Source organism: Streptomyces sp. NPDC039609 (genome assembly GCF_055596705.1).
The window spans coordinates 353,941-411,611 of record NZ_JBVIUJ010000003.1; the positions used below are offsets into that span (position 1 = coordinate 353,941).

General features: G+C 71.5%; 45 protein-coding genes (1 of these 45 running past the window's edge). 16 read left to right on the forward strand and 29 right to left on the reverse strand.

Annotated elements, in window-relative coordinates; genetic code table 11:
* Positions 1–252: 252 nt before the first annotated feature.
* From ACZ561_RS10720 to ACZ561_RS10730, 3 genes are all read right to left on the reverse strand, one after another.
* Positions 253–1,518 carry an MFS transporter gene (locus ACZ561_RS10720; RefSeq protein WP_470992180.1) on the reverse strand — a complete coding sequence of 422 codons (1,266 nt, stop codon included), beginning with the start codon at positions 1,516–1,518 and terminating at the stop codon, positions 253–255.
* Entirely contained in the window at positions 1,515–2,900 is a 1,386-nt protein-coding gene (locus ACZ561_RS10725) for a GH1 family beta-glucosidase (protein ID WP_470992182.1), read from the reverse strand. The genes ACZ561_RS10720 and ACZ561_RS10725 overlap by 4 nt, the downstream gene beginning before the upstream one ends.
* 166 nt (positions 2,901–3,066) lie before the next feature.
* On the reverse strand, positions 3,067–4,161 hold the full coding sequence (locus ACZ561_RS10730; RefSeq protein WP_470992185.1) for a GlxA family transcriptional regulator: 1,095 nt from the start codon (positions 4,159–4,161) through the stop codon (positions 3,067–3,069).
* Between the two features lie 115 nt (positions 4,162–4,276).
* Here ACZ561_RS10730 and ACZ561_RS10735 point away from each other — a divergent pair, with 115 nt between their 5' ends.
* Positions 4,277–5,086 carry a dienelactone hydrolase family protein gene (locus ACZ561_RS10735; RefSeq protein WP_470992188.1) on the forward strand — a complete coding sequence of 270 codons (810 nt, stop codon included), beginning with the start codon at positions 4,277–4,279 and terminating at the stop codon, positions 5,084–5,086.
* A 244-nt stretch (positions 5,087–5,330) separates the two neighbouring features.
* Here the strand turns inward: ACZ561_RS10735 and ACZ561_RS10740 are convergent, their stop codons facing one another.
* On the reverse strand, positions 5,331–6,395 hold the full coding sequence (locus tag ACZ561_RS10740; protein ID WP_470992191.1) for a LacI family DNA-binding transcriptional regulator: 1,065 nt from the start codon (positions 6,393–6,395) through the stop codon (positions 5,331–5,333).
* 210 nt (positions 6,396–6,605) lie between these two features.
* Here ACZ561_RS10740 and ACZ561_RS10745 point away from each other — a divergent pair, with 210 nt between their 5' ends.
* Both ACZ561_RS10745 and ACZ561_RS10750 read left to right on the forward strand, forming a co-directional pair.
* On the forward strand, positions 6,606–9,065 hold the full coding sequence (locus ACZ561_RS10745) for a polysaccharide lyase 8 family protein (RefSeq protein ID WP_470992193.1): 2,460 nt from the start codon (positions 6,606–6,608) through the stop codon (positions 9,063–9,065).
* Between the two features lie 217 nt (positions 9,066–9,282).
* Complete coding sequence (locus ACZ561_RS10750) at positions 9,283–10,059, forward strand: heparin lyase I family protein (protein ID WP_470992196.1); 777 nt, start codon at positions 9,283–9,285, stop codon at positions 10,057–10,059.
* Between the two features lie 193 nt (positions 10,060–10,252).
* Here ACZ561_RS10750 and ACZ561_RS10755 read toward each other — a convergent pair whose 3' ends face one another.
* On the reverse strand, positions 10,253–10,912 hold the full coding sequence (locus ACZ561_RS10755; protein ID WP_470992199.1) for a response regulator: 660 nt from the start codon (positions 10,910–10,912) through the stop codon (positions 10,253–10,255).
* A gap of 123 nt (positions 10,913–11,035) precedes the next feature.
* On the opposite strand from ACZ561_RS10755, the gene ACZ561_RS10760 reads away from it, so the two are divergent.
* The 3 genes from ACZ561_RS10760 (at position 11,036) to ACZ561_RS10770 (ending at position 13,733) form a co-directional block, all read left to right on the forward strand.
* Positions 11,036–12,235, forward strand: a complete 1,200-nt coding sequence (locus tag ACZ561_RS10760; protein WP_470992201.1) for a sensor histidine kinase — start codon at positions 11,036–11,038, stop codon at positions 12,233–12,235.
* Positions 12,232–12,888: a response regulator gene (locus tag ACZ561_RS10765; RefSeq protein ID WP_470992203.1), complete on the forward strand. Its 657-nt coding sequence runs from the start codon at positions 12,232–12,234 to the stop codon at positions 12,886–12,888. Before ACZ561_RS10760 ends, ACZ561_RS10765 begins: the two co-directional genes overlap by 4 nt.
* Before the next feature lie 437 nt (positions 12,889–13,325).
* On the forward strand, positions 13,326–13,733 hold the full coding sequence (locus ACZ561_RS10770; RefSeq protein ID WP_470992206.1) for an ATP-binding protein: 408 nt from the start codon (positions 13,326–13,328) through the stop codon (positions 13,731–13,733).
* 92 nt (positions 13,734–13,825) lie between these two features.
* Here ACZ561_RS10770 and ACZ561_RS10775 read toward each other — a convergent pair whose 3' ends face one another.
* Complete coding sequence (locus ACZ561_RS10775; RefSeq protein ID WP_470992209.1) at positions 13,826–14,629, reverse strand: endonuclease I family protein; 804 nt, start codon at positions 14,627–14,629, stop codon at positions 13,826–13,828.
* 430 nt (positions 14,630–15,059) lie between these two features.
* Here ACZ561_RS10775 and ACZ561_RS10780 point away from each other — a divergent pair, with 430 nt between their 5' ends.
* The 4 genes from ACZ561_RS10780 to ACZ561_RS10795 all read left to right on the forward strand — a co-directional run bounded on the left by ACZ561_RS10780 (position 15,060) and on the right by ACZ561_RS10795 (position 21,934).
* The gene (locus ACZ561_RS10780) at positions 15,060–15,659 is read left to right on the forward strand and encodes an RNA polymerase sigma factor (RefSeq protein WP_470992211.1); all 600 of its coding nucleotides are present in this window, start codon (positions 15,060–15,062) and stop codon (positions 15,657–15,659) included.
* Entirely contained in the window at positions 15,656–16,036 is a 381-nt protein-coding gene (locus ACZ561_RS10785) for a hypothetical protein (RefSeq protein WP_470992214.1), read from the forward strand. The genes ACZ561_RS10780 and ACZ561_RS10785 overlap by 4 nt, the downstream gene beginning before the upstream one ends.
* Positions 16,037–16,588: 552 nt before the next feature.
* Entirely contained in the window at positions 16,589–20,494 is a 3,906-nt protein-coding gene (locus ACZ561_RS10790; protein WP_470992217.1) for a Pls/PosA family non-ribosomal peptide synthetase, read from the forward strand.
* A gap of 39 nt (positions 20,495–20,533) precedes the next feature.
* Entirely contained in the window at positions 20,534–21,934 is a 1,401-nt protein-coding gene (locus tag ACZ561_RS10795; RefSeq protein WP_470992220.1) for a M1 family metallopeptidase, read from the forward strand.
* 125 nt (positions 21,935–22,059) lie between these two features.
* On the opposite strand, the gene ACZ561_RS10800 is transcribed toward ACZ561_RS10795, so the two are convergent.
* From ACZ561_RS10800 to ACZ561_RS10810, 3 genes are all read right to left on the reverse strand, one after another.
* Positions 22,060–22,800, reverse strand: a complete 741-nt coding sequence (locus ACZ561_RS10800; RefSeq protein ID WP_470992222.1) for a lysostaphin resistance A-like protein — start codon at positions 22,798–22,800, stop codon at positions 22,060–22,062.
* A 94-nt stretch (positions 22,801–22,894) separates the two neighbouring features.
* The gene (locus ACZ561_RS10805) at positions 22,895–23,341 is read right to left on the reverse strand and encodes a hypothetical protein (RefSeq protein ID WP_470992225.1); all 447 of its coding nucleotides are present in this window, start codon (positions 23,339–23,341) and stop codon (positions 22,895–22,897) included.
* Positions 23,338–26,571 (reverse strand): M36 family metallopeptidase, encoded by a 3,234-nt coding sequence (locus ACZ561_RS10810; RefSeq protein ID WP_470992228.1) that lies wholly within the window; start codon positions 26,569–26,571, stop codon positions 23,338–23,340. Before ACZ561_RS10810 ends, ACZ561_RS10805 begins: the two co-directional genes overlap by 4 nt.
* Positions 26,572–26,853: 282 nt before the next feature.
* On the opposite strand from ACZ561_RS10810, the gene ACZ561_RS10815 reads away from it, so the two are divergent.
* Entirely contained in the window at positions 26,854–27,339 is a 486-nt protein-coding gene (locus tag ACZ561_RS10815) for a VOC family protein (RefSeq protein WP_470992231.1), read from the forward strand.
* A gap of 111 nt (positions 27,340–27,450) precedes the next feature.
* Here the strand turns inward: ACZ561_RS10815 and ACZ561_RS10820 are convergent, their stop codons facing one another.
* Positions 27,451–28,476: a multicopper oxidase domain-containing protein gene (locus tag ACZ561_RS10820; RefSeq protein ID WP_470992234.1), complete on the reverse strand. Its 1,026-nt coding sequence runs from the start codon at positions 28,474–28,476 to the stop codon at positions 27,451–27,453.
* Positions 28,477–28,672: 196 nt separating this feature from the next.
* Here ACZ561_RS10820 and ACZ561_RS10825 point away from each other — a divergent pair, with 196 nt between their 5' ends.
* Positions 28,673–31,165 carry a ThuA domain-containing protein gene (locus ACZ561_RS10825; protein ID WP_470992237.1) on the forward strand — a complete coding sequence of 831 codons (2,493 nt, stop codon included), beginning with the start codon at positions 28,673–28,675 and terminating at the stop codon, positions 31,163–31,165.
* 2 nt (positions 31,166–31,167) lie between these two features.
* Complete coding sequence (locus ACZ561_RS10830; protein WP_470992240.1) at positions 31,168–33,369, forward strand: OmpL47-type beta-barrel domain-containing protein; 2,202 nt, start codon at positions 31,168–31,170, stop codon at positions 33,367–33,369.
* A gap of 65 nt (positions 33,370–33,434) precedes the next feature.
* Here the strand turns inward: ACZ561_RS10830 and ACZ561_RS10835 are convergent, their stop codons facing one another.
* Positions 33,435–35,243: an ATP-binding SpoIIE family protein phosphatase gene (locus tag ACZ561_RS10835; RefSeq protein WP_470992243.1), complete on the reverse strand. Its 1,809-nt coding sequence runs from the start codon at positions 35,241–35,243 to the stop codon at positions 33,435–33,437.
* A gap of 80 nt (positions 35,244–35,323) precedes the next feature.
* The gene (locus ACZ561_RS10840; RefSeq protein WP_470992246.1) at positions 35,324–37,405 is read right to left on the reverse strand and encodes a SpoIIE family protein phosphatase; all 2,082 of its coding nucleotides are present in this window, start codon (positions 37,403–37,405) and stop codon (positions 35,324–35,326) included.
* A 304-nt stretch (positions 37,406–37,709) separates the two neighbouring features.
* On the opposite strand from ACZ561_RS10840, the gene ACZ561_RS10845 reads away from it, so the two are divergent.
* Positions 37,710–37,961, forward strand: a complete 252-nt coding sequence (locus ACZ561_RS10845) for a DUF6400 family protein (RefSeq protein WP_329112751.1) — start codon at positions 37,710–37,712, stop codon at positions 37,959–37,961.
* Positions 37,945–38,172, forward strand: a complete 228-nt coding sequence (locus ACZ561_RS10850; protein WP_470992250.1) for a hypothetical protein — start codon at positions 37,945–37,947, stop codon at positions 38,170–38,172. Before ACZ561_RS10845 ends, ACZ561_RS10850 begins: the two co-directional genes overlap by 17 nt.
* A gap of 3 nt (positions 38,173–38,175) precedes the next feature.
* Here ACZ561_RS10850 and hypE read toward each other — a convergent pair whose 3' ends face one another.
* From hypE to ACZ561_RS10930, 16 genes are all read right to left on the reverse strand, one after another.
* On the reverse strand, positions 38,176–39,216 hold the full coding sequence (gene hypE / locus ACZ561_RS10855; RefSeq protein ID WP_470992980.1) for a hydrogenase expression/formation protein HypE: 1,041 nt from the start codon (positions 39,214–39,216) through the stop codon (positions 38,176–38,178).
* Positions 39,217–39,253: 37 nt separating this feature from the next.
* Positions 39,254–40,423, reverse strand: coding sequence for a hydrogenase formation protein HypD (hypD, locus tag ACZ561_RS10860; protein ID WP_470992253.1), 1,170 nt, complete (start codon positions 40,421–40,423; stop codon positions 39,254–39,256).
* Positions 40,420–40,737 (reverse strand): HypC/HybG/HupF family hydrogenase formation chaperone, encoded by a 318-nt coding sequence (locus ACZ561_RS10865; protein ID WP_470992255.1) that lies wholly within the window; start codon positions 40,735–40,737, stop codon positions 40,420–40,422. The genes hypD and ACZ561_RS10865 overlap by 4 nt, the downstream gene beginning before the upstream one ends.
* Before the next feature lie 10 nt (positions 40,738–40,747).
* Complete coding sequence (gene hypF, locus ACZ561_RS10870) at positions 40,748–43,309, reverse strand: carbamoyltransferase HypF (protein WP_470992258.1); 2,562 nt, start codon at positions 43,307–43,309, stop codon at positions 40,748–40,750.
* Entirely contained in the window at positions 43,306–44,001 is a 696-nt protein-coding gene (gene hypB, locus ACZ561_RS10875) for a hydrogenase nickel incorporation protein HypB (protein ID WP_470992261.1), read from the reverse strand. The genes hypF and hypB overlap by 4 nt, the downstream gene beginning before the upstream one ends.
* A 2-nt stretch (positions 44,002–44,003) precedes the next feature.
* Complete coding sequence (locus tag ACZ561_RS10880) at positions 44,004–44,399, reverse strand: hydrogenase maturation nickel metallochaperone HypA/HybF (RefSeq protein ID WP_470992264.1); 396 nt, start codon at positions 44,397–44,399, stop codon at positions 44,004–44,006.
* Between the two features lie 169 nt (positions 44,400–44,568).
* Entirely contained in the window at positions 44,569–44,709 is a 141-nt protein-coding gene (locus ACZ561_RS10885) for a DUF6893 family small protein (protein WP_470992266.1), read from the reverse strand.
* Positions 44,706–45,185, reverse strand: a complete 480-nt coding sequence (locus ACZ561_RS10890; protein WP_470992983.1) for a hydrogenase maturation protease — start codon at positions 45,183–45,185, stop codon at positions 44,706–44,708. The genes ACZ561_RS10885 and ACZ561_RS10890 overlap by 4 nt, the downstream gene beginning before the upstream one ends.
* 86 nt (positions 45,186–45,271) lie before the next feature.
* The gene (locus ACZ561_RS10895; RefSeq protein WP_470992269.1) at positions 45,272–46,669 is read right to left on the reverse strand and encodes a hypothetical protein; all 1,398 of its coding nucleotides are present in this window, start codon (positions 46,667–46,669) and stop codon (positions 45,272–45,274) included.
* Positions 46,666–47,304, reverse strand: a complete 639-nt coding sequence (locus ACZ561_RS10900) for a DUF6084 family protein (RefSeq protein WP_470992272.1) — start codon at positions 47,302–47,304, stop codon at positions 46,666–46,668. The genes ACZ561_RS10895 and ACZ561_RS10900 overlap by 4 nt, the downstream gene beginning before the upstream one ends.
* Positions 47,301–47,933, reverse strand: a complete 633-nt coding sequence (locus tag ACZ561_RS10905; RefSeq protein WP_470992275.1) for a DUF5947 family protein — start codon at positions 47,931–47,933, stop codon at positions 47,301–47,303. The genes ACZ561_RS10900 and ACZ561_RS10905 overlap by 4 nt, the downstream gene beginning before the upstream one ends.
* Positions 47,934–47,953: 20 nt before the next feature.
* Positions 47,954–48,511 carry a hypothetical protein gene (locus ACZ561_RS10910; protein WP_470992277.1) on the reverse strand — a complete coding sequence of 186 codons (558 nt, stop codon included), beginning with the start codon at positions 48,509–48,511 and terminating at the stop codon, positions 47,954–47,956.
* Positions 48,508–50,292: a nickel-dependent hydrogenase large subunit gene (locus tag ACZ561_RS10915; RefSeq protein ID WP_470992280.1), complete on the reverse strand. Its 1,785-nt coding sequence runs from the start codon at positions 50,290–50,292 to the stop codon at positions 48,508–48,510. Before ACZ561_RS10915 ends, ACZ561_RS10910 begins: the two co-directional genes overlap by 4 nt.
* A gap of 93 nt (positions 50,293–50,385) precedes the next feature.
* Complete coding sequence (locus ACZ561_RS10920) at positions 50,386–51,468, reverse strand: NADH-quinone oxidoreductase subunit B family protein (protein ID WP_470992283.1); 1,083 nt, start codon at positions 51,466–51,468, stop codon at positions 50,386–50,388.
* A gap of 58 nt (positions 51,469–51,526) precedes the next feature.
* The gene (locus ACZ561_RS10925) at positions 51,527–53,227 is read right to left on the reverse strand and encodes an enoyl-CoA hydratase-related protein (protein WP_470992286.1); all 1,701 of its coding nucleotides are present in this window, start codon (positions 53,225–53,227) and stop codon (positions 51,527–51,529) included.
* Positions 53,228–53,446: 219 nt separating this feature from the next.
* On the reverse strand, positions 53,447–54,646 hold the full coding sequence (locus ACZ561_RS10930) for a serine hydrolase domain-containing protein (protein WP_470992986.1): 1,200 nt from the start codon (positions 54,644–54,646) through the stop codon (positions 53,447–53,449).
* A gap of 545 nt (positions 54,647–55,191) precedes the next feature.
* On the opposite strand from ACZ561_RS10930, the gene ACZ561_RS10935 reads away from it, so the two are divergent.
* Positions 55,192–56,250: a terpene synthase family protein gene (locus ACZ561_RS10935; RefSeq protein WP_470992289.1), complete on the forward strand. Its 1,059-nt coding sequence runs from the start codon at positions 55,192–55,194 to the stop codon at positions 56,248–56,250.
* 105 nt (positions 56,251–56,355) lie between these two features.
* Here the strand turns inward: ACZ561_RS10935 and ACZ561_RS10940 are convergent, their stop codons facing one another.
* On the reverse strand, positions 56,356–57,671 hold the 3' portion of the coding sequence (locus ACZ561_RS10940) for a cytochrome P450 (RefSeq protein WP_470992292.1). It continues 106 nt past the right edge of the window; only the last 1,316 of its 1,422 coding nucleotides appear in the window; its start codon lies beyond the right edge, outside the window — the gene reads right to left on this strand; its stop codon occupies positions 56,356–56,358.

Here is a 57,671-nt window from a genome sequence, read left to right on the forward strand (position 1 = left end):
CCCGCCGGGCGGGCGTAAGCCGTCGGGCACGTTCCCGCCGGGCGGGCGTAAGCCGTCGGGCACGTTCCCGCCGGGCGGGCGTAAGCCGTCGGGCACGTTCCCGCCGGGCGGGCGTAAGCCGTCGGGCACCTCTCGGCCACGCGCCTGCACCGCTTCGGCGCAGGTGCGTGGCCATCCCCGTTCCTCCCGGCATCCCACTCCCGACCAGCCGCGCAGAAGGAGTTCCCAGCGCGCCCCGCCGCTCGGCCAAGCTCAGGGGACCGAGCGGATGCGACGCACCAGGACCGAGCCCGCGAGAGCCAGGGCGCCCGCGAGTGCGTACAGGGCCGTGTACCCGCCGAAGTGGGTGACGACCGGGGCCGCGACCACGGGGGCCAGCACCTGGGGCAGCGCGTTGGCGATGTTGATGACGCCCAGGTCCTTGCCCCGGTCCTCCGCCGTCGGCAGCACGTCCGTGAGCAGGGCGAAGTCCACGGCCGTGTACACCCCGTAGCCGAGGCCGAGAACGAGGGAGGCGACGACCGCGCCCGTCCAGGTCTGCCAGACGGCGAGCAGCAGGGTGGCCGCGGAGATGACGAGACCCGACCAGATCACGTAGGACTTCCGCCGGCCACTGCGGTCCGACCGGATGCCGCTGATCACCACCGTGGAGAGCAGGGTCAACGCGTTGAGCGCCGTGAGGATCAGTACGCCGTTGTCGGCGTCGCCCTCGTAGTGCACGGCGTCGGTCAGGTAGTAGAGCAGGTACATCGTGCTGATGGAGTAGGACAGGTTCATCAGGAACCGGGTGAGCCAGGCCCACCCGAAGTCGGGATGGCGGCGCGGGTCGATCCAGAAACCGCCGAGGAACGTCCGCCACCGGAAGGGGGGCCGGGCGGCGAGGGAGAGCGGGGTGTCGCGCCGCATCAGCACGTACGGGACGGCCGCGAGCACCGAGAAGGCCGCGCAGGCCAGATAGCCGGCGACCACCCCGCCCGCGACCGTGGCCAGCGCCGTGCCCGCCAGGATGCCGCCGACCTGGGAGACACCGAGCCAGCCGCCGACCAGACCGCGCTGCCGCTGCGGCACCTGGTCGGGGACGGCCGCGGTGAGAGCGGCGAAGGCCGCGTTGAGGGCGAGCTGGACCAGGCACCAGCCCGCGATCACGGTCGCGACGCTCTGCGCCCCGGCGAGGACGAGCAGCCCGGCCGCCCCGCCCGCCACTCCGCCGACCACCCAGGGGATTCGCCTGCCCACGGACGCCGTCGTCCGGTCGGAGAGCGCGCCGAAGACGGGGTTGGCGACCATCGAGACGGTTGCTCCCACTCCCGTCACCAGGGCGAGGGTGGACGCCTTGTGGTCGGGGGTGAGGTGCTCGGCCTGGCGTGCCAGGAGCAGTTGCAGAGGGCCGAACCAGCCGACCCAGACCCCGAGGTTGGCGAGGGACAGCGCGCTCACCCACCGCCTGCCGACCGGGGTACCGGTCTCGGCGGCCGGCTCGGCGGCGGTTCCCTCCGCCGCCGTCCCCTCGGCGGTCATCTGCCGCTCTTGATCAGGTCGCGGTACCAGGCGTACGACTCCTTGGGCGTCCGCGCCAGCGTCTCGTAGTCGACGTGGACGAGCCCGAACCGCTGCTGATACCCCTCCGCCCACTCGAAGTTGTCGAGGATCGACCAGATGAAGTATCCGCGGACATCGGCGCCTTCCACCATCGCGTCGTGCAGCGCGCGCACGTGTCCGTCGTGGTACGCGACCCGGCGCGCGTCGTCGATCCGGCCCGTTTCGGGGTCCGGCCCGTCACCGTACGAGCAGCCGTTCTCGGTGATGTACAGGGGCGGCAGCCGATCGCCGTAGCGCTCGCGCATGGTGGCGAGCAGTTCGCGCAGTCCGTCCGGCACCACCGGCCAGCCGAAGTCGGTGAGTTCACGCCCTTCGATCTGCCGGATGGCGAAGGGGAGGTCCGAGGGAATCTCGATGCCGCCGAAGGAGGAATCGGCGGAGGCGGTGCCGGCGGCCGGCTGCGGGGCGCCGACGAGCATCGGGTTGTAGTAGTTGATGCCGTACCAGTCCAGGGGGGCCGAGATCGTCCTGAGGTCCTCCGCGACCGGGCCGGGGAGGAGCGAGGCCAGGCCCTCGTCCGGGTAGGCGCCGGTCAGGATGGGGTCGGCGAAGAGGCGGTTCGTGAGGGTGTCGTACAACCCGGCGGCCGCCCGGTCGTCGTCGCTGTCGCCCGCGGTCCACACGGGACTGTGGGAAGCGGCGATGCCGATCTGGCGGGCGCCCGCGGCACGCAGGGCCTGTACGCCCAAACCGTGGGCCAGGAGTTGGTGGTGGGCCGCGGGCAGGGCGTCGAACACGAGACGCCGGCCAGGGGCGTGCTCGCCGAGGCCGTATCCGAGCAGGGTGACCTCGGCGGGCTCGTTGATGGTGATCCACATCGGCACGCGGTCGGCGAGGCGCTCCGCGACCACGGAGGCGTACGCCGCGAACCGCTCGGCGGTGTCCCGGTCGAGCCAGCCGCCGTGCTTCTCCAGGGCGAGCGGGGTGTCCCAGTGGAAGAGTGTGGGCACCGGAGCGATCCCCGCGGCGCACAGCTCGTCGACGAGCCGGTCGTAGAAGTCCAGCCCCTTGTCATTGACCCGGCCGTGGCCGTCGGGCAGGACTCGGGACCAGGAGACCGAGAACCGGTAGGCACCGACGCCGAGTTGGGCCATCAGCGCCACGTCCTCGCGGTAGCGCCGGTAGTGGTCGGTGGCCACGTCCGCGTGCGAGCCGTCCTTGACGCGTCCCTGCTCTCCGGTGAAGGCGTCCCAGCAGGAGGGTCCACGGCCGTCGGCCGTGAGTGAGCCTTCGATCTGGAACGCGGAGGCGGAGACTCCCCAGAGGAAGCCGGCCGGGAACTCGGGTACGGGCGCTGCCATGGGGACTCGCTCCGATCGACGGGGTGCGGATGACTCACGGCACTTTCGGGCCCCAGGATCCGCCCTGTCAATGGAAAGTGAACAATTCTCAGCTTTCCACGGCACGCCCCTGCAGCGCTCACCCGGGCCGGGTACGACGCCGGCGGGCCGCCTGAGGCACTCGGTCTCACGCGTGTGGCTGAGCGCCTCGGTCGGCCCCGAGCATGCTGGTCACTCCTGTGCCCCCGGCAGTGGCGAGCGTCCGGTCCGTGCGGCGGAACGCGGCGCGGTAGGCGCTCGGGCGTTGGCCGGTGTGGCGGGCGAAGAGGGCGGCGAAGGTGCCGGGGTCCTGGTAGCCGACGGCCGAGGCGACGGCGGCGACGGTGCGGTCGGTCGTCTCCAGCAGGTGGCGGGCGCGGCGGATCCGGGAGGCCTGCAGATGGGCCAGCGGGCTGCGTCCGGTCTCCTCGGCGAAGCGGCGCAGCAGCGTGCGGGTACTGACCCGGAAGGCGTCCGCGAGCGCGGCGAGGTCGTACCGCGCGGCGAGGTTCTGGTCGAGCCGTCGCATGACCCGCCGGGAGAACTCGCTGCCGGGCTGCGGCAGGAGACGCGGGTCGACGTACGGGGCCTGGGAGGTCCGTGCGTCGTCGACGAGTGCCACCCGCGCGGTGGTCCGGGCCACCCGGGCGCCGCTGTGCCGGCGGATCAGGTCCAGCGCGAAGTCGTACATGGCGCTGAAGGCGGCCGTGGTCGTCACGCCCGTGTCCGTGACGACCAGTTGCTCGGGCCGGACGTCGGCACCCGGGCAGCGCCCGGCCAGTTCGTCGGCGTGCAGCCAGGACGTGGTGGCCCGGCGCTCGTCGAGCAGGCCGGCCTCGGCGAGCAGGAACGCGCCGACGCAGAGGGAGACGACCGCGGTGCCTGCGGCGGCCTGCGCGCGGATCGCCGCGATCTCGGGGGCCAGTCCGGCGAGGCAGGCGTCGAGGTCTGTGGCCGGGTCCAGTTCGAAGCCGGGGACGACGAGGACGTCGACCTCACGCATCGGACGCACGTCCAGGCTCGCGCCGCCCGAGGCGGTGACCCGGCGGCGGGGCGAGACGATCGACACCTGGTAGCCGGGCGCGTCCGGTCCGGCGACGTGTACGGCCATCGTCAACAGGTCGGGGACCCCGAAGACTTCGGAGGCGAAGCAGCCCGGGTAGGCGAGGACGCCGATCCGGAGCGCACCCGGCCCGGCGCCCGGGCCTCCACGCCCGTCCGCCCGCCGCGTCGCCTCCGCCATCGTCCCCGTACCCCCGTCGCCCGCCCGTACCGCTTGTCGTCGGATGGCGAGATTACCCCTGGGCTTGGCGATCCGGCCCCTCAACGGACGCCGGGCGCCGGGCCACGCTGTCCCCATGACAGATGATCCGATCACCGACTTCACTCGCCGTAGCGTGGCCGTGGAGGAGGTGGAGAAGACGGTGTACGTGGCCGGTACCGGGCCCGCGGTCGTCGTGCTGCCCGAGATGCCGGGCGTCAGCCCCGACGTCCTGCGGCTCGCCCGCTGGGTGCGGGACGCGGGCTTCACCGTCCACGTGCCCTCCTTGTTCGGGACGGACGGAGCCTTCCCCACGGTCGAGGGCGGCCGGGAGGTCGTCCGCCGCGCGTGCGTCAGCGCGGAGTTCCGTGCCTTCGCGGGCGGCGGCACCAGCCCGGTGACGGTGTGGCTGCGCGGCCTCGCGCGCCAGGCCCACGCCGCTTGCGGCGGCCCCGGGGTGGGCGCGATCGGCCTGTGCTTCACCGGCAACTTCGCCCTCGCCATGGCCCTGGAGCCGGCGGTGATCGCCCCGGTGGTCAACCACCCGTCGCTACCGCTCGACGACCCCGGCGGACTCGAACTCGACGCGGCGGACGGGCGCGCGGTGCGTGACCGGCTCACCCGCGACGGACTCACCGTCCTCGCCTACCGCTTCGAGGGCGACCGCTGGTGCACGGGGCAGCGCTTCGCCGCCTACCGCGAGCTCCTCGGCGACGCCTTCGACGGGCGCGTCCTCCCGGACAGCGCCGCCAACCCGGCGCCGCCGCCCTTCTTCGCCGACCTGGTCGGCACTCCGCACAGCGTCGTCACCGCCCATCTCGTCGACGAGGCGGGCCACCCCACGGTCCGGGCCCGCGACGAAATCCTCGCCTTCCTGACCGACCGCCTGCACCCGCCGGGAAAGTGACGCGCCGGATCATCGACAGCCTCGCCGTGCCCGACGACGGCCCGAAGGCCTGGCCCCCGCGAATCGCCGACTGCTCGCGATCCTCGAAACCCCCGGTCCGGAGTTCCCGGTCGTGACTCCGTGGAACCGATGACCGCCGTCGGCGGTGTACGACCCCGACGGCCGCCGTCCCGCCGACGCGGGTCCGGACCGTGAGAGCGTCCCCCCGCGGTCCCACCGCGTGGTGGGACGGGACGCGGCCGACTCAGCCTCCGCTGGACGAGCGCGCCCACAGCCGCGGAAGGACGAACAGCCGGTGCCGGGGAGCGTCGGGCTGCTCGAGTCTGCGCACCAGCAACTCCACGGCGGACGCGCCGACTTCGTGCTTCGCCGGGGCGATGGCGCTCAGTGGGATGTCGGCGAGCCCCGCCACCTCGTCGTCGTACGCCACGATCGCGACGTCGCCGGGGACCTGGACGGACCGCGCGCGCAACCTCCTCAGCAGCGCGAGCGCCTCGTTGTCGGGATGGGCGATGACGGCGTCGACGCGTCCGGCCGCCGCGGCGTCGAGCAGCTCCTCGACCGGGCCGTCGTACTCCGGACTCCCGGGGCCGGCATCGGCGGTGACCAGGACGGACGCCGCAAGGGGGGCTTCGAGCCCGGCCGCGCGGACGCCGGCCTCGAAGCCCTCGATGATCCACTGCGCGGTCGGACTCGTGCCGCGTACGAGCAGCGCGAGGCGGGTGCGACCCGCCTCCGCGAGATGCCGCACGGCCAGCCTCGCCCCATGGACATGATCGGACACGACATGGTCGATCCCGGCCATCTCGTCCGCCTCGGGCCGGCGCTCCACGATCACGACAGGGACGGGCAGTTGCTCGTACCAACCGCGGGGCCCGGTCGGGACCACCAGCAGTCCGTCGATGCCGTCGCCGATCATCCTTTCGACCTGCGTGCGCTCCTCGTCCGCGTCGTATCCCGAGATGTCCAGCACCAGCCGGGCGTTCCGGGCGGCGGCGGCCTCGCGCGCGCCCTTGATCACCTCGGGGTAGTAGTAGTCGGCGGACGGCACGATCAGGCCGATGACGCGCTCCCGGCCGCGGGCAGGTGCGGCCGGATCCGCGTCGGCGGGCGCGGTCTCCGCCCAGGTCTCGGGGAGCATGGCCCCGCCGTGCACCCGGGCGACCAGACCACGGTCGGCGAGGACCTCCACGTCCCGGCGGATCGTGACCGGGGAGACGCCCAGCTCGGCGGCGAAGTCGCTGACCCGCAGGGAGCCCTCTTCCCGCAGTCTGCGCAGGATCGCCTGGTGCCTGTGTTCCGCGTGCACTTCCCCGCTCCCCTCATGCGCCATCCCAGTTCAGAAGCAGTGTAGCCACCTCGCGATCGAATCTGTCTGTTTCTTATCGAACGGACAGACTGCGACTGTTCCTGTCCAAACCGTTGCTCTCTTGCTTTTCTGCGTGTTAGAAACCCCACGCTTACGAGCCAGCGACAGCGCCGAGGCAACGACGCGCTCCTCCCGTAAAGGTCGTCTCCCATGCCATCTCCCTGGCGTCGCCGCACATTCCTCCATGCCGCCGGTGGGGGCGCGCTCGCCCTCGGACTCACAGGAGCGCTCGCGCACCCGTCCAACGCCTCGGAAGTCCTGGGGTCCGGGGGCGCGTTCGACACGTCCGGAACGTTCGCCACCGCGTCCGACGCGGAGTTCGACGCGCTGCGCGCCAAGTGGCGGAACCTCATCCTCGGTTCGGGCTTCAGTCCGACGGCGGAGCCCTTCCGGACCATCCTCACCAACCTCGGCACGACAGCTTCCGGATACGCGGCGACCATGGCTCCGGCAAGCGGCTCGCTCTGGCCCGGCCGCACCTGGACCGACCCGGAGCCCGACCTCGACGCCGAGTCCTACGCCTTCTCGGCGACCATGAACGACAGTTACAACCGGCTGCGCACCATGGCCGAGGCGTACTCCCAGCCCGGCACGGGACTGACCGGGGACGCCGGGCTCCGCGACGCCGTCCTCACCGGCCTCGACCACCTCCACTCCGAGATCTACAACGAGAACACGACGCGGTACGGCAACTGGTACAACTGGCAGATCGGCGCCCCTCAGGCGCTGATGGACACCTGCGTGCTGATGTACGACCACCTGTCGGCGACGCAGATCGCCGACTACTGCCGGGCCGTGGACGCGTTCGTACCGGATTCGGTCTTCGCCTCGTACACGGGCACCAGCACCGGAGCCAATCGGGTCGACCTGTGTCGCGGGGTCATCCTGCGCGGGATCGTCGGCAAGGACACGGGCAAGATCGCGCTGGCGTCCCAGGCACTGGCCCCGGTGTTCCCCTACGTCACCTCGGGTGACGGTTTCTACGACGACGGCTCGTTCGTCCAGCACCGCAACGTCCCCTACGTCGGCGGCTACGGCGCGGTCCTGCACGACGGAGTGGGCCGGCTGCTCGCCCTGCTGCGCGGCTCGAGCTGGGAGGTGAAGGACGCCGGCACCCAGCTCTTCCTCGACACGATCGAGAAGGCGGTCGCACCGTTCATCTACAACGGCCTGATGATGGACAACGTCAGCAGCCGTGGCATCAGCCGCATCGGCACCAACGAGCACCAGCGGGCCCACGGTCTGATGGCGACCATCCTGCTGGTCGGCCAGGGGGCGAGCCCCGAGGAGAACGCCCGCTGGCGCGCGATGGTCAAGGGCTGGCTGCAGCGCGACTACCACTACCCCGCGCTGAAGAACCCCGGCCTGAGCCTCATCAGGGCCTCGCTCCTGCAGGCGCTGCAGGACGACACCTCCGTCAAGGCCGCCCCCGAGCCCGTCGAGCACCGGCTGTTCCACAACATGGCACGCGCCACCCACCGCCGACGCGACTGGGCGGCCTCAGTCTCCATGGCCTCGAACCGCATCGCCCACTACGAGTTCGGCAACGGCGAGCACGCCCGCGGCTATCACACCGGCGCCGGGTGGCTCTCCTGGTGGGGCAGCGACTTCGGTCTGGAGCAGTACTCGGACGCCTACTGGCCCACCGTCGACCCGTACCGCCTGCCCGGCATCACCGCATCGCGCAAGCCTCTCGCCGACGGCGAGGGCGGCAACTGGGGACAGCCCATGCCGGACGCCGCCTGGGTCGGCGGCACCACCGACGGCGAGTACGCCGCCATCGGCCAGCACCTCAAGGGCATCTCCAGCACCATGGCTGCCAAGAAGTCCTGGTTCTGCCTCGACGACTCCATCGTCTGCCTCGGCGCCGGCATCACCTCCACCGACGGACACGCCGTCGAGACGACCGTCGACAACCGAGCCCTCGGCGCCACCGGCGCGCCGGTCCTCACCGTCGACGGCACGGCGCAGCCCGTGGAGCAGGGCTGGACAGCCACCTTCGACAACGCCGAGTGGGCCCACATCGCCGGACAGGCGGGTTACGTCTTCCCCGGCGGCGCCAAGCTCGGCGCGGTTCGCGAGGAGCGCACCGGCTCCTGGAGGGACATCAACACCGGCGGCTCACCCGACCCGATCACCCGCCGCTATCTGACCCTCTTCACCGACCACGGCATCGATCCGTCCGACGGCGACTACGCCTACGTCCTGCTGCCCGGAGCGAGCGCCAGGACCACCGCCCATCGCGCCTGCGACCGCGGGTGGTTGCGTATCCTCGCCAACTCCGCCGACCAGCAGGGCGTACGCATCCAGAAGCTGGGCCTCACCGCGGTGAACTTCTGGAGCGCGGGCACCGTCGACAGGCTCCGGGCGAGCGCCCCCGCCTCCGTCCTCGTACGGGAGCATCGCAACGGCACGGCGACCGTCGTCGTCTCGGACCCCGCGCGCCAGGCCACCTCCCTGGACGTCCTCTGGAACCGCAGGGTGAGCAAGGTGCTCTCGAAGCCCGCCACGGTCACCGCCGCCACGCCCGGCTCGTCGCTGAAGCTCACGTTCGGCGACCTCACCGGCCAGGCCGGCGCACCCCAGAAGATCACCGTCCGCCTCGGCTGACACCCAGGCCGGAGGTGCCTGTCCCTGGCCCTGCGCAAGGACGAGGCAGGGGCAGGCGCCTCCGGGACGGTGGCCGGCGGTGCCGTCGCCGACGGACGAGGCGGTTCCCCCTGCCGGTGTCGTCGTCCCCACGTCGATCTCCCGAGGTCGCCCCCTCCCCCACTGCCCGGGTGCGCGCCTCTCCTGGAAGTCCCTCTCTCCCCCACCGGAGGAATCCATGCGTCACGACAACGCTCGCAGCATCTCCCTCTCGGACGGCAACCGGTCCCCCGCCCATCCTCAGGCGCCGTCCCGCCGACGCGGGCGCCTGGCGGCCCCCACCGCGCTGGCCGCGGCGCTCTCGCTCGTACTGGCGACGCCCGCGCATGCCGCGGTCGAGTGGGACGGCGACGCGGACAACGGAGGCACCGCCGTGTTCGCCTCGGTCCTGTGCGACTCCCCGTCGTACGTCTACCAGCCGGACTGGGGCGACGGTCGAGGGAGGATCTTCGGATTCACGAAGGCGGCGGGTTCCGAGCGGTGCGAGGGACACGGCATCGCCGGCCGCACCCTCACCTCCGGCAGGACGTACTGGTTCGGCTGGGAGTCCATGACCAAGACCGGCAACGCCCAGACCGTCTTCCAGTGGAAGTCATGGGGAACCGGCGACGAACACGACCAGAACTACCCGGTGATCATGAAGGTCGAGGACAGCCGTCTGAAGATCTGGTACGTCGCCCCGGGCGAGCAGTGGATCTCCGTCGGCAGCGTCGCCTGGGCCCCGGCCACCTGGAACAAGATCGAGTTGGGTATCGACGCCCGGACATCCACGGGCGGTTCCTTCGCCCTGTACGTCAACGGCCAACTGGTCGTCGACCGCCAGAACGCGCGGACGTGGGATCTCAAGGGCAACGTCCCCCGCTGGGGCTCCTACGGCTCCACCATCGTCGACGTCGAGTCGGTCCACTGGGTCGACGGCCTGAAGATGGGCACGACGCGGGCCGACGTCGACTGAAGCAGGTACGGACGCAGGCTGTGGGACGTCCAGGAGTCCCCACAGGCCTCGCCGACCGGGCCCGAGAGGCCGCGCGGAGGGGCGGGGGGACGCACTCCGCGCGGCCTCCGTTCCATCGTCACCCGCGGACGGCGGAGCCCCGCCTGTCGAAAGCGGGGTCCGACCCCCGACTTCCGACAGGCGGAAGCCGGCGCTACGCGTCGTCGGTGGACAGGCCCGAGCGGTACGCGATCCGGGCGGCCTCCACCCGGTTGGACACGCCGAGACGGGCGAGGAGCTGGGTGACGTGCGCCTTGACCGTGCCTTCGGTCATGCCCAGTTCGGCCCCGATGTCCGCGTTGGACAGCCCCCGCCCGAGCAGCCGCAGCACATCGACCTGGCGGCCGGTCAGCGAGGCGACACGTGGGTCGTCCTCGGCGGTCGTCCGGCCCCCGTCGCGGGTGGTGAGGTCGATGACATGGCCGGTCACCGTGGAGCCGAACGCCGCATGGCCCTCGGCGACGCTGCGCAGGGCTCCGAGCAGATCCGACGGTGGGGTGTCCTTGACGAGGAAGCCGACGGCTCCGGCCGCGAGTGCCTGCTCGACGTACTCGTCCTGGCCGAACGTGGTGAGGATCAGGACGGCGGGCGGCGACGGCAGTTCTCTCAGCCGTCGGGTCGCGGTGATCCCGTCCATGCCGGGCATCTGCACGTCCATCGCCACGATGTCGGGCAGCAGGCGGCGTGCCTGGTCGACCGCGCTGTGCCCGTCCCACGCCTCCGCGATCACGCGCAGGTCGGGCGCGGATTCGATGATCCCCCGCAGCCCGTCGCGTACGGCCGGGTCGTCGTCCGCGACGAGGACCGTGATCATGAGCTGAGCCTCATGGCCCCATGCTCGCCCGGATCGCGGACGCGGGCGACGGGACGGACCGGACGGGTGAGGCGCGTGACCGCTCGCCGTGCCCGAGTCACCCTCGCTGACTACCGTGGCGCCATGGCCGCTACGCCGCTCTCCCGCTGGCCTCCACGGCGCGTCGACGCCCTGGTCACCGCGGCGGTCGTCGCGCTCGGCATCGCCGACTCCTGGGTGAAGCCGTCCAGCGGTCTGCTGACCGGTCTGCCGACACCGGTGATCGCGGCCTGTTCGGCGGCCGTCGGCCTCAGCCTGTGGTGGCGCAGGCGATGGCCCCATCTGGTGGCCGGGTTCGTGACGGTCATGCACGTCGTGTCCTTCACCCCGGTGGCGCTGGCCGCCGCGATGTACACGGTCGGCAGCCTGGACCGGCGTCTGAAGGTGCTCTTCCTCTACGGCGTCGCCGGGTTCGTCGCCGGTCTGGCCGGGCTGCGCGGAGGGCTGCCGGACGCCGGGATCCGGGGCGCCGCGTACTCGCTTGCCGCGATCGTCGGACCGCTGGCCGTCGGGTACGCGGTCGGTGTACGGCGCGATCTGACGGCGGCCGTGCAGGCCCGGGTGGCGGTGCTGGAGCGTGAGAACCGGCTGCGGGACGAGCGGGCGCGGGCCGAGGAGAGGGCCACGATCGCCCGCGAGATGCACGATGTGGTCGGCCACCGGGTGAGCAACATGGTGCTGGCCGCCGGTGCCCTGGAGTCGGGTCCGGCCGCAGGGGTGCCGGAGGCGGCCCGCACGGCGGAACTGATCCGGTCCGACGGCCGGGAGGCGCTGGAGGAACTCCGCGAGATCCTCGGTGTGCTCGCCCCCTCGCGGGTGACGGCCGGAGAGCCGCCCGGGGCAGCGGCAGGCGTACGGGCCGCGGTGCCGTCCGGGCCGGACACGGAGCACCTGTCCGACCTCGTGGCGCACGCCCGCGACCGGGGACAGGAGGTGGAGCTGCGGGTGAACGGTCACCCGGAGATCCTGCCGCTCCCGGTACAGCGCGCCCTGCACCGGATCGTGCGGGAGGCGCTGACCAACGCCGCGAAACACGCTCCTGGGGCCACCGTGCGGGTGGATGTCGCCTGCCGGGCCGACGGCGTCCACCTCGCTGTCGCGAACACGGCCCCTACGCGGCCCAAGTCGCCCGATCTGCCCAGCGGCGGGCATGGAGTCGTGGGCCTGACCGAGCGCGTCGCCCTGCTCGGCGGGACACTGACCGCTGGGCCGCGCGACGGCGGCTTCCTGCTCTCGGCCTTCATCCCCCACAGCCGGGGAGCATCCTCACGAGGAGCATCATGAGCATCCGTGTCCTGCTCGCCGACGACAACGAGATCACCCGGCGCGGACTGCTGTGGATCATCGACTCCAGCGGTGACATCGAGGTGTGCGGCGAGGCGGCGGACGGGGAGGAAGCTCTCGTGCGGACCGAGGAGACCGGGCCGGACGTGGTGCTGCTCGACATCCGGATGCCCAAGGCCGACGGTCTGGCCGCCCTCCCCCGGCTGCTGGCGCTGCCGAGTCCGCCGAAGGTGCTGATGCTCACCACCTTCCACGACGACGAGCAGGTACGGACGGCGCTGCGCGCCGGAGCCTCCGGGTTCCTGCTCAAGGACACCCCACCCGACGAGCTGCTGCGCGCGATCCGCGACGTGCACGGCGGCCGGGCGGTCCTCGGCCCGCCGGTCGCGAAGCGCCTGGTGGACGGCCTCTCCCACAGCTCGCCCGCGCTCGGTCCCGGGGAACAGGGCCGGCTCGACTCGCTCACCGCGCGCGAGCGCGATGTCCTCCGACTGCTCTCCCGGGGGCTCACCAACAGCGGGATCGCGACCGAACTCGGCACCACGGAGGGGACGGTCAAGGGGTACGTGAGTGCCGTCCTGGCCAAACTGGGCGCGGACAGCCGCGTCCAGGCGGCCCGTGTGGCCTACCGGGCGGGCCTGGACACCGACTGACCGGACCGCGGCGGTGTCGTGGCTGTCCGGCACCGAACGGCGCGGCCAGGTGGTTCATCACGCACAGCAGCAGCGCGAGGCCTCCTCGGGCACCGTGATCGAAAATCGCGGCGAGATGATGGCATGACGCGGGTGGGACGCGGGCGAACCGATGACGCGAACGTCAGCCCGCTGCGACGCCCCGACCCCCTACTTTCGTCACCTCGGACGCCGACGATGGACACCCCGGCGGGCTCCGACGGGACGGGACGATGGAGTGGTGGCGCGGCACCGCCCTCCTCCTCTCCCTCCTCGGCAGGGCGGCGCCGCCCCCCAGGAGCTGGTTCATCCGGACGGTTCGGACCCTCGGGTCCCGCCTCCGGAGGCGAAGCGACAGGGGCGCGGGGCGCCAGGGGGCCGTACCGCCCGTCAGGGCGCACCGAGACCGGGAGTCCATCGTGAACGCACACAGCGGCATCGCCGTCCTGCCCCGCCACCCCCGCGCCGCGGCCGACGCCCGCCACGTCCTTGGCCGGATCGCGCCCGAGGGCCACGACGAGGTGGACATGGCGGCCCTGCTCCTGAGCGAGGTCGTCTCGAACGCGGTCCGGCACGCGGACGGACCGGCCATCGAGATCGCCGTCGGCTACGACCGGGGTGCCGGTGTGGTCACCGGGGCCGTCTTCGACACGAACCCCCGCATGGGCTCGGGGGCCCGGTCGAGCCGGGACGAGGCGGACACGGACGAGACGGAGCTGGAGACGGGTCGTGGGCTGGACCTGCTGGATGCGGTGGCCGGGACGTGGGGTGTGGCCACGGTGGGCGACCGGGGCAAGCGGGTCTGGTTCCAGGTCCACACCGCCTGACCCCGGGGCGCGTGTCCGGGTGTGAGGGTGTCGCGGTGGCCGGGGCCGAGCTCCGCGCCCGTGGCGGGAGCTCGGCGTACGTCGGGGTCCGTCTACCAGATCGCCTCCACCCACTCGGGGTGGTCGATGAACGGGTTGCGGTTGCCCTGGTAGGTGCCGTGGATGATGTCGTTGCGGCGTTCCTCGAAGACGCTCGGCGGGTCCTGCTCGTTCCACTGCTTCAGGACCGAGAGGCGGCCGTGGAAGCGGACACTGCCGTTGGTGGTCGACTCGTTGGGCTCCAGGTCGGCCCAGGCGTCGTCACCCTCGTAGCGGACGGCCATGTAGAGGATCATGCGGGCCACGTCGCCCTTGTCCGCGTCGCGCGGCTCGAAGGAGTTCGAGTCCGTGTAGCTGCCGGGCGCGCCGCTCACCGCGCTGCCGCCGTTGTCGAAGTCCTTGTTGCCACGGATGCTGTTGACCTGCACGTCCGCGGGGCGCAGGTGGTGCAGGTCGGTGCCGGGGCCGGCCGAGGTGCCGAAGTTGCCGTGGGACTGGGCCCACACGTGCTCACGGTTCCAGTCGCCCACGTCGCCACCGTTGAGGGACTTGCTGCGCGAGGTGCCGCTGTACAGCAGGATCACGTTGCTGCTGTTGCTCGGGTCCTGGTCGGTGACCTTCAGCGCGTTCCAGACCGCGTCGTACGAGATCTTGTTCTGGCTGCTGATGATCGTGTGCAGCGAGGACTTCAGGCTCGTTCCGGTCTTGCCGATCGCGTCCTTGTAGTACGTGCTGTCGTACGCGGTGGTCGTGGCGCTCGCGGGGGTCGCGGCGACCGTCGGAAGGGTGAGGCCGAGCATGACGGCGCCCACGGCGGACGCCAGGACCTTCCATCTGCCTATCTGTGCAACGGACATGGTGGGGGATGTCCTTTCCTGGGGACGGCCGCGCAGATCGTGCGGTGCGGCTCAACGGCACTGCGATCTACGCGTGTTGACTTCTGGCCACCGGGAGCGTGGCATGGCGGAGGGGTCGGCCGTGTAACTGGGAGAAGGCTTTTCCGTGACGTTCTCGCATACGGCGCAACCGTGGCCCGAGGGGCCGTGAACTCCTCCGGAGGTGAAGAAACTTCGACCGGAGGCGAATCCTTTCCGGACCTCCCCGCCTCCTATCTGCGAACCGGCCGAACGGGCCGGCAGAACCGGGAGGAAATACCCATGATGGTCACCGGCATCGTAGTGATCGGAGCCCTGCTCGTGGGCGCTTGCAGCTGGCACCTGACGCGGCGCTACCGGAGCCGGAGGTGACCAGGCCTGCGACCGGGACATCCTCCGATATGACTAGCTCATGAACCAACGCTTCCGCTGGCCGGACGAGCGGCTGATCAAGGCCGCTCAGAACGGTGACGTCGCATCGCTCACCACGGTCGTCATGGAATCGCAGCCCCATGTGCGCAAGTTCGCCAGATCGCTGTGCGCCTCGCCGCAGGACGCGGAGGACGCGGCGCAGGAGGCGCTGATCATTCTCTATCGGAAGATCGGCACCTTGCGAGCCACCGGCGCGCTTGCCTCATGGATGTTCCGGATCGTGCGGAACGAATGCCTCCGTCACGTACGGCTCCTCACCTCACGAAACGACGAGGCGTCGGACGAACCGGAGGCGTCCGCAGGGCCGTCCGCCGAGGACGCGGTGCTGCGCAGGCTGGAGGCGGAGCGGATCGCGGCCGCGGTCGGCTCCCTTCCCTTCGACCAGCGGCAGGTCCTGATCATGCGGGATGTTCAGGGCCTGCCCGGCAGGACCGTCGCTCATGCGCTCGGTCTGAGCAACGCCGCGATGAAGTCGCGGCTGCACAGAGCACGCGCGGCCCTGCGTCACGCACTGGCCGCGACCGACCACACACCCGGTCGAGCCGCCGACCGGCCAACCGGAGGAGACACACCACCGTGAACACCGTGAAGTCCGCGCAGGGAGTGAAGGCGCCGGTCACCGCACCGTCCGAAGCGTCCGAGGCATTCGAGGCGCCCGAGAGGAACTTCGCCAGCACGTCCGTCCCGCGTCACCTGGCGCGCGGCGCGATCGGCTTCGGGCTGATCATCGGCTCGATCGCGCTGGTGCCCGCCGCCGGCCCGGCCGCCCTCCTGGCGGCCCCGTTGGCCCTGATCGCCTTCCGCGGGTGCCCCACCTGCTGGATGGTCGGCTTGGCGCAGACCATCTCCCGCGGCCGTCTGGAGCGCCAGTGTGTGGACGGCGTCTGCACCCTCACCAAGGTGACGGCCATGGACGAGCCGGCACCCCACGACAAGGTCCCGGCCGCTTCCCGGTGACCGGGCCCACGGCGCCCCGTGGGCCGAAGGCCCGCGGGGCGCCCACCCGTCAGCTCTCCATGGCGTCGGCACAGGGCCATGCCACGCGGAGATCCCCGGGAGATGACCCTGCGACGACCCCGCAACGCCCCCGCACGGACGAGCACTCGGCAGAGCGCACGGTGGCGCGCCCGTGCGGCGCCGGCGTCCCGCAGCGCTGACACACACCGGGCCCGGGGCCGTGGTGGGCCGACCCGCCCGCTTCCGAAGGCCGTCCAGGAAGGTGGACGACGCCGCAGCGCGGTAACGCCGCCGAGGCCGCCAACCGCCTCGGTGAGCCGACCGCGGCCGGTCGGCGCGCGGCGGCGATTCCCGCCCCCACCGGCTCCCGCGCGGGGCCCCGCGCCGCCGCCTCCAATACCGCTCTTTCCCGGCCACGCGCAAGACATGGGCCGGGAAATCCTTGCCGACGCACTAGACTGGCGGGCTGTTTGGCGCCGGAACGGAACAACCTGGGCAGACCCGGGCTCCCCCGGCGACCCGGACGTTGCCGGGAACGAGACGCGAGGTCCGATGGCAGCCACACCTGAGCGCGGTGAGATCACTCTGCTCGAAGACGGGGACGCCTGGGAGGAGTCCGGCAAGTCCGCCCGGTTCTCGGCCGGTCCCGCGGCCCCGGTGCGCACCCTCGTCGACATCTTCGAGGCATCCGTACGGGCCCACCCCGACGAACTCGCCCTGGACGACGGTGCCACCCGGCTGACGTACCGAGCGCTGGCCGCGGAGGTCGAGCGCCGTCGGCGCGCCCTGGCGGCAGCCGGAGTGGGGCTCGGCGACCGGGTCGGCGTCCGCGTGCCCTCCGGGACCAACGAGCTGTACGTGTCCATCCTCGCCGTACTCGCCGCGGGCGCCGCCTATGTGCCGGTCGATGCCGAGGATCCGGACGAGCGGGCCGAGTTGGTCTTCGGCGAGGCCGGCGTGCGCGCCGTCCTCGGCGCCGCGCACGGGGTCGACGTCACCGGGCTCACGTGGGACCGCGCCCCGGCCACCCGGCCCGGCCCCGAGCACGACGCGTGGATCATTTTCACCTCCGGCTCCACGGGCCGGCCCAAGGGCGTCGCCGTCAGCCACCGCAGCGCCGCCGCGTTCGTGGACGCCGAGGCCGCACTCTTCCTCGTCGAGGAGCCGATCGGACCCGGCGACCGGGTCATGGCAGGACTCTCCGTCGCGTTCGACGCCTCTTGCGAAGAGATGTGGCTGGCCTGGCGCTACGGCGCCTGCCTCGTGCCCGTCCCCCGGTCCCAGGTGCGCAGCGGCGCCGACCTCGGCCCCTGGCTGGTGGAGCAGGAGATCACCGTGGTCTCCACCGTGCCGACCCTCGCCGCGCTCTGGGAGCCGGAGGCACTCGACGAGGTCCGGCTGCTGATCTTCGGCGGCGAGGCCTGTCCGCCCGAGCTGACACAGCGTCTGGTCACCGAGGGCCGCGAGGTCTGGAACACGTACGGCCCCACCGAAGCCACCGTCGTCGCCTGCGCCTCCCTCCTGACCGGTGAGGAGCCCATCCGGATCGGTCTCCCGCTGAACGGCTGGGAACTGGCCGTGGTCGACGAGTCCGGCGAGCCGGTGCCGATGGGCGGCAGCGGCCAGTTGGTGATCGGCGGCGTCGGACTCGCCCGCTACCTCGATCCCGAGAAGGACGCCGAGAAGTACGCCCCGCTGGAATCCCTCGGCTGGGAGCGCGCCTACCGCAGCGGCGACCTCGTCCGCGCCGAGCCGGAGGGTCTGGTCTTCCTCGGCCGTGGCGACGAGCAGATCAAGCTCGGCGGCCGTCGCATCGAGCTGGGCGAGGTGGACGCCGCGCTGCAGGCCCTGCCCGGCGTCGCCGGCGCGGCCGCCGCCGTCCGCACCGCGCGCAGCGGCAACCAGCTGCTCGTGGGCTACCTCGTCACCCAGGACGGCTGGGACCACGCGGCGGCGGTCGAGCGGCTGCGCGCCGAACTCCCCGCCGCCCTCGTGCCGCTGCTCGCGCCGGTCGACGAACTACCGACCCGTACCTCCGGCAAGGTGGACCGGGACGCGCTGCCCTGGCCTCTGCCCGAGCTGGAGAGCACCGGTCCCGCGGAGCAGCTGTACGGCACCGAGGCATGGCTCGCCGAACAGTGGAGCGAGGCCCTCGGAGTGACCGTCACCGGCGCCACCGACGACTTCTTCGCGATCGGCGGCAGCAGTCTCGCAGCCGCCCAGCTCACCACCCGGCTGCGCACGCGCTATCCGAGCGCTGCCGTCGTCGACATCTATCAGCAGCCGACCCTGCGCAAGCTGGCCCGGCACCTGGAGAAGTCCGTCCAGGACGACAGTGCGGTCCGCACCGTGGCACCGGTTCCGTTCCGGTCCGGGCTCGCACAGACCGTTCTGCTGCTCCCGCTCTTCACCGTGGTCGGGCTGCGCTGGGCGGTGGCGCTCCTCGCCCTGGGCAACGTGCTGCACCGGTTCGGGCCCTACCCGTGGGCGCCGACCGCCTCGTGGTGGCTCGTCGCCGCCGGCGCGGCGCTGCTCTTCAGCCCGCCCGGCCGGCTCGCTATCGCGGCGGGCGGCGCACGCCTGCTGCTGCGCGGGGTGAAGGCGGGACGCCATCCGCGCGGCGGCAGCGTCCATCTGCGGCTGTGGACGGCCGAGCGTCTCGCCGAGTGCGTCGGCGCGACCTCGCTCACCGGCTCCTGGCTGGAGCGCTACGCACGGGCTCTCGGCGCCAAAGTCGGCCCCGACGTGGACCTCCACTCGCTGCCGCCTGTCACCGGCATGCTCAAGCTCGGGCGCGGCTGCGCCGTGGAGTCCGAGGTGGACCTCTCCGGCTACTGGCTGGACGGCGACCGGCTGGAGATCGGCCCGGTCAAGGTCGGCGCCGGCGCGGTGGTCGGCACCCGCAGCCTGCTGTTCCCCGGAGCGCGGGTCGGCAAGCGGGCCGAGGTGGCTCCCGGCTCCGCCGTGGCCGGACAGATCCCGACCGGACAGCGCTGGGCCGGAGCGCCCGCGGGCAAGCTCGGCAAGGCCAAGCGGAACTGGCCCAAGGAGCGGCCTGCACGCACGGTCCGCTGGCGCGCCATATACGGCGCGACCGGCTTCTTCCTCTCGGCTCTGCCCGTGCTCGCCGCCCTGCCGGCCCTGTTGGTCGTGAGCCGCTTCGTCCCCGTCGGCGCCGGGCTCGCCGAGGCCTTGCCGGGAGCGCTGCTCGCCGTGGTGCCCGGGGCGCTCGCCTACGGGTTCGCGTACGCGACGCTGGTGCTGGCCTCGGTACGGCTGCTCAGCGTCGGGCTGCGTACCGGAAGCCACCCGACGCACAGCCGGGTCGCCTGGCAGGCGTGGACGGTCACACAGCTCATGGACCGGGCGCGGGAGACGCTCTTCCCCCTCTACGCCGGGCTGATCACCCCGGTCTGGCTGCGGCTGCTCGGGATGAAGGTCGGCCGGGGCGCGGAGGTGTCGACGGTGCTCGCGCTGCCGAGCCTGACCACCGTCGGCGAGGGCGCGTTCCTCGCCGACGACACCCTGACCGCGCCCTACGAACTGGGCGGTGGCTGGGTGCGGATCGGGCACTCGGAGATCGGTCGCCGGGCGTTCCTCGGCAACTCCGGCATGACCGCGCCCGGCCGCACGGTGCCGGACGACGGCCTGGTCGGGGTGTTGTCCGCGACGCCGAAGAAGGCCAAGAAGGGCAGTTCGTACCTGGGTCTGCCCCCGGTCAAGCTGCCGCGGTCCGCCGCCGATTCCGACCGGAGCAGGACGTACGACCCGCCGGCGCACCTGCTGTGGGCGCGCGGTCTGGTGGAGCTGTGCCGGCTCGTTCCGGTGTTCTGCTCGGCCGCCCTGGCGGTCCTGACCGTGGCGGCGCTCTGCGCCCTGGCCGCGACGGACGGTCTGGGGATCTGGGGCACCGCGCTGCTGTCCGGGGCGGTGCTCCTCGCCACCGGTGCGGCCGCGTGCCTGGTCTCGGTGGCCGCCAAGTGGCTGCTGGTGGGCCGGCACCGGACGGGCGAGCACCCGCTCTGGTCCGGCTTCGTGTGGCGCAACGAACTGGCCGACACCTTCGTCGAGGTGCTCGCCGTCCCGTGGCTGATCGGGTCGGTGCCGGGGACGCCGCTCCTCGCCCTGTGGCTGCGCGGGCTCGGGGCACGGATCGGCCGGGGCGTGTGGTGCGAGAGCTACTGGCTGCCCGAGACGGACCTGGTCGTGCTGGGCGACGCGGTCAGCGTGAACCGTGGCTGTGTGTTGCAGACGCACCTCTTCCACGACCGGATCTTGAGGACGGATACTGTGGTCCTCCGCGAGGGCGCCACCCTGGGCCCGGGCGGAATCGTCCTGCCCGGCAGTACGGTCGGGGCCCGCAGCACGCTGGGTCCGGCCTCTCTCGTGATGGCCGGGGAATCGGTCCCCGACGACACCCGCTGGCTGGGCAATCCGATCGAGGCGTGGCGGGCCTGAACGGTCGGCACGAGCACAGGGCAGGGAGCGGGAGCGGCAGTGAGCGGCGAGCGGACAACGGCATCGGACCCGTACTTTCCGGACCACGGCGACTCCCGGTACCGCGTGCATCGGTACGAACTCGCTCTGGAGTACCGTCCCGGCCCCAACCGGCTGGCCGGGACGGCGCGGCTCAGCGCGATCGCCGGGCGGGCACCGCTCACCGAGTTCCATCTCAACCTCGCCGAGTTCAAGGTCGGCCGGATCCTCGTGGACGGCCGGGCGCCGCACTACGCCCACCGCGGCGGCAAGCTCCGCGTCCGGCCGGCCAAGCCGCTGCCCGCGGGTGCCGCGTTCACGGTGGAGGTGCATTACGCGGGCAACCCCAAGCCGGTCCGCAGCCCCTGGGGCGGGCTCGGCTGGGAAGAGCTGACGGACGGCGCGCTGGTGGCCAGCCAGCCCGTCGGCGCCCCCTCCTGGTACCCCTGCAACGACCGGCCCGCCGACAAGGCCTCGTACCAGATCTCGGTCAACACCCCTTCCGCGTACACCGTGGTGGCGGGTGGCCGGCTGCTCACCCGCACGACCAGGGCCAGCACGACCACATGGGTGTACGAACAGTCCGCTCCCACCTCCAGCTACCTGGTCGGACTGTCCATCGGCATGCACCAGACGGTGCTGCTCGGGGACCCCGGGCTCGGCGGTGTGCCGCAGAGCGCCCATGTGCCGGCGCATCTCCTGCCCCGCTTCTCCCGCGACTTCGCCCGGCAGCCCGCCATGATGCAGCTGTTCGAGGAACTCTTCGGGCCCTATCCGTTCGGCGAGTACGTGGTGGTCGTCGCCGACGAGGAACTGGACGTCCCGGTCGAGGCCCAGGGTCTCTCCCTCTTCGGCACCAACCATGTCGACGGCGCGCGCGGTTCGGAGCGCCTCGTCGCCCACGAGCTCGCGCACCAGTGGTTCGGCAACAGCGTGACCATCGCCGACTGGCGGCACATCTGGCTGAACGAGGGCCTGGCCAAGTACGCCGAGTGGCTCTGGTCGGAGCGCTCCGGCGGCCGTTCCGCGCAGGAGTCGGCGGCCGCCGCGCACCGGATGCTGGCCGGGCAGCCGCAGGACCTGAAGCTCGCCGATCCCGGTCGCAAGCTGATGTTCGACGACCGCCTGTACGAGCGCGGTGGTCTCACCGTGCACGCGGTCCGCTGCGCCCTGGGCGACGGCGCCTTCTTCCGCATGCTGCGCGATTGGGCCACCCTGCATCGCCACGGCGTGGTGACGACCGCGGGCTTCACCGCCCATGTGACCCGCTACGCGGACGAGCCGGTGGACGAGCTGCTCACGGCATGGCTGTACCAGCCGTCCCTGCCGCCCCTGCCCTCGCCCCACGGCTCCGCGTCGATACCGCAGCGACCCGCGTACCCGCCCACGAACGGCGGATCCGCGGGCAGGGCTTCCGCGTAGCGGCCTGGAAAACCTCGATGCCGTACGGCCCACGGGGTTCACGGCGGACGATCTGGACCGGCTGAAGGACATCGTCCGGGCGGAGGGCTGAGCCTCACCTCCACGGCACTCACGCCGGCGCGCGGTCAGCGCAGCACGTATCCGACGAGGTAGCCCAGTGCGTTGACCGCCCAGTGCAGGCCCATGGGAGCGAGCAGACTACCGCTGCGGCGACGCAGTTCGCAGAGCAGTACACCCGCTGCCGCCGTGAACAGAACGGCGCCCAGGACCGCCAGCGCGGCGCCCGTCGCGGAGTGGCCGAAGACCGTGGTCAGAGCAGGTTTCGCGGTGGCCAGGTGCAGGGACGGCAGGACGTGCCACAGGCCGAACAGGAGGCTCGACACCGTTGTCGCCCACACCGTCCCTCGGGCGCGGAGCACCAGACCGTACAGCACCCCGCGGAAGGCGATCTCCTCCAGCAGGACCGTGCCGACGGGGACCAGCACGAGGACACGGATCATCAGCTCGCCGCCGCTCAGGTCGGCGTACCTCCGGTCCTCGAAGAGCGTGCGGGTGACCGGCAGCAGAGCCCCGACGAGGTAGACGACGGCGACCAGACCGATCAGGGCCATGGCCCACCGGGCGCCCCGGGCGAGCGTGCCGGGCGCCAGGCCCGCGTCCGCCCAGGTACCGCCCGCCGCCCGGAGCACTCCCAGGAGCAGGACACCGGCCACGACGGCCGTCACCAGGCCGGGCAGGCCCGTCCAGCGGTGCATCGCCAGATTGGCGGCGACGAGAACGGCCAGGGTGATTCCCACGGCCTGCCAGGTGCCGAGTCCGTGAGAGCCGGTCGAGGGGTGGCGGTGTGCTCCCGGGGTGAGGGGCATCGGCCTTCCCCATCTCTTCGCCGACGGTTCGTCTCCGCCTCCCCTCGGCCCACGCTACCGGGGACCTTCCCGGGGCGCTCAGGGGCGAACGCCCTCAGCGAATGCGAAAGGTGATCCGTAGCGGCCGCCTGCCCGGCGCTTCGGTCGTGTGCAGCACGGCCTCGCCCGGTTCGGCGGCGCGGATGTCCCAGGCGCGGAAGCCCGGATCGGACTCGTGGTCGACCGGTACGAGGACGACGGCGGTGCCCTCGACCGTCGGGGTGGCCTCCCGCCAACGGCCGGAGAGATGGAGCTGGGTCGTCTCCCCGAGGGCGAGCGCGAGGGTGCGGCCGGTGTCGTCCTGGGTGAGGACCGCCGGGGCCGGCGGCGGCACAGGCGGGGCGGTTGTCTCCGTGGGTGCGGGTGTGGCGGTCGTCGCCGTCGAGGTGGGTGCGGGCGGGGTCGGACGGTTCGGCGGCGAAGGGGCGTCGGTGCAGGCGGCCGCCGCCACCCCGAGGATCAGGGCGGCGGCGGCGCGCGGCAGGAGTCTCTTCCTTGTCATACGAGCGGGATGTTGATGCAGGTGAGGATGGCCGCCTGGGCGGAGAGCTGCTGCCTGGTGGCGTTGGGGTCGAGGCGTACCTTCTCGGCGTTCTGGAGGGCCTCCAGGAAGGGGGTGTCCGCCTTCAGGTCGCTGTCGGTGTCGACGAGTTCGTACGGCTCGAAGGCTCCGTTGGCGAAGTTGAGCCAGGCGGCGAGCAGTTGGCGGTCGAGGGAACGCTTCGGGTCGAGGAGCAGGTTGAGGAAGAGGACGTCCGCGGCCTTGCTCTGGGTGGACACGTCGACCTTCTCGGAGAACACCGCGCTCGCGTGCCGGACGATCTTCAGATAGCAGTCCAGCGTCTGCTTGCCGAGCCCGGTGAGGTCGCCGGTCAGGTACTTGACGTACCAGACGTCGGCGAGCAGCGACAGCGGGGCGTTGCCCTGGACGATGACCGGCGTACCGTCGGTCCCCGTACCGCCGTCGTCGTCACGCGCCGCGAAGGACAGGTCGTACAGGCAGGGCTTGGTGTACGTGTGGGCCTGGGCGTCCGTCAGGTCGCGCGGCTGGACGCTGGGGCTGCGGGCGGGGTCGGAGTCCGGCGGGTTGACGAGCGAAGTGGTCGTGGTGGCCGGTGTCCCGTCGCCCCACGCCCAGCTCATGGTCTCGTCGTCGCTGCCGGGGTCGGTGAGCCGGGCGGTGTACCGCTTCTCCTGGCCCGCGTGGACGACGAGTGTCCGGCCGCCCGCGAGCGGCACGGCATCGGTCTCGTCGATCGTGACGGTCGGGTCGACGTTGGCGACGGTGATCGCGGCCTCGCGGCAGGTGGTGGTGTCGTCGTCGCTGCCGCAGACCTTCACGGTGAAGGTACCGTTGTCGCCGAAGACGAGCTCGCGGCTGAAGGTGAGGGTGGCGTCGGGACGGTTGTTCTCCAGCTGTCCGGGCAGGGAGACGGGTTTGCCGTCGCCGGGGTCGATGGTGGCGGTGAGCGGGTCGAGCCAGCCCGGGTCGGTGACCGTGCCGGAGACGGTGAGCTTGCCGCCCTCCTCCCGCGGGCCCTGGACGGTGAAGGCCACCGCGGGCGCCACGTTGGTGACGGTCACGGTCGCCGTGTCGGTGTCGGCCCCTGCTGCGTTGCCGACACGCAGGCCGACGGTGTACGTGCCGTCCTGGCCGACCCGGTCGAAGAGCGGGCTGACGCCGGTCGCGTCGTCGTGGGCGCCGTCGCCGTCGAAGTCCCAGCTGTAGCTGCCGCCGCCACCGGGGACGGTGGAGCCGCCGGCGTCGAGCCGTACGTCGGTGCCCTCCTTGGTGGTGTACGGCCCGCCCGCGTCGGCGGTGGGCCGGCAGCTCGCGGGGTAGTCGGTCGCCGGATTGGCCTGGTCCTGGCTCGGTGACGTCGCGCTCGCGCCCATGCCCCGGCGGGCGAACACGCCCCACAGCAGACACTGGTTGGCGCCGCCGTGATCGGCGCGGTCGGCGGCGAGGATGCCGTCGCGGGCGTCCAGGAAGTCGGGCGACGACGGTGTCAGCTTCATTCCGTCGACCATCAGCTGCTCGTGCCGCTGCTTTCCGGTGGCGTAGCCGTACGCGCCGACGAGCGCGGTGCGCATGTCCCACATGGTGGTGGCCCAGATCTCGCCGTCGGCGTGCACGCTGCAGCTGCCGTCGTCGCAGAGGTCGGCGTAGGTGAGGTGGCTGTTGTTGTACGCGACTCGGCGGATGCCGGTTGCGCGGCCGTTGTTGTACTCGCCGTACACCGGGTCGTTCCAGAGCGAGGTGGCCACAGCGTCGCTCCAGCCCTCGCCGAGCGCGCCGGTCTGCTCACCGTCGCCCATGTCGCCGCCGCCGACGAGCCGGTGGGACAGTCCGTGGCTGTACTCGTGGGCGATGGTGTCGCCGTTCATGGCCCGGTGAATGTTGTGGTTGTCGCAGGAGGCACGCCCGACGAAGAGCCGCATCGTCGGGTTCTGGCCGTCGTCGGGGGTGCCGAAGTTGGCGTTGCAGGCGGAGTCCCCGTTGGCGTCGTAGTCGACGTAGACCTGCACGGGGTCGCCACCGGCGCCGCCGTTTCCGAGGTTGTCCTCCTGGAAGTTGCCCGACGCCTCGTCGAAGCCGAGTCCGTAGAGATGGTCGTGCATGCGGTTGACGTAGTAGAAGGCCTGGGTCACGACCGCGTCGCGGTCGGTGGTGAGGTCGGTGCCGCCGCTGGTGCGGAAGGCGTCCGTGAAGGTGTAGTCGAAGTGCTGGTAGGCCGGGTCTCCGGCGGCCGGGGTCTGGGGCTGGTGGCCGAGCGTCTCCTCGCCGTCGAGGTCCTGGGAGACCTCGGCGTTGTTGCCGGTGGTGACCCGGCCGGTGACCCAGGAGCGGCCGAGGCCGCTGAAGGGGACGGTCGTCGCGCTGCCGAGGGTGGGGTTCTGTTCGGTGAAGGCCCGGCCCTCGGGGCCCTCGTTGCTGGTGAGGTCGGTGCGCAGGAGGACGTTGCCGTTCCCGGCGTCGACGACGGTGTCGTACAGGTGGTCGTTGTCGGCGGTGAGTGTGGTCCGCCAGGCCGGGCGGGCGGTGCCGTCGGCGAGCGGGAAGGTGACCCTGGTGGCGGTGGGGGTGCCGGACGGGGTGTCGGTGCCGACGGAGGCCGCGGCCCGGTCCAGCGCGGCGCTCTTGTCGAGGGTGACCGTCGCGGTGGCGCGGGCCTCCGGGACGAGGCTGCCGGTGGCGGTGAGGATGCGGCCGGCCGCGTCGACGGCGACGGAGAGGCGGGCGCCGTGGACGGGGACGCCCCGGTCGTTCTGGCCGATGAAGACATGCCGTACGCCGTTGTGTTCGGTGCGGTACGACCTGACGACGGCGAGGGCGTCCAGCCCGGCGGCGGAGAGGCCGTAGAGGTCCGCGTGGTCGCGTATGTGGTTCAGCGCGAGGGTACGCGGGTCGGTGGTGTCGGCGGCGGTGAGGGCGTTGCGGCCCTGCGGGCTGAGCAGCCTCGGCGTACCGAACCGGCTCCAGCGGATCGCCGTGCCGTCGAGTTCCTGCGCGGCGCGCAGCTGCACTGCCGTGGGCGGGACGCGCTTGTCGCCACGTACGTCGATGTTCGGGTAGGGCTGATCCGGCCGTTCCTGGGCCGCTCTCTCCCGCGTCCCGGGATGTTCGCCGGCGGTGGCGGCCGACGGTGTGACCGTGACCGCCGGCAGCGCGAGCAGGACCGCGCCGATGAGCAGTGATCGTGCGCGCCTCGATAAACGTGTGGGTGGCATCGCTCTCCCCCGTTGGCTTCCTGACTGCGGACCGGGGACACGGTACGTGCGCATGACAACTCGGCGGAAGGGTGCGTACCGCCGGCTCCGGTCGCGGCCGTGGCCGTCACCTCCAGGTGTGGCGGGATGGGCCGTGGACGCTTCGACGGGAGCCGTGGGCTCTTCGGGGGCTTCCGTCGCGGACTGCCGCGCGGCGCCGGAGCGCGTCTCGCGGGATCGGGATATCAGTGGTCGCAGACGGCGGTCGGCGGCGACCGCCACGGTTCGGAAAGGCCGGATCCGATGACCGTCCAACCCATTCCCGAGGGATATCCGCGGGTCACGCCCTACCTCTGCACCGACGGAGCCGCGGCCGCGATCGACTTCTACGTGTCCGCGCTCGGCGCGGTCGAGAAGATGAGAATGCCCGCCCCCGGCGGCAAGATCGGCCACGCCGAACTGGAGCTGGGCAACTCGGTCGTCATGCTCGCCGACGAGTACCCGGACATCGGGTTCCGCTCGCCGAAGTCGGTGGGCGGCACACCCGTCGCCCTGCACATGTACGTCGAGGACGTCGACGCCGTCTTCGCCAAGGCCCTCTCCCTCGGCGCCACGGAAGTCTCCCCGGTCAAGAACGAGTTCTACGGCGACCGCACCGGGCAGTTCGAGGACCCCTTCGGCCACCGCTGGAACGTCGCGACACACGTGGAGGACGTCCCCGCGGACGAGATGGAGAAGCGTGCCAAGGAGGCCCTGCAGTCCATGGAGCCCCCGACGGACGGCGGCTGAACCGATTCACCCGAGAAGGGCGGCACGCCGGAGCCCCCATGCTCCGGCGCGCCGCCCCTTCTGTCGGAGCCTCACCCACCCCACGAGCCTCGATGGCTCCTTCGCCGGACCTCAGTGATGGTGGGCACCACCGGAGGTCTGCGCGGCCGACTCCCCCTTCGCAGCCCCCGCGTCGTGGGTTCCGTGGCCTCCGTGGCCCGGTACGGTGCCGTCCGGCTTGGCCACCAGGAAGAGGCCGGCCATGCCCATGTCGGAGTGGCTCTGCACATGGCAGTGGTACATCCAGGCCCCGGCTCCGACCTGCTCGCCCGCGATGATCTGGAAGCCGAACGAGTCCGCCGGGCCGGTGATCTTGTTGTCGATGACCCGGCTCACATCCTCCGGGCCGGCCAGGAGTCCGGTGCGGTTGTCGGCCCAGCGGTGACCGTGCATATGGAACGTGTGGTAGTACTCGCCATGCGTGATCATGACGATCTCCACCCGATCACCCACCGTGGCGAGAAAGTCGGGTGGATCGGACGCCGGCCGGTTGTTGATCGTCATGTCGTTGAAGACGATGGTGAACTGTTTGTCCGGGAGGATGTCGCCCTTGCGGCGCACCACCAAGGCACCGTACAGGCCCTTGCGGATACCTCCGGTGCCGTGGTCCGTGCCCACGACGTGGTCGTGGTAGTGCCAGTACCCGGCGCTGCCCGGGCGCCAGGTGCCGTCGGAGCGACGGCCGGGGGCATGGGTGCGCCAGGTGTACGTGCGGGTGGCACCCGGTTCGACATGACTTCCGCTCATCCTCGTACCGTCGTTGTCGATGTCGTAGTCCACGCCGTGCGGGTGGAGGCTCACGGGGACGTCCATCAGGTTCTCGAACTCGATATGGATCGTGTCGCCCTCGTTGAGCTCGATCGGCGGGCCGGGCACGGTGGCCTTGCCCTTCTCCAGGCCGTACCCCATCCGTCCGTCGGCCAACTTCTCGGCGTACAGCTTGAGATGGCGTATCTGCCCACCGGCCGGGGCAGTTCTCGGTGTGGCTGCCGCGACGGGTGTGGCGCTGGAGGCGGAGGTGAGAGACAACGATGTCACGCCGGTCGCGGCGACGGCCCCGCCTGCGAGCAGGCGACGGTTGAAGCTGCGTCTGTCCATGCCGAACTCTCCGCTTCTCGGTGGAGATTGACGGGGTGAAGGGCCCCTGGGGACGGCCCACACGGTAGCCGGACGACTCCAGTTTCTCCACGCTCAGGACAAAGTTCGTTCCGTTGCGGTCATAGGTATTGGCGAACCAAGCAAAGAGGTCTAGCTTCAACGGCTGTTGTTGTGACCTCAGAGGGATGGGTGACCCATGAAGCGCACACCACATCACCAAGCGAGATCAAGAACAGGCTTCGCGGTGGCGGTACTTGGGGCCGGAGCCCTGACCGCTTCGCTGCTCGGCGGAGCCTCCGCCTCGGCCAGACCGTATCCGGATCCGCCGTCGACCATGACTTCGACAACGTTGTCGCTTCCGTCTCCACCAGGCGGCGCGAACGTACGGGTACTGGTCTTCCACGGGTCGGCGACCGAGGAGTCGCCGACGGTCGACGCGGGCATCGCGGCCGTCGAGAGCATCGGGCTGACCGGTCCGGCCGCCGGACGCTACCGAACGGAGGCCACCGCCGACCCGGCTGTCTTCACCGACGCCAAGCGACTCGGCAGGTACAACGCGGTGGTGTTCCTGACCGGGGGCGGCGATGTGCTCGACCCGGAACAGGAGGCCGGCCTCGAGGCCTACATGGAGGCGGGCGGCGGATTCGTCGGCGTGCACGAGGCGGCGCGCACCGAGCCGTACTCCACCTGGTTCACCGGCCTGGTCGGCGCACGGCCCACCGGCGCTCCGAGCAGCGCCCAGCGGGCGGTGGTGGAGGTCGGCGACCGACAGCACCCGGCCACCAAGTCCCTTCCACTGGAGTGGAAGCGGCCCGACAAGTGGTTCAACTGGGACCGCAACCCGTCCGGCACCGTCCACACCGTGGCGCGGGTCAGGGAAGGCTCGTACCAGCCCGTGGCCAAGCCGAACGGCTGGGATCACCCGGTGTCCTGGTGCCGTGACTACGACGGCGGCCGGTCCTTCTACACCGCCATGGGCGGCACCGTCGACAGCTACGCCGAGGCCGACTTCCGCGACCATCTGCGCGGCGCCATCGCCTGGACCGCCCGCATCTCCCAGGCGGACTGCAAGGCGACCATCGACGCCAACTACACCGCCGAGCGCGTCACCAAGCCCAACCAGCCCGGCCGGAACGACCAGATAGGCGAGCCCCACGGCCTGGTCGCCGCTCCCGACGGGCGCATCCTGTACATCGGCCGCGGCGGCGCCGACTCCAGTGTGCCGGTGGTCACCGACTGGAACAACCCGGACATCGGCAAGGGCAACGGCGAGGTCCACGTCTACGACCCGAAGACCAAGCAGGTCACCAAGGCCGGCGCGCTCACCGTCTTCGGCAACAAGGGCGGCGGCGACGAGCTGATCAAGAACGAGGAGGGCCTGCTCGGCATCGAGCTCGACCCCGACTTCATGACCAACGGCTGGGTCTACCTGCACTACACACCGCACTCCCGCATCGACCGCGACGCGCACATGGGCGAGCGGAGGGTCTCCCGCTTCACCCTCGACCTCGCGACGAACCGGCTCGACCTGGCGAGCGAGAAGGTGCTGCTGAGCTGGCCGGTCCAGATCCACAGCTGCTGCCACGCGGGCGGCGGGATGGCCTGGGACTCCAAGGGCAACCTCTACATCGCCACCGGGGACACCAACTCATCGGGGTCCAGCGGTGGTTACTCGGGCAACAACCCCGCCCCGAACTTCAAGGGCGTCTCCTTCGCGGACGCGCGCCGCACCGCCGGCAACACCAACAACCTCAACGGCAAGATCCTGCGGATCCACCCCGAGGACGACGGCACCTACACCCTCCCCGCGGGCAACCTGTTCACGGGCGAGGAGACCGACGAGGGCGGCGGAAAGACCCGCGGCGAGATCTACGTGATGGGCGTGCGCAACCCCGCGCGCATCTCCGTCGACAGGAAGACCGACATCCTCTACGCCGGCTGGGTCGGCCCCGACGCGGGCGCCCCGTCGACGACCTGGGGCCCCGCCAAGTACGACACGTTCGCCGCGATCACCAAGGCGGGCAACCACGGCTGGCCGTACTGCATGGGCAACAAGCAGCCCTACCGGGACCGCGGCCCGACCGATCCGAGCAAGCCGCTCGGCTGGTACGACTGCAACGCGCCGAAGAACGAGTCGCCGAACAACGACGGTCTCGTGAACCTGCCGCCGGTGACGGCGAACACGATCTGGTACTCGCCCCAGGGCGGCGGCGTGGACTACCCGCGGGACGCCAACGGCATCCCGAGCTACAAGCAGGAGGAGCAGAAGCTGCTGCTCCCGTGGCTCAAGGGCGGCGGGCAGGCGACCATGAACGGCCCGCTCTACCGCTACGACGCGGCGAGCGACTCGACCGTGAAGTGGCCGTCGTACTGGGACGGCAAGTGGTTCGTCGGTGACTTCTACGACGGGGAGCAGCCGCGGCACGCCGTGCTGACCGATCCGAAGACCGTCGGCAAGGGCGGCCTGCCGGTGCACGCCGAGTCGCTGAAGAAGATCATCCCGGTCGGACAGGGCGGCATCCGCAACCTGATGGACTGGAAGTTCGCCCCCGACGGCTCGCTGTACGTCCTCGACTACGGGCGCGGCTTCTTCACCTCCCACCCCGACTCCGCGCTGTGGCGCGTGACCTACAAGGGCGGCGGGCCCACCCCGGCCGCGGACCAGCTGGCAAGGAAGGCGGCGCGGTGACCATGAGACACAGAGGCCCGAGGCTGTGGGCGGCCCTGCTGGCCGCCGTCGCGATGATCGTGGGACTGACCTCGGCATCCGCCTACGGCAGGTCCGACGACGGACGGCGGAACGCCGCGGCCCAGGTCCTGACCTGGAAGGCCGGCGATCCGATCGACCGCTATCTGGAGTTCCCCACCACGGCGGTGGCCGGCCCGACGACCATCGTCTTCGAGAACAGCACGGCCACCGGAAACACCACCGGCATGCCGCACACCTTGACGTTCGACGTCTCCGACCCCGAGTACAACAACGACGTCCCGCTCAACATCCTGGCCAACCCGAGCGACGCGAACGGCGGCCGGCACACGGCCGAGGTGACGCTGACCCCGGGCCGGTACCTCTTCAAGTGCACGATCCCCGGCCACGGCCAGATGCAGGGCATCCTCACCGTCACCGAGGGCGGCGGCGAGGACACCACCGCTCCGGAGACCACCGCGAAGGTCGAGGGCGATCGCAACGCCGACGGCGCCTACGTCGGCCAGGCGACGGTCACGCTCGGCGCGACCGACGCCGGTTCGGGCGTCGACAAGGTCGAGTACGCGGTCGGCGCCGACGGCCCGTGGCAGCCGTACACCGTCCCGGTCGTCGTCGACCAGGTCGGCGCGCACACGATCCGCTACCGGGCGAGCGACAAGGCGGGCAACACGGCCGCCGAGAAGACCGCCGCGTTCACCGTCGTCGCCCCGCCCACCGACGACACGACGGCGCCGGAGACCTCGGCGACCGTGACCGGTGAACAGGACGACCAGGGCCGCTATCTCGACATGGCCACGGTGACGGTGACCGCGTCCGACACCGGTTCGGGCGTCAACACCATCGAGTACGCGGTCGGCGACGGCGCCTGGCAGCCGTACACCGCCCCTGTGATGGTGCACGAGGTGGGCACCCACACCGTCCGCTACAAGGCGAGCGACAAGGCGGGCAACGCCGCGGCCGAGAAGTCCGTCGGCTTCACGGTCGTGACGCAGCCCGACCCCGACACCACCGCCCCCGAGGCCTCCGCCTCCGTCGCCGGCGTGCGCAACTCCGACGGGGCGTACATCACCAGCGCCACCGTCACGCTGTCGGCGACCGACGCGGATTCGGGCGTCGACCGGATCGAGTACTCGCTCGACGGCGGCCCGTATCTCGCCTACACCACCCCGGTGATCGTCGACCGCGTCGGCCACCACACGGTGCTGTACCGGGCGACGGACAAGGCGGGCAACACCTCCACGGCCAGGAGCACCGCCTTCACCGTCGCCGAGGGCGGTGGGGTGCCCGCGCCCGACTGCCCGGAGTTCGACGAGCGGTCGACCGTCATCGTCGGGACCGTCGACACCGGCGTCCCGAACCGGATGACGAACAGCCGCTGCACCGTCAACGAGCTCATCGAGGACGAGAAGGACTGGTCCTCGCACGCGCTGTTCCTCAAGCACGTCGACACGGTGATCGACCGGCTGCTCGCCGACGGCGTCATCGACACCCGCGAGCACAAGAAGATCTACCGGGCGGCCAAGCAGTCGGGCATCGGCAAGCCGGGCCAGACCGAGGGATACCGCGATCTGTTCGACGGCACCGCGGCGAGCTTCTCGAAGTGGCAGCACGTCGGCGGCGGGCAGTTCGCGCTGAGCGCGGACGGCGCCATGACCAGCAGCACCACGGTGCCGGGCATGGGCATGCTGTGGTTCCCGCAGCGGCAGTACGGGGACTTCTCGCTCAAGCTCCAGTGGCGCGACGACGCCCCGGGGGCGGGCAACGCCAACGGCGGTGTCTTCGTGCGCTTCCCGTACGTCCACGGCAACCCCGAGGAGACCCGTCCGGAGTGGGTCGCCATCAAGTACGGCCATGAGATCCAGGTCCTCGACCGGCCCGACGGCGACATGTACAAGACGGGTTCGGTCTACGGCTTCGACCGCGTGGGCCTCGCCGGCGCCGGGGTGACGCCCAAGGGCACCTGGAACGACTACGAGATCCGCGTGGAGGGCCAGCACTACTCGGTCTTCCGCAACGGCAAGCTGATCAACGAGTTCGACAACACCGGTGGTCAGGTCTTCCAGCCCCCGCGTGGCGACGACCCGGGCACGGACGGCCGACGCTACGCCTCCGGCTACATCGGGCTCCAGGTCCACGGCACGACGGACGTCATCTCCTACCGGAACATCCGGGTGAAGGAGTTGTAGACCGCGCGAGGCCCGTCGGCCCCGGCCCCTCTCCCGTGCCGGGAGAGGGGCCGGGGCGGTTCGGGTCACTGGGGCAGGTTCTGCTCGGCCCAGACCACCTTGCCGGTCACGGTGCGGCACGATCCCCATCTGCGGCACAGCATGTTGATGAGCTGGAGCCCCCGGCCGCCCTCGTCGCTGAGGTCCGCGTGCTGGATCTGGGGCAGGTCGGGGCCCGTGTCCGAAACCTCCACGACGAGGCGCTCGCCGCGCAGCAGCCGGAGCCGGCCGGGGCCGTTGCCGTACCGCAGGGCGTTGCCCACGAGCTCCGAGACGACGAGCTCGCACACGTCGGCGAGCTCCGCGAGATCCCACGTGGTGAGCTGGTCCGTGACCAGGCCCCGGGCGACGGACGCGGCGCGCCCTTCCCGCGGCAGCTGCCACTCGCACAGTTCGCCCGGGGTTCCCGGTGTGCCCGAGGCGGTCGTGGCGACAAGGAGCACGGCCTCGTCGAACCGGGCGGCGTCGGCGGGGGCGCACGCGATCAGGCCGCCCCCTTCGAGAGCCTCGGCCGACAGGCCACGAGCCGCCGACCGGAGGCGCTCCAGCTGGTGTTCCAGGTCCGCGTGCCGGGACTTGACGAGGCCGTCCGAGTACATGACCAGATGGCCGCCCGCCGGAACCTTCAGACGGACCGGGTCGTACGGGATCACTCCCGCGCCGAGCGGCGCGCCGATCGGCACGTCCACGAACTCGGCCGAGCCCCGTCCGTCGAGGAGCAGCGGGGGCAGGTGCCCGGCGCTGGCCAGCGTGTAGCTGGAGTCGGCCGGGTCGAAGACCGCGCAGAGGAAGGTGGCGACCTGCTCGTCCTCCAGGTCGCGGGTGGCGAGGTCGAGCCGGGCGAGCACGCGCTCGGGAGCCATGTCCAGGGTCATCAGGGTGCGGGCGACCGCCCGCAGGCGTCCCATGGTGGCGGCGGCGGGGAGCCCGTGCCCCATCACGTCGCCCACCATGAGGGCCGTACGTCCGCCGGGCAGGGCCATGACGTCGTACCAGTCCCCGCCCCCTCCGTGATGGGCCGTCGAGGGCGCGTACTCGGCCTGCACACGCAGCCCGGGCGTCACCGGCGTCGCGCGCGGCAGCAGAGTGCGCTGCAACGAGACGACGCGCTCGCGCTCCCGACCGTAGAGCCGGGCGTTGTCGATGTAGACGGCGGCCTGGGAGGCGAGCTGCTCGGCCAGCGCGAGGTCCGTGGAGGAGAACGGCCGCCTGCCGGGCCCGCGTACGAAGTCCGCGCTGCCGAGCAGCAGCCCGCGGGCGATCAGCGGCACCGCGAGGTAGCTGTGCACTCCGGCGGCGCGCATCTGCGCCGCGGCGCTCTCCGTCGGCGCGACCTTGCTGAAGTCGTCGCCCCGCATACGGCTCACCAGCACCGGCCTGCCCTGGCGCAGGCAGTACCGGTGGAGCAGCGTCTCGTGAGCCTCCTCCGAACGGACGAAGGTCTCGCCGATCGGGGTGGGCTCCAGGGAGGACAGCTCCTCGACGGAGGACAGCGCGATGGCCCGCATGACCGGGACGCCCGTACCCGTCCACCGGGAACCCTCGTCGCCCCGCAGGACGCTCTCCAGGATGTCGACAGCGGCCCCGTCGGCGAAGCCGGGCACGGTGAACTCGGCCAGCTCCTGGGCGGTGCGCTCCAGGTCAAGGGTGGTACCGATCCTGGAGCCCGCGGAGTTCAGCCAGGCGAGCCGGCCGCGCGTGGTGAGCCGGTCGAGGGGTACCTCGCCGCTGCTCCTGCCGAGCCGCCCGCGGGCACCGGCAGAGCGATGGACCGCTGCGCCCTTCGCGGCCGAGGCACGGCTGGTGAGGCGCCGTCTCCCGTTGCCACCGTTCACTCGTTCGGCCTCCAGACAGGAACTCGACCGCTGTTGATGCACATCATGCACCGGCCTCCTGGGGCTCGACGGGCCGGATGCTACGGGGACTTGACCGGTGGGGGTGTGACGCGGGCGGTGAGCAGGGTGATGTCGTCGTCGGCGGAGCCGGGGACGAGGCGGGTGATCAGAGAATCACAGACGTGGTCCAGTGAGGTCTGGGGTTCGGTGAGCAGGCGGATCAGATCGGCGAAGCGTTCGTCGAGGTCGGTGCCGCGGCCTTCGATGAGGCCGTCGGTGTAGAGGACGAGGAGGCTGCCGGCGGGGAACGTCGCTTCGGTCGTCGTGAAGTCGACTCCGCCGACACCCAGCGGGACTCCGGATGCGGTCGGAACGATGTAGGCCCTGCCGTCGGGCTCCAGGACGGCGGGGGGCGGATGGCCGGCGCGGGTGATGGTGCAGTGGCCGGTGGCGGGGTCGCAGACCACGTAGAGGAAGGTGGCGAGCATCGGCTCGGCGAGGTCGGCGAGGGTGGCTTCGAGCTGGTACATCAGGTCGACCGGGGGCATGGCGAGGCGTGACAGGGCCCTCACGGTCGCCGAGAGCCGGCCCATGACCGCGGCGGCGGCGATTCCGTGTCCCATCACGTCCCCGATGGCCAGCGCCGCCTTGCCGCCGGGGAGGGGCAGTACGTCGTACCAGTCGCCCCCGACCTCGTTGATGTCGCTCGCGGGCAGATAGCGGTGGGCGATCTCGATGCCCGGCGGCGGCGTGATGTGTTGCGGCAGCATGCTGCGCTGGAGGACGACGGCGGTCTCGTGCTCGTGCTGGTACAGCCGTGCGTTGTCGATGCTGACGGCGGCGCGGGTGGTGAGCTCGCCGGCGAGGGTGATGTCCTCGGATCCGTACGGTGCTCCGGGTCGCGTGCGGCAGAAGGTGGCCACGCCGAGGACGAGGTCGCGGGCGATCAGCGGCACCATCATGAACGAGTGCACGCCCTTGTTGAGCAGCTGGGCGGGGACGGCTGAGTGACGGGCCGCAGGCGCGATGGTCTGCTCGTCCAGGTGGGCGATCAGATACGGCTGGCGGGCTCTGATGGCCTGCGTGTACGGGGCATGGGCCGGGAACGTGAGCGTACGGCCGAGCGGGGCGAGGAGACGCGTGATCGCGGAACCGGCCAGAGGCGCCTTTCCCAGACGCCGTACGTCGACACCACCGGCGAGCCCCGGGCCCGGTTCGTCGCCGCGGGCGAGGCTGTCCAGGATGTCGACGGTGACGGCGTCGGCCAGCTGCGGCACGGCGAGATCGGCCAGTTCCTGGGCCGTGCGTTCCATGTCGAGACTGGCTCCCATGCGGGAGCTGGCCTCGCTCAGCAGGGCGAGCCTGCGCCGCCCGGCCTCCGCCTCGACGTGGTCACGGTGCTGGGCGGTGACGTCGACGAGGGTGGCGACCACACCGATCGGGCGGCCGCCGGGGTCCTCCATGCTCACGTACGAGCACGACCAGACGTGCTCGTGATCGGGGTCGGCCGGGGTACGACCTGTGCGGTGCCGGTCCAGTACCGGCTCTCCGTAGGCCAGGGCCTCGCGCATCGCGTCCTCGATCTCGCCCGCGTTGACGTCGGGCAGCAGCTCGCTGAGGCGTCGCCCGACGTGGGCGGATTCCGTCAGGCCGTTCATCTCCTCGAGCGCCGGGTTGACCCTCAGGAAACGGAGTTCGGTGTCGAGGAGTCCGATGCCGACCGGTGAGCGGGCGAACAGGCCGTCCCACACCGCCGAGGTTCCGCGGATCCGGCGGGTCGTGTGAGCCTCGGCGGCGAAGATCAGCACCGCTGAGGCACCACGGCGCCGGTCGGGGACGGGGCAGGCCCAGATCTCCAGTTCCAGCGGGTAGTCGTCGTGGTGCCAGGCGGTGACCGTCCCCATCACTCCGCGTCCCGTGGACGCGGTCTCCCACAGCGAACGCCCGAGGCTGCGGTCGGCACCCGGATGAAGGAGGTCGGAGATGTGCCGCCCCACCACCTGCGGCGGAGCGTAACCGAGGAGCTCCTGGGCGCCGTGGTTCCAGCGGACCACCGTCCCGTCGGCCGCGGTGGCCACCTGCGCCACCGCCAGGGATCCCAGCCAGCCACCGGCCTGCTGAGCGGCCACGCTGATCAGCTCCTCGATCGGTTGCTCACTCATCCGGTGCCCTCCGTTCACACTCAGGGACCGGCCGACGAGCGGCCACGTGCGTCGTACGGACCGACCGCGAGCCTCTTTCGGGGGCCGAAGGACCTGCGGTCGTACGTCCCACACCCCCATCGTCGCGCCGGTGGCCCGGCGGCGCCCCCGTACGGACCGGCGCGGCAGCGACAGGTCACCGCGGGGCGTGTCCGGTTTTACATGAGATGTGCCACAGCCGTCGGAGGTGCTTCCCCCTTCCGGACCCGGTGCCCGCTCTGGTAGACGTGGCGAATCCTGTTCGATTTCGCTGAAAGCACTCTCCATGAACCAGGGCCCTGATCCCGACCACGTCACCTTCACCATCGACCTCACCGCCGAGGAGGCCCGCCGACGCGCCGAGGTGGTTGCGGCGCTGGGGCCCGACTGGGACCCCGTGGCCGTCCTGCGGGAGGAGGAGGCCGCGCACGCCCTGCTCTACTCAGGGCTGGACGCCGAGCAGCAGCGGATCCACGACATGCTGGTGGCGGCGGGTGTGCTGCCGGGACAGGAGCCGGGCCGTGCGGCTTCCCATTGATCCCCATGCCGACCGGGCCCGCCGGGCCTGGGTCGCGTGTCCGGGGTGCGACGACGCGCGCGGCTGCGAGCCCTGCGCGCAGCGCCGCAACTGTTCGGAACACTGGCGCTACCTGATCGCCAACAAGGGGCCCAGGGTCCATCTGCAGTGCCCGAACTGCACCCACACCTGGACCCTCGACACCTCGCGCCACCGCCGCACCCGGGGCTGACGCTCAGCAGATCCGTGGCAGCTGCTCACCGAGCGGCATGTCCACCACCCGCGTGCCACCGAGGCCGGTACGGGCGACCACCATGCCCGGATGCGCCTCGACCGCCTCTCCGATCACGGCCGCCCCGGCGCCCAGCGGATGCGCGCGCATCGCGGCGAGCACGGCGTCCGCATGCTCACGTGGGACGAAGGCCACCAGCTTCCCCTCGTTCGCCACGTACATCGGGTCGAGGCCGAGCACCGCACAGGCGTTGGCCACCGGGGCGGGGACGGGGACGGCCCGCTCCTGGATGACGATGCCGGTGCCCGACGCGGCCGCGATCTCGTTGAGCGAGGCGGCGAGCCCTCCGCGCGTGGGGTCACGCAGCACGTGCAGGTCCGGCGTGACCGCGAGCATCGCCTCGACAAGACCACCGAGCGGCGCGCAGTCGCTCTCGATCTCGACGCCGAACTCCAGGCCCTCGCGCACGCTCATGATCGCCACGCCGTGGACGCCGACGGGGCCGCTGACGATCACCACGTCGCCGGGTACGACTCGCTGCGGCCGGAGGTCGACGCCGGGCGGGATCAGACCGATTCCGGAGGTGTTGATGTAGACACCGTCGCCGTGGCCGGCCTCCACCACCTTGGTGTCGCCCGTGGCCACCTGCACGCCCGCCGCTCGTGCGGCGGCCCCGAGAGCGTTCGCCACCCGGGTCACGACGTCGGTCTCCACGCCCTCCTCCAGGATGAAGCCGCAGGACAGATAGGCAGCGTGGGCCCCGCTCATCGCGAGGTCGTTCACCGTGCCGTTGACGGCCAGGTCGCCGATGCTGCCCCCGGGGAAGAACAGGGGGCGCACCACGAAGGAGTCGGTGGAGAAGGCCAGCCGGGCACCGCCGAGTTCGACGGTCGCGGCGTCGGTGGTGACCGAGAGCGCGGGTCCGCCGAAGGCGGGTGCGAAGATCTGCTCGACGAGTTCGGCGGACAGCGCTCCGCCACCGCCGTGGCCCATCACCACACGCGGCTGGTCCCGCAGGGGTGCCGGGCACGTCCAGGCGAGCATGTCGGGCGCCTGCTCCGCAGGGGTGACGCGGGTGAGCTCAGACAACGGAACTTCCCTCCAGAGCCGGGGACTGCGCCGACGGGGACTTCACCGAGGGGGACTTCGGTGACGGGGTGCCGAGGTCGAGCCGCCGGTAGAGGTAGTAGGCGGCGCACGCCCCCTCGCTGGAGACCATGGTGGCGCCCAGCGGGGAGCGGGGAGTGCATGTCGTCCCGAAGGCCTCGCACTCGTGGGGCTTCAGCAGCCCCTGCAGGACCTCGCCACTGCGGCACTCGGCCGGCTCCCGGGTGTCGATCCCCTCGACGGAGAACCGCCGCTCGGCGTCGTACGCGCGGTACCGCTCCGACAGCCGCCAGCCGCTGTCCGGGATGACGCCGATCCCGCGCCAGGCGCGGTCGGTGACCTCGAACACGTCGTCCAGCATCGCCCGGGCGGCGGGGTTGCCCTCGGGCAGTACCGCCCGCGGATAGGCGTTCTCGACGGTGTGCTCCCCGCGCTCCAGCTGCAGCACGGTCCGCCGTACGCCTTCGAGGATGTCCAGCGGCTCGAACCCGGTGACGACGATCGGCACCCGGTGGCGTGCGGCGAGTTCGGGGTACTCGGCCGTGCCCATCACGCTGCACACATGCCCCGCGGCGAGGAATCCCTGGACCCGGCAGTCCGGGGAGTTCATGATCGCCTCGATCGCCGGGGGCACCCGGACGTGGGAGACGAGCAGGCTGAAGTTACGGATGCCGAGCTTGCGCGCCTGATACACCGTCATCGCGTTGGGCGGCGCGGTGGTCTCGAACCCGATGCCGAAGAAGACCACCTCGCGGTCCGGGTTCTGCTCGGCGATCCGCAGCGCGTCGAGCGGGGAGTAGACGACTCTGACGTCACCGCCCTGCCCGCGGACCTGGAAGAGGTCACGGCCGGTGCCGGGCACCCGCAGCATGTCCCCGAAGGAGCAGAAGATCACGCCGGGGCGGGAGGCGATCTCCAGCGCCTTGTCGATCACTTCCAGCGGCGTCACGCACACCGGGCAGCCAGGCCCGTGGATCAACTCCACCTCGGGCGGGAGCAGTTGGTCGATCCCGTGCCGGATGATGGTGTGGGTCTGGCCCCCGCAGACCTCCATCAGCGCCCAGGGCCGGGTCACCGTCGCGCGGATGTCGTCGAGCAGCCGCCGGGCCAGCTCGGGGTCCTGGAACTCGTCGATGTACTTCACCGCGTCACCTCTCCGGCGAGGCCGTCCTGCGCCGGTCGCTCGTTGCCCGTCGCTTCGGCGGCCTCCCACGGGTCGCCGAACTCCTCCTGGAGCATGCCGAGGGTCTCGAACAGCTCCAGCGTCCTCCTGGCCGACTCCTCGTCCAGACGCTGCAGGGCGAACCCGACATGGACGATGGCGTACTCACCGGGCTTCAGGTCCGGCAGGTACTCCAGGCACACCTCCTTGATCACACCGCCGAAGTCGACGGTGGCCATCCGGGTGCCGTCCCGGTCCTCCACGTCCAGCACTTTTCCCGGTACCGCCAGACACATGGGTGTCTCCTCACTGTCGCTCTCGTGGTGGCGTGCCGGTGGCCGCCCGGTCGGTGACACGCGCGGCCACGACGAGCTGGCCGAGAGCCAGACCGCCGTCGTTCGGCGGGATCAGGCGATGGCGCAGCACGGTGAAGCCGTCCTCCCGCAGTCCGCGGGCGCAGGCCGAGGAGAGCACGGTGTTCGCGAACACTCCCCCGGTCAACGCCACCGTCTCCACACCGGTCTCGCTCCGGGCGGCGGCGCAGACCGTACGCACCAAGTGCGCCACGGCACGGTGGAACCGCGCCGCGACGACGGCCGCGGGGGTCCCGTCCAGGACGTCCGCGGCCACCGCCGTCAGCAGGGGTGCGGGGTCGGCGGTGAGCGGGGCTCCGGCCTGCCGCGAGCCGAGCCGGAAGGCGTAGCGTCCGTCCTCCGCCGTCTCCGGTGCGCGCAGGGCCGCGGCCTCCAGCTCGATCGCGGCCTGCGCCTCGTATCCGGAGTGGTGGCAGATCCCCGCGAGGGAGGAGACGGCGTCGAAGAGGCGCCCCATGCTGGACGTGGGCGTGCAGTTCAGCTCGCGCGCCAACTGCCTCTCCATTACGGGAAGTTCTCCCGGCGCACAGGCTCGCGTGCAGGGCAGTCCCGGGTCGGCGGCGAGGCCCGCGGCCCGCAGGTGGGCCACGGCCATGCGGTAGGGCCGCCGTACGGCTGCGTCGCCGCCGGGCAGGGGTACATAGGTCAGGTGCGCGAACCTCGAGAACCCGGCGTAGTCCGCGACAAGGAACTCGCCGCCCCACACCGCGCCGTCGAGGCCGTATCCGGTGCCGTCGAAGGCCACGCCGATCACGGGCCGCGTGCCGTCGAGGCCGTTCTCGGCCATCGCCGCGGCGACGTGCGCGTGGTGGTGCTGCACGGGGACGACGGGCCGCCCGGCGGCATGGTCGCGGGCCCAGCGGGTGGACCGATAGGCGGGGTGACGGTCCGCGGCCAGCAGTCCGGGCCGTACGCCCGTGACGGACTCCAACTGCCGCTCGGCGGTGGCGAGGGCGAGCTGGGTGGCGAGGTCGTCCATGTCGCCGATGTGGGCGGAGAGCCAGGCCTGGCGCCCCTCACCGAGGCAGAAGGTGTTCTTCAGGTCCCCGCCCACGGCGAGGGTGGGGGCGACCTCGACGGGCAGCGTGACCGGCAGCGGGGCGTACCCCCGGGAGCGGCGCAGCGTCAGCTGTTCGCCGTCGCAGACACGGACGACGGAGTCGTCGCAGGGCACATGGATGGGACGGTCGTGCAGCAGCCACGCGTCCGCCAGACCGGCGAGCCGGGTCAGTGCCTCGGCGTCGTCCGTGACGATGGGTTCGCCCGAGAGATTGCCACTGGTCATGACGAGCAGCCTGGGACCGGCCGCCCGGTCCGGTGCGCCGAGTCCGAGGAGCAGGTGGTGCACGGGCGTGTACGGGAGCATGAAGCCGAGGTCCGGGCTGCCGGGCGCCACCGCGTGCGCCGGGGCCGCCCCGGGGCGTGGCCGGGCGTCGTCGCGGCGCCGCAGGAGCACCACGGGCCGGACGACGCCGGCGAGGAGCTCACGTTCGAGCGGGCCGAGGTGCACAAGGGGCTCGATGTCGGCGAGGTCCGCCGCCATCAGCGCGAAGGGCTTGTCACCGCGCGCCTTGCGACGGCGCAGTTCGGCCACGGCATCCGGGTTCGTCGCGTCGCAGGCCAGGTGGTAGCCCCCCAGGCCCTTGACGGCGAGGATCGCACCGGCCGCGAGCATCCGACGCGCGGCGACGATGGGATCGCTTCCGGAGCCGGCGTCGGGGTCCGGATCGGGGCCGGGGTCCGCATCGAGGCCGGTGACCGGGTCGTGGCCGGTGACCGGCTCGGGGTCGGTGACCGGCTCGGGGTCGGTGACCGGGTCGGGACGGACACCGGGATCCGCGCCGGAGTCGCAGCCGGAGCCGGATGACTCAGGGTCGCCCGATGCCGTGACCAGCCGCAGCACCGGTCCGCAGCGGGGGCAGGCGACGGGCTGGGCGTGGAAGCGTCGGTCCGCCGGGTCCGCGTACTCCCGGGCGCAGTCCGGACACATCGGGAAGCCGGTCATGGTGGTGTGGACCCGGTCGTAGGGCAGACCGGTGACGATGGTGAACCGGGGGCCGCAATGGGTGCACGTGATGAAGGGGTGCAGATGCCGCCGATCGGCCGGATCCGCTAGCTCCGCGAGGCAGGCGTCGCAGGTGGCCGTGTCGGGCGGGACGAGCGTGCGGACGGCGCCGCCCTGCCGGGAGGGCACGATCATGAATCCGCTGCCGCCGCTCGCGGCCACCTCGGCCGCCTCGACGGAATCCACCCGGGCCAGGGGAGGCGCGTCGGGTGCGATGCGTGCGCAGAAGGCGGCCACGTCGGTGGGGTCGCCCTCGACCTCCGCGACGACGCCGTCCGCCGTGTTGGTGACGTGCCCGGACAGGCGCAACCCGGTGGCGAGGGCATAGACGTAGGGCCGGAACCCCACGCCCTGCACGACACCGCGCACGACGACCCGGCTGCGCTGCGGAGTCGTCGCGGGTGCGGATCGAGGCCTCGCCGTGGTCACGCGCCGGCCTGGGCCATCACCGGGGTGTGGACGCGGTTCCCCTCGGCCGCGGCCAGAGCCCGGTCCAGCAGCGCGCCGGCGCCCCGGCCGTCACGCACGGAGCTGAGGACGACCTCGACGCCGGGGTTGACCTGCTGCACGTTGCGGAGGAAGGCCGCCTCGTCGAAATCCGCGGCCTCGGCCATGTCGGTCTTGGTGACGATCACCAGCTGGGCGAGGCCGAACGCGGTGGGGTACTTCAGGGGCTTGTCCTCGCCTTCGGTCACCGAGGCGAGCACGACCCGGAGGGACTCGCCCAGGTCGTAGCCCGCAGGGCAGACCAGGTTGCCCACGTTCTCGACGAACAGCAGCCGGGTGGATTCGGGAAGCCAGTCGTGCAGGTGCCGGGCGACCATGTCGGCCTCCAGATGACACAGACCGTCGGTGAGCACCTGCTTGACGGGAACCCCCGAGCGGGCCAGTCGCCGGGCGTCGTTCTCCGTGGCCAGGTCGGCGGTGAGCGCGGCGGCGCCGACGCCCCGTTCGACCGCCAGCCGCAGTTCGCGTTCCAGCAGTGCGGTCTTCCCACTCCCGGGGCTGGAGAGGAGGTTGACCACCGTGGTGCCGCGGGCGGTCAGTTCGGTGCGCAGGATCTGTGCCGCGGCCTCGTTCTTGGCGAGGACGGCACGCTGGAGATCGACTGCTCGGCACATGCTCAGCTCTCCTCGGTGATCGGTTGGCGATGTCGCGGGACGGGGGCGTCGGGGTCCGCCCACCGGACTTCCCGGATCTGCAGTTCGCGCCCTGCCACGAGCTCGCAGGCCGCGGCGCCGCAACCGGGACAGAGCAGCCGCGGCGGCATGCCGACCGCCCAGGTCTCGGCGCACGGTTGACAGCGCGCCATGCCCGGGACGGTACGGGTGATCAGCTCTGCGCCCTCGACGACGGTTCCGGCGCAGGCGAGTTCGAAGCAGAAGGCGAGGGCGTCGGCGACGACGCCGGCCAGCTCGCCCACGTCGAGTCGGATGCTGTCGACACCGACAGCCCCGCGAGACCTTGCCGCTGCTTCGACCTGGTCGACGACGGCCACCGCGAGGGACATCTCGTGCATCGGTCTCCGTCCTCGGCGCGGGGGTGGGTCTCGGGCGCCATTAGAGGACGGGCGGCGGCGGGTGCCCGCCCGGCGCGCCGGGACCGCACGGCGGTGTCGTCCGTTCGGTGCAGCCGCTCCCGCGCCGGGCCGAGGTACGTCACGGCCCGGGCGGCGTCACCGCGGAGCGTCACATCCTGCTGATGCGCAGATAGCGCCGGATGTCGGGGAGGACTCCCACGACGACGGCGACGACGGCCAGGGCGGCGGTGACGGCGGCTGTGGCGCCGAGGACGCTCTTGTGCATGGTGCTCTCCGTTTCGGTCTTCATACGGCGGCTTCCTGGCGGACCAGTTCGGTCACCATGCGCACCGCCTCGGGCACCGCGGCGGCGACCTGGGGGCTCAGCCCGATGCCCTCGTCGAGGCAGGCCGGTTCGCAGCCGACGACGAGGATGCGCCGCGGCGGTGCGGCCCCGGTTCCCGCGCACAGGGTGTCGAGCAGGGCGAGGACGGTGTCGGGCGTCATCCGGTGGCCGTCGAGCGGTGCGGGCTCCGTGCCGGAGGTCCGCTCGCCGGCCGTCGAGGCGTCGATCAGGTACAGCGTTCCCGGTTCGCCTCCGCGGGCGGTGACGTCGACGAGGACGAGGGTGTCCCAGCCGTCGAGGAGCTGGTAGGCAAGATGGACTCCGCGGACTCCGACGTCGGCCAGCTCGACGAACGGCGGAAGTTCCTCCCGGGTGAGCCGTCGCAGGGTCTCGACGCCGAATCCGTCGTCGCCGAGGAAGATGTTGCCGACCCCGGCCACGAGGACGCGGCCCGCGCCTGGCTGGGCGGTGCGGGCTTCGTGGCCGCCGGCCGTAGCGGGCGCCGAGGCGTCGGGTGCGGGCCCGTTCACACGTCCTCCAGTGCTTCGACCTCGTCGGGCTGGAAGTAGAGGAACCGGCCCTGTTCGCGGCGGATGTCGGCTCCCGGGTCGTCCTCCACGGTCACGGCGATGTGGACCCCGCCGTCGACGTCGTGCAGCACCGCCTCGACGAGAGCGGCACGCCCGTCGAGGAACAGGTCCTGGGCGTCGGTGTGCCGCAGCCCTGGGCGCAGGAGGACCCTGCTGCCCGCGCGGACCGCGTGTCCGTCGACGAGGACGTGATCGCGCCCCGGATCGACGCTCGTGTCGCCGCCCGGGTCCCACCAGGGGGTGTCCGGTTCGAGGACGCCGCCGGCCGGTTCCTTGGGTCCGGTGACGCTCCGGAGGCTGCGTACCGCTCCGTGCAGACGCTCGAGGACCTCGGGCGGCATGGTGTCCGCCAGCTCGATCACGGCCGCGGCGCGGGCGTCGGTGCCCCTGGCTTCGCGCTTCTCCTCGTCGGTGAGGGCGGCGGTGCGCAGGGCGAGGATCTCGTCGATCTCGGTGGCGTCGTAGAGGGCGCCGGGGCTCTCCGGTGCGATGGCCGGGTGGTCCTCGAGGATGATCGGTGAGGAAAGCATCAGGTCGTCGCGGCCGGGTTCGCCGGCCAGGACGGGCCAGGTGTGCAGGTTGCGGCAGGCGGCGACGGCGCCCTTGGCCCATTCCGGCGGGTCGGTCATCGACAGGAACGACCCGCCGTCGAGGCGGAGCAGCGTATGCGTGGCGACGAGGGAGTACGGCAGCGCCGCGTGGCGGTCCGTCTCCCGCTCGGCGGTCCACGTGCTGGTGTTCTCCACCGTGACCGAGAGGCGCTCGACGCGGTACGGGCCGTCGAGTTCGGCCGCCGAGATCCGCAGGGTGCCGCTGATCTCCTCGCGTCGGCGTACCAGACGGCCGAGGACGCGTCCGTCGGCGCCGGTGACCTCCTCCACCTCCTCGGCGGCCGGGCGGGTGAAGGGCAGGGCGGTACCGTCGCCCCTCAGTTCGCCGACGGGGACGACGAGGGTGACGCGCTCCTCGACGCCCTCGTCCCAGGCCACCAGAACCCGGTCGGGCAGGCGCAGTTCGCCGGTCGGAGCGAAGGTGCCGTCCTCGCGGAGTTCCTCGACGGTACGCCGCTGGGCGCGCAGGAAGCGGACCTCCACGGCGAGTTCGGCGCCGGTCCTGGGCTCCATCAGGCACTCGGTGAGCTGGAAGTCGTGCTCCTCGGCGGCGGCGCTCCAGGACGGCGGCACCAGGACCCCGAACTGCCAGCGGAGCCGGTTCTTCGCGGCGGACGCACGGTACGGGTAGAGCACGTACCCCTCGAAGAGGACGGCGTCCGCGACGTGCCGGGCGACGGCGAACCGCGCCTCGGTGCCGGGGGTGAAGGCGACGGTGGTCATCGTGTCCTCTCCCCCGCCGCTTCGAGCAGGGACTCGACGGTGGCCTGCCAGGACGGGAGGGCCCGGCGGGAGCGGTAGGCGAGCAGGGAGTCCATCGCGTCGCCCGGGAGCCGGATCCATCCGCAGCCGGGGAAGTGCTGGTCGATCATCTCCCGCCAGACCTTCACGGGCATCCGGTACGCGACCTCCCTGTCCCAGGGCACGGGCTCGACGTTGAAGCCGCCGGCGCCGGTGAAGGCGGTGCCGGAGAAGAGCAGGAGCAGCGGTACGTCACCGTCGGAGAGGGCCCGGAAGTAGCGCGACGCGGCGATGTCGGTGTCGTAGGTGCACGGGACGACGAGGTCGGTCTCGATCTCGCCGGTGAAGCCGGGCACCATGACGGAGGCCTGGGCGAACTGGACCGGGTTGAGGCTGCTGCCCCACCGGGAACGTTCGCCGAAGAGGTCCGCCAGGGCCTCGGCCTCGACGTCGTCGTAGCCGCGCCGGGCGGGTTCGATGCGGATCTGGCAGCGCAGGGCCATGGCGTGGACCCGGGTGCCGCCGGTTGCGGTGATCCGCAGCCGGAACACGAGCGTGGGTCCCGCCGCGTAGGCGTCGGCGCGGACGTCGGTGCAGCTGAAGGAGAACTCGGTCACGGCCGGCTCCCCTGCGGCTCGCGTGCCAGGCCGCGTACGTGGGTGAAGAGGGCGTCCAGGTCGGCGCGGGCCTCCGCGCCTCCGTCGAAGCCCTGCCAGTGCAGTCGCATGCGGCCAACCAGCTCGTAGCAGAGGTCGATGGGCACGAGGAAGCACTCCGTGCGGCCCTCGTGGCGTCGCAGCAGCAGGGCCTCCACGTCGGGTTCGAGGTGGGCGGCGAGCCGAGTGGCATCGAGGACGGACCGCCAGGCGTCTTCCTCGAGTTCGCTCTCGGTGGCGCCGGCGGGGCTGGGGTAGAGCGCCACCGGCCGGTCGAGGGCGGAGTTGCGGAAGAAGAAGGCGACCGAGACCGGGATCCGCAGCGTCTCCCACGCCTGGTCGTCGATCCGGTGGCCGGGGTCGCTCAGGAAGCGGCCGGGGACCGCCCGGAAGCGCCCCGGGGAGGCGCCGGAGCGGTCCATGAGCTGCGAGCACGGACCGCAGGCGCAGACCAGGGCCCGCTTGTCGATGTCCACCAGATGCCGGTGACGCTCACCGGCCAGCTGGACCCCGCACAGTTCGCAGCGCTCCTCGCGGGGCGGACGCGGAGTGGTGAACCGGCGCAGGCCCGTGGGCCTCGTGGACCGCACGGAGCCGTTCGGCGGCCCGTTCACAAGGCCGCCGACGAGCGGTCGTCCGCGCCCGCGAGCGACGGACGGGTGGCGATCTGGAGCAGCGCGGGCTCGCGCGGAGCGGCGGTCTCCAGCTCGACGTCGGTCACCTCCGGGGCGAAGCACGCGAGGGCGTCTACGGCCGCCTGACGGACGGACTCCTGGGTGCTGGGGCAGCCGCAGCCGGACGAGGCGGTGACCCGCAGCCTCAACACCCCTGTCGCCACGTCGAATCCGGCGTTGTCCACGGGCTGCGGCAGCGCGGACAGGGCCCGGTCGATCCGGGTCGGCGCGTCCTCGGGATGCAGTCCGTGCAGATTGAGCAGGCTCGCGACGAGTTCGTCCGCGAGCAGCGGACCCAACGGGTCGGCCGGCGGACGGGCGGCGGGGCGCCCGAGGAGGTCGACGACGCGGGCGATGCCGCTGCCGTAGAACTCCATGAGGACGCGTACGACTTCCTCGGCCGCCGCGCAGGCCTCGGCGTCCCCGTTCTCCGCCAGCCGGTCCAGGACCTCCTCGACCCGTCGGCCCGCCTGTTCGGCGGTGGTCGCGCTCATCCGGCCAGACCGCTCAGGCCGGTGGGCACGTGCATCTGCTTCACGGTCCTGCCGTTGCCCGTGTACATGTGGACGCCGCACGGCAGACAGGGGTCGAAGCTGCGCACGGCGCGCATGATGTCGATGCCCTTGAAGTTCTCGGGCGTGTTCTCCTCGAAGATCGGGGTGTTCTGCACGGCGTCCTCGTACGGACCGGGGGTGCCGAACGTGTCCCGGGTGGAGGCGTTCCACGGGGTGGGCGGATAGGGGTGGTAGTTGGCGATCTTGCCGTCCCGGATGACCATGTGGTGCGAGAGGACACCGCGGACGGCCTCGGTGAAACCGACGCCGATCGACTCGTCCGGCACCTCGAACTTCTCCCACGTCTGGGTGCGTCCGGCGCGGACCTCCTCCAGGCCCTTCTCGGCGCAGTGCAGGGCGACGGCGGCCGCGTACGCCTGGAAGTAGGTCCGGGCGCGGTTGCGCTCCAGGGCGTTGCTCCACTTCGGGATCTTCCACTCGAAGGTGGTCTCCGGCTTGGTCATCGTGCGGGGCAGGTTGATGACGACGCTGTGCCCGGTGGCCTTGACGTAGCCGATGTCGACGAGGCCGGACAGCGCGGTGGACCACAGGCGGGCGATGGGGCCGCCGCCGGTGTCCAGCGCGAGGTGGTCCTTGCCGTCGAACCAGCGCGGGGACATGACCCAGCTGTACTTGTCGTCGAAGTTCCGCTTCTGCGGGGCCGGGATGGTGTGCTGGTTCCAGGGGTGCCGCGGGTCGACCGGGTTGCCCAGCGGGTCATGGGTGACGAACTGTTCCTGCCCCTGCCAGTCCTCGTAGTACGAGCTGCCGAGCAGGATGCGGATGCCGAGGTTGATCTCGGTGAGGTCGTTGGTCACCAGCTTGCCGTCGACGACGACGCCCGGGGTGACGAACATCTTCCGTCCCCAGTCGGTCATGTTGGCGTAGGTGAAGTCGCAGTGCTCGGGGTCGTTGAGCGCGCCCCAGCAGCCGAGCAGCACACGGCGGCGGCCGACCTCCTCGTAGCCGGGCAGCGCCTCGTAGAAGAAGTCGAAGAGGTCGTCGTGGAGCGGGACGACACGCTTCATGAACTCCACGTACCGCATGAGACGGCTCATGTAGTCGGTGAACAGCTGCACCGACGCGACCGTGCCGACACCGCCCGGGTAGAGCGTGGAGGGGTGGACGTGGCGCCCCTCCATCAGACAGAACATCTCGCGGGTGTAGCGGCTGACCTGGAGCGCCTCGCGGTAGAACTCGCCCTCGAGGGGGTTGAGGGACCGCATGATGTCGGCGATCGTGCGGTAGCCGTGCTCGGCGGCGTGTGGGGCTTCGGTGCGCTCGGCAAGCTCCAGGACCCCGGGGTTGGTCTCGCGGACCATCTTCTCGCAGTAGTCGACCCCGACCAGGTTCTCCTGGAAGATGTTGTGGTCGAACATGTACTCCGCGGACTCGCCGAGGTTGATGATCCACTCACCGAGGTGCGGCGGCTTCACTCCGTACGCCATGTTCTGCGCGTACACGGAGCAGGTGGCGTGGTTGTCGCCACAGATGCCGCAGATGCGGCTGGTGATGAAGTGCGCGTCGCGGGGGTCCTTGCCCCGCATGAAGACGCTGTAGCCGCGGAAGACGGAGGACGTGCTGTAGCACTCCGCGACGCGCTTCTGCTTGAAATCGATCTTGGTGTGGATGCCGAGGCTGCCCACGATCCGGGTGATGGGATCCCAGGCCATCTCCACAAGTCCGGAGCCGTCACCCGTCGTCTTCGCCGGAGGTGCCATGGTCGTTGTGGTGCCCTTCGTGAGCTCTTCGACTTCGCGAACAGTGGAGTGGATGGGGGTCTGTTGGTGCAGCGGGGTGGGGTGACCTGACGGTCACCAGGGAGGCCGGTAGCCGGTGGTGATGCGCTCGCCGGTGTGCCGCCACTTCGGCTCCTTGTCCACGGTCCTCGCCGTGATGGTCCGCAGGCGGCGGATGACGGAGCCGTACACGCCGCTGGCGGTGCTGGAGACCTTGCCGCCGGGAGGCTCGTCCATGAACGGCATGAACTTGTCCGGGAAGCCGGGCATCGTGCAGGCGATACAGATGCCGCCGACGTTCGGGCAGCCGCCGATGCCGTTCATCCAGCCGCGCTTGGGGACGTTGCACTTGACGACCGGTCCCCAGCAGCCCAGCTTGACCAGGCACTTGGGCGAGTCGTACGTCGAGGCGAACTGGCCCTGCTCGTAGTAGCCGGCCCGGTCGCAGCCCTCGTGCACGGTCGCGCCGAACAGCCAGGTCGGACGGAGCTTGTCGTCCAGCGGGATCATGGGAGCGGAGCCGGCGGCCTGGTAGAGCAGGTACGTCAGGGTCTCCGCGAAGTTGTCCGGCTGGATGGGGCAGCCGGGCACGCACACGATCGGGATGCCGGCATGGGACTTCCAGTCCCAGCCGAGATAGTCCGGCACACCCATCGCGCCGGTCGGGTTCCCCGCCATGGCGTGGATGCCGCCGTACGTGGCGCAGGTGCCGATCGCGACGACCGCGAGCGCCTTCGGCGCCAGCCGGTCGATCCACTCGCTGGTGGTGATGGGCTGGCCGGTCTCCGGGTTGTCCCCGAAGCCGCACCAGTAGCCCTCCTGCTTGATGGCCTCGTTCGGGATCGAGCCCTCGACGACGAGCACGAACGGGTCGATCTCGCCGCGCTCCCCCTTGAAGAACCACTCGATGAACGTGTCGGCGCCGCCCACGGGGCCGCACTCGAAGTCGATCAGTGGCCAGTGGACCGCGATCCGGGGCAGTCCCGGCAGCCCGGCGAGGGCGATCTCCTCGATGCTGGGCTGCATGGCAGCGGTCAGGGCCACGGAGTCGCCGTCGCAGCTCAGACCCGCGTTGATCCAGAGAATGTGGATCGGCTTCTCTTCGCTGCCGGGGGCGGCGCCCTGATCCTCGACCGGGGCCGGCGTTACTGCACTCATGAGTCGCCTCCTGAGGAGGGATGGGGCGAAGGGCCGTCTTTTCGGGCCCACGTCTTGCTTAACAGTCGGCGGATCCCGCCGCGTCCGCACCTGGGCCGTACGGGGACGGCGCGCGCGGGGACTCCTTTCGGGTGAAGGCCCGGCGCAGTGCGTGGTAGGGCGCGGTGGGATCGTCGAAGATCCTCCGCATCCGGGCGAGCTCCTGCTCGCGGTGGGCTGCAAGGGGGGTGACGGACTCCCGGCGCTCGTGCTCCGTCTTCTTCTCCGCGACGCGCAGCGGTAGACCGGGACGGGATGCCAGGTGGGCGGCCAACCGGGTGATTTCGCCGGCGAACTCGCCGGGCCCGCAGTCGACGACCCGGTCGACGAGACCCATGTCGAGCGCCGCCGCCGCGGACACGGGCCGGGCCTCCTCGGTGAGTCGCGCGGCCAGGGCCGCTCCCACCTTGCGGGGCAGGGTGTAGGTCCAGTACTCCGAGCCGTACAGGCCCATGCGCCGGTAGTGCGGATTGAGCACCGAACCCGAACGGCACCAGACCTCGTCGGCGGCGAGGGCGAGCATCACCCCGCCGGCGGCGGCGTTGCCGCCGATCGCGCTGACGACCAGCCGGTCGGTGGTGGTGAGGACGGCCTCGACCAGGTCGTTCATCGCGTTGATGTTGGCCCAGGACTCGGCGGCCGGGTCGTCCGCGGCCTCGATGACGTTCAGGTGGATACCGTTGGAGAAGAAGTCGCGCCGCCCGCCGAGCACGAGCACGGAGGTGGGACGCGTGAGGGCCGCCTCGTAGGCGTCCAGCAGGCGGCGGCACTGGTCGGTACTCACCGCTCCGCCGGGGAACGCGAAGGACAGAACCCCGACCGGTCCCTCCTCCCGGTACCGGATGTCGGACCAGCTCCGCCCGTCCCGTACCGGCTGTGCGGGCGCCGGGAGTTCGGGGAGTTCCGGCAACCGCCCCGCGAGGGCCAGGGTCGCGGGGAGCTTGCAGGCACGCGGTCGACCGGTCCCGGTGCGGGCGCGGAGTTCGGGGATCCAGACGGCGCCGTCGACCGTGGCGCGGCAGACCGCGCCCGCCCGGGTCGCGAGCAGCTCGCCGGGCCGGCCACGCAGGCCGTCCTCGGCGTGACCGCCGTGCAGGAACCACTCCGCGCCGAGCAGGTGGTCACGGACCCCGGGCTGGGAGTCGGCGGCCCGCAGGATGCGCAGAACGGTGTCGGTGGTGTCGTCGCCCCAGGAGATCGCGCGCTGCTCCTGGCGGAGAGCGGGACGGGCGCGGATCGCGCCGGTCTGCGGCTGTGGCGTGTCCCCGGCGGCGACCCGCTCGACGGCGAGGAGCACGGCGGCCACGGCGGCGTCGGAGAGCTCGTTGCGGTACAGATCGCTCTTGCCGACCTCCGGTACGTGGAAGGCGACGGACGCCCAGACATCGCCGGCGTCCATCTCCCCGTCGGCCTGGAGGACGGTGACGCCCCACTCGTCGACACCTTCTTGGATCGCCCGGTCCAGTGAGGACGGGCCGCGGTCACCCACCGGGCCCGGGTGCACGATCAGACAACGGTGCGCGGCCCACACGTCCCTGGGCACGACGGCCTTCAGCATCGGGGCGACGACCAGGTCGGGCGCGTGGCGCGCGACGGCGTCCCGCACGGCGGCCCCGTCGGGCGTGACGTCCACGGGAACGGTGTGCCCGCGGTCCCGCAGCTCGACCAGGACGCGCTGCGTGAGGCTGTTGAAGCTGCTGGCGATGAGCAGAATGCGCATGGCGGCCCTTCCGGGTTGCTGTGGACGTCATGTCCCCGGGAGGACGGTCCACCGAACCGTCAGCGATCCTCTGGCACCGCGGGCCGCGAACGCGGGCGACGGTGCCCTCACCTCACCCGTTCGAGGCACGCGTCCCACCGATTGGCGGGCGGGCGCACCTCGGGGAGGGAGGGCGGCGACGCCGTGTGCGGAGGCCCTGGCCTCGCCGCCCTCGTCCACTCAGCGGCGTTCGGGCAGGTCCTGCTCCGCCTTCGGCAGCGCCGCGAACCCGCGCGCCGTCGCCGGCTTCTTGCCGCAGAACGCGGCCTCCAGCGTCCCGCCGAGTGCCGTATTGGCGGCGCCGTGGTTCGAGGTGTTCGCCGTCGCGGCGAGGCTGCGCCGGCCGTCCCGGGTCGCGAAGGCGTACGTGTAGAAGCCCTGCACGGTGCCGGTGTGGCCGTACACCTGGGTGCCGCAGGTCAGGTCGTAGCGGCGCAGGCCGAGCCCGTAGAAGCGGGTACCGGTCGTGTCCGTCGGAGTGACCGTGGTCATGGCCTCCGTCATGCGCGGCGACAGCAGCTTGCCGCGCATCAGCGCGGTCGTGAAGGTGTTCAGGTCAGCGGGGTTGGAGATGACGGCCCCTGCCGACTGCGCCCAGGACGCGGTCTGTTCCGTGGAGTCGACGAGGGGTGCACCGGCTTCGTCGGGATGGAGGTAGCCGCGCACGTGCAGTCCCTTGATCCGGGTGTCGGGGTGCACGTAGGAGGTGTTGCGCAGCCGGAGCGGCTTGAAGATGCGGCGCTCGTACTCCTTGGCGACCGGGTTGCCGGTGGCCTTCTCGATGAGCATGCCGACCACCACGAAGTTGGTGTTCGAATACGCGTAGGCCGCGCCGGGCTCGATGGTGCGCGGCTCGGCCAGGGAGAGGTTCACCAGCTCCCGGTGGGCGAACACCCGGTTCCGTACGGCCTCGAAGCCGGGAACCGTCTGCGCGAACATCTTCTCGGTGTAGTCCGGCAACCCGCTGCGGTGCGTCAACAGGTGCCGTACCGTGATCCGTTCGTCGGGAAGCAGGCCCGGCAGGTAGCGGTTCACCGGAGCGTCGAGCTCCACCTTGCCCTCGTCCACCAACTGGAGCAGGACGACGCTGGAGAAGGTCTTGCTGACGCTCCCGATCCGGAAGCGTGCCCTGGTGTCCATGGGCGCGCCCGAGAAGCGGTCACGGACTCCCACGGCTCCTGTCCGGGTGCCGTCGGGGCCGGTGAACCGGGCCATCGCGCCCGGTGCCCCGTTGGCCATGGCCGCGTTCAGCGCCCCGACCACACCCTCCATGTCGGGCGCGGGAACCGTGCGGTCGGCGCTCTTCGCGGGGGCGGCGGCATGGAGGGGCGCGGCGGACGCGCTGGGGGCGGGGGCGAAACCGGCCACGAGCGCGGCCATGAGGGTGGCGCTCGCGACGAGACGTCGGTGGGGCGTGAGTGGCAGGTTCACTTCTTCGGCTTCTCTTCCTGGTCGTGGAGCCGGTGCGACGAAGGGGCCGGGTGGTGAGGTACGCGTCCCGAAGGCTCGATCCGTGCGCAGCTTCCGGCCCCCAGGCATCAAGAGTCTCAACGCGTCGACGCAGTTACCGACACGCGGAGTTGGGCCTGTCGTGGGCCTGTGCGATGTCTGTCGAAGCGCACCGACTGGCGGTTAGTGGCCGATCATGGCCAGCTTTGGGATCGAATTTGAGCCAATCCCGACCAGAAGGATCGTTTCATTCTGTACAAACTGGTCTGATCGAAGGCCGAGGGCGGCAGCACTGGGTTGCGGATCGGCCGGGATGGGAAGGTTTGTGGCGCAAAATGGCGGGAATCGCTCCACGTCCGTCCCCGGGACAGTAATGGAGTGTCAGCCTCCGGCACCGAGCCGGCCGGCCGACACGACCTTCGAAGGTGCAGCGCGCTCACGTCCTCGCTTGTTGCCGACAGGGAGGTAGGGATCCCATGACAGTGCAGGACATCGAACTCCCGATACTGCGGATGCCGTTCCCGGTGCGGGTGAACCCGTACCTGCCGGCCCTGCGCCAGGAGGCCGAGACGTGGGCGCGCGAGATGGGCATGCTGGCGGGCGACGAAGCACCGGGCGCACGCCGGGCGATCTGGACCCGGTCCACATTCCACGCCATGGCCGTCGACCAACTGACGGCCTGGGCCCTTCCCGATGCCTCGCTCGTCGCCCTTCGGCTCAACCACCGGTTCAACCTCTGGGCTCTGGCGTGGGACGACTACTTCGCCTCCGCGTTCAAGCAGACGGGCAACCTCGCGGGCGCCCAGGTCTTCACCGCCCGTCTGCACGCCTTCCTGCCGCAGGAGCCGGACGCCCTGCTGCCGGAGCCCGTCAATGCCGTCGAAAGGGGAATGGCCGATCTCCAGCAACGCCTGTTCCCCCCGAGGCTCGCGCACTGGCGGCAGGGGCTCAACCGGGCCCTGGCGCGGTACATCGACGCCGGAGTTCAGGAACTGGCCAACAGCCTCGCCGGCCGCGTCCCGGACCTCATCGAGTACGCCCAGTTCCGCCGCGAGAGCTTCGCGGCGTACACCGCCCCGTACTCCGTCGAACTCTCCACCGGCGCACGGATCCCCGAGCGGATCCGGCACAGCCGGACCGTCAGCGCCTTGCTCGACGCCTTCATGGACTACATGGGTCTGGCGAACGACATCGCCTCGTACCAGCGGGAAGTCCATGACGAGTACGACGTCAACAACCTCGTCGTCGTCCTCGAGACGTCCCTGGACCTCACCGTCCAGGAAGCGATGCACGCCGCCGCCGATCTGGTGACCGCCCGACTGCGTCACTTCGAGCACCTCACACGGAGCGAACTGCCCTCGCTCGTCCGGCAAGCCGGGCTCGACCACGGCGAACGGATCGAGCTGGAGGCGTGGCTCGGTGGGGCGCGCGGCTTCCTGTCCGGCCTCCACGCCTGGTACTCGGGGGCACCTCGCTACGCACCCGCCGGCAGTACGGTCCCCGAACAACGGACCTCCGCCGTCACCGTGCCCTGACGTACACGCACGAGGCCGCCGGCGCCTCGCGGGCGAGGGGCTGCCGAACCACACGGTTCGGCAGCCCCTCGGCTGTGGGCTCGACCCCGATACGACCGACGAGGCCTATCGCAGCCGCAGCAACCGCCTCAGCCGCTGCCGCCACGAGACGCGGGGTTCGAGTACCGGCATGCGGGGTGCCATCGGCATGCCGACGGTCGGCGCGGGCGGGGCCGGCAGCGGTGCCGGCAGATCGCGGGCTTCCCGGGCGCGGGAGGCGAACTTCACGGGCAGCGCCGTCAGATGCCGGGCCCAGGTGGAGGAGCGCCAGCTGAGCTCCGACTCGGCGATGGCCAGGCTGATGTCCGGAAGCCGGGTGAGCAGGATGTCGATGCCGGTGTCGGCGATGACACGACCGATGTCCTGGCCGGGGCACTCATGAGCGCCGGCGCTGAAGGACAGATGCGCGCGGTTGTGGTGCACGCGGGTCGAGGGGTCCTGGCGGACGGCCTGATCGACGTTGCCGGCGGCCAGGCCGAGCAGGAGCATGTCTCCCGCCTTGATCTCCTGGCCTCCGAGCGAGGTGTCACCGGTGGCCCAGCGACCCGGACACACCATCAACGGCGGCTCGTCCCAGAGGACTTGCTCCACCGCTTCGGGCAGGGTCATCTGGCCGCCCGCCAACGACCCTCGGAACCGCGGGTCGGTGACCGTCATCCGCAGCACGTTGGCCATGAGATTGGCGGTCGTCTCATAACCCGCGAGCAGGATGAGGCGCAGGTGGTGCTGCACCTCCTCGTCGGTGAGGCCGGCCGGGTGGGCCATCAGCACGGATGCGATGTCCTGCCCGGGCAGCTCGCGCTTGGCGGCGACGAGCTGCTTGAGCGTCTCCAGCACATAGGCGTTGCTGGCGAGCGACGTCTCGGTGGCCTTGAAGAGGTCACGGGCGGCATGGACGAGCTTGGGACCGTCCTCGTCCGGCATTCCGAGCAGATGGGTGAGGACGAGCATGGGGAGGGGCTCGGTGAACTGACCCACCAGCTCCGTCCTGCCGCTTTCGCAGAACTCGTCGATCAGCTGGTGTGCGAAGCGGGTGATGTGGCGGCGGATGCCGCGTTGGTCGAACTGGTTGAGGCTGGCCGTGACGGCGCCACGCAGACGCTGGTGCTCTTCGCCGTCCGCGCACACGCAGTCGGGACGCCAGCCGATCATCGGCACGAGCGGTGAGGTCTCGGGGTCGATCTCGCCGCTCTTCCAGCCGTGCCAGGTACGGGGGTCACGGGAGAACTGGGTGGAGCGGGTGGCCACATCACGGTTCTCGAGGTATCCGAGAACGAGCCAGGCGCGTACGTCTCCTTCGAGGAGGACGGGCGCCACCGGACCGTGGGTGGCACGCAACTTCTCGTACAGGCCCATGGGGTCGGTCTCGGCGGCGGCGCCAT

What these genes read in the sequence shown, in the direction of transcription:
- ACZ561_RS10830 (WP_470992240.1), top strand. Translation starts at nt 31,168, where the DNA reads ATGAGACACAGAGGCCCGAGGCTGTGGGCGGCCCTGCTGGCCGCCGTC.
- ACZ561_RS10925 (WP_470992286.1), bottom strand. Translation starts at nt 53,227, where the DNA reads ATGCGCATTCTGCTCATCGCCAGCAGCTTCAACAGCCTCACGCAGCGC.
- ACZ561_RS10810 (WP_470992228.1), bottom strand. Translation starts at nt 26,571, where the DNA reads ATGCCACCCACACGTTTATCGAGGCGCGCACGATCACTGCTCATCGGC.
- hypE (WP_470992980.1), bottom strand. Translation starts at nt 39,216, where the DNA reads ATGCTCGCCTGGACGTGCCCGGCACCCCTGCGGGACCAGCCGCGTGTG.
- ACZ561_RS10880 (WP_470992264.1), bottom strand. Translation starts at nt 44,399, where the DNA reads ATGCACGAGATGTCCCTCGCGGTGGCCGTCGTCGACCAGGTCGAAGCA.
- ACZ561_RS10755 (WP_470992199.1), bottom strand. Translation starts at nt 10,912, where the DNA reads ATGATCACGGTCCTCGTCGCGGACGACGACCCGGCCGTACGCGACGGG.
- ACZ561_RS10765 (WP_470992203.1), top strand. Translation starts at nt 12,232, where the DNA reads ATGAGCATCCGTGTCCTGCTCGCCGACGACAACGAGATCACCCGGCGC.
- ACZ561_RS10915 (WP_470992280.1), bottom strand. Translation starts at nt 50,292, where the DNA reads ATGGCACCTCCGGCGAAGACGACGGGTGACGGCTCCGGACTTGTGGAG.
- ACZ561_RS10930 (WP_470992986.1), bottom strand. Translation starts at nt 54,646, where the DNA reads ATGGCCGCGCTCGTGGCCGGTTTCGCCCCCGCCCCCAGCGCGTCCGCC.
- ACZ561_RS10735 (WP_470992188.1), top strand. Translation starts at nt 4,277, where the DNA reads ATGACAGATGATCCGATCACCGACTTCACTCGCCGTAGCGTGGCCGTG.
- ACZ561_RS10865 (WP_470992255.1), bottom strand. Translation starts at nt 40,737, where the DNA reads ATGTGTCTGGCGGTACCGGGAAAAGTGCTGGACGTGGAGGACCGGGAC.
- ACZ561_RS10775 (WP_470992209.1), bottom strand. Translation starts at nt 14,629, where the DNA reads ATGTCCGTTGCACAGATAGGCAGATGGAAGGTCCTGGCGTCCGCCGTG.
- ACZ561_RS10790 (WP_470992217.1), top strand. Translation starts at nt 16,589, where the DNA reads ATGGCAGCCACACCTGAGCGCGGTGAGATCACTCTGCTCGAAGACGGG.
- ACZ561_RS10800 (WP_470992222.1), bottom strand. Translation starts at nt 22,800, where the DNA reads ATGCCCCTCACCCCGGGAGCACACCGCCACCCCTCGACCGGCTCTCAC.
- ACZ561_RS10730 (WP_470992185.1), bottom strand. Translation starts at nt 4,161, where the DNA reads ATGGCGGAGGCGACGCGGCGGGCGGACGGGCGTGGAGGCCCGGGCGCC.
- hypB (WP_470992261.1), bottom strand. Translation starts at nt 44,001, where the DNA reads ATGTGCCGAGCAGTCGATCTCCAGCGTGCCGTCCTCGCCAAGAACGAG.
- ACZ561_RS10820 (WP_470992234.1), bottom strand. Translation starts at nt 28,476, where the DNA reads ATGGACAGACGCAGCTTCAACCGTCGCCTGCTCGCAGGCGGGGCCGTC.
- ACZ561_RS10725 (WP_470992182.1), bottom strand. Translation starts at nt 2,900, where the DNA reads ATGGCAGCGCCCGTACCCGAGTTCCCGGCCGGCTTCCTCTGGGGAGTC.
- ACZ561_RS10885 (WP_470992266.1), bottom strand. Translation starts at nt 44,709, where the DNA reads ATGAAGACCGAAACGGAGAGCACCATGCACAAGAGCGTCCTCGGCGCC.
- ACZ561_RS10920 (WP_470992283.1), bottom strand. Translation starts at nt 51,468, where the DNA reads ATGAGTGCAGTAACGCCGGCCCCGGTCGAGGATCAGGGCGCCGCCCCC.
- ACZ561_RS10745 (WP_470992193.1), top strand. Translation starts at nt 6,606, where the DNA reads ATGCCATCTCCCTGGCGTCGCCGCACATTCCTCCATGCCGCCGGTGGG.
- ACZ561_RS10815 (WP_470992231.1), top strand. Translation starts at nt 26,854, where the DNA reads ATGACCGTCCAACCCATTCCCGAGGGATATCCGCGGGTCACGCCCTAC.
- ACZ561_RS10895 (WP_470992269.1), bottom strand. Translation starts at nt 46,669, where the DNA reads ATGACCACCGTCGCCTTCACCCCCGGCACCGAGGCGCGGTTCGCCGTC.
- ACZ561_RS10910 (WP_470992277.1), bottom strand. Translation starts at nt 48,511, where the DNA reads ATGAGCGCGACCACCGCCGAACAGGCGGGCCGACGGGTCGAGGAGGTC.
- ACZ561_RS10805 (WP_470992225.1), bottom strand. Translation starts at nt 23,341, where the DNA reads ATGACAAGGAAGAGACTCCTGCCGCGCGCCGCCGCCGCCCTGATCCTC.
- ACZ561_RS10935 (WP_470992289.1), top strand. Translation starts at nt 55,192, where the DNA reads ATGACAGTGCAGGACATCGAACTCCCGATACTGCGGATGCCGTTCCCG.
- ACZ561_RS10760 (WP_470992201.1), top strand. Translation starts at nt 11,036, where the DNA reads ATGGCCGCTACGCCGCTCTCCCGCTGGCCTCCACGGCGCGTCGACGCC.
- ACZ561_RS10840 (WP_470992246.1), bottom strand. Translation starts at nt 37,405, where the DNA reads ATGAGTGAGCAACCGATCGAGGAGCTGATCAGCGTGGCCGCTCAGCAG.
- ACZ561_RS10845 (WP_329112751.1), top strand. Translation starts at nt 37,710, where the DNA reads ATGAACCAGGGCCCTGATCCCGACCACGTCACCTTCACCATCGACCTC.
- ACZ561_RS10750 (WP_470992196.1), top strand. Translation starts at nt 9,283, where the DNA reads ATGCGTCACGACAACGCTCGCAGCATCTCCCTCTCGGACGGCAACCGG.
- ACZ561_RS10720 (WP_470992180.1), bottom strand. Translation starts at nt 1,518, where the DNA reads ATGACCGCCGAGGGGACGGCGGCGGAGGGAACCGCCGCCGAGCCGGCC.
- ACZ561_RS10825 (WP_470992237.1), top strand. Translation starts at nt 28,673, where the DNA reads ATGAAGCGCACACCACATCACCAAGCGAGATCAAGAACAGGCTTCGCG.
- ACZ561_RS10780 (WP_470992211.1), top strand. Translation starts at nt 15,060, where the DNA reads ATGAACCAACGCTTCCGCTGGCCGGACGAGCGGCTGATCAAGGCCGCT.